Genomic DNA, 57,671 nt, shown 5'->3' with positions numbered 1-57,671 from the left:
ACATACAGGTCAGTTGCGACAGCTGGAAGCTTAGCAGAACCACTGAAAGTCAACTTGAATGTTTTAGAATTGATTTTTTCAACAGTGTCGTTAGCGTAGTGTTTAGTAGAACCACTCAGCCAGTAGTAGTTACCACCTTTGATTGCTTCGGAGTCTTTAACGTCTTCGCTAAATACTACTGTAGCTCCCTCAAGTGTAACATCCTTAACTTCTGTAACTGTTGGAGCTGTTTTGTCTTCAACAACTTCGAAGTCTTTAGAAACTTCAATCAATTTGTAAGGAACATAATCTTGAACTCGGTCATTGATTGTCAAAGTATGTTTACCAACACTCAATGTGCTGAATACTTCGATGATCAACTCACGGCTACCAGATCCAGAAATCACACCAGAAATTGCTGTTCCATCAAGTTTAAATGTAGATGCAACAGAGCTGTTAGCTTCTACTGGCTCAGAGAAAGTAACTTTAATTGCTTTGTTACCCAATCCTTCTACACTTTCAACTGTTGGCAATACAGAATCAACTGGCTTGAACTCGATGTCTTTTTGAGTTACAAGTTTAGTTGTATCAGATCCTTTAAGAGAGTTTACAGAAAGTTTATAGTTTTCTTGGTTAAGAAGAGCATTTGTCAAAGTCAGAACAACGGATTTTCCACCGTTTTGAAGTTCTACAGACTTAATGGATACATTGCTATCAGCATCGTCTTTGATTGTGTAAGTAGCTACATTTTCAGCAGATGCTTTGTTAACGTCTCCGTCAAAGTTCACAGTTACTTCTTTCAAGTTAGTAGCAGTTACGCTCTCAACTTTAGTAGCTGTAGTTACTACATAAGTAACTTTCTCAGTGAACTCTTTATCTTTGTAAGTGAATTTCACTTCAGTTTCTTTGTTAGCTTCGAGAGCTTTATCCAAAGTTACTTTAACGGATTCACCGTCGCTGATTTTGAAAGTAACAACTTTACCAGCTTCGCTTACTTCATAAGAAGCAACTTTCAAGCTTTGAGCTTGATCAATTGCGTAAGCAGCGCCTACAAGCAATTGACGGGAAGCGTTGGATTGGAAGTTCAAGCTAGTGTCAAGCAAACCAGCGTTGATTGCTGCTTGAACATAACCTTTAGCCCATGCTGTTGCAGTGTTATTAGTTTCAGTTGGAACTTCGAGGTCCAAAGCGATTGTCAGAACTTTCGCCATTTCTTCGATTGTTACTTTACCGTTGAAGTCGAAGATTTTCTTCTCAACGTTTTTACCTTCCATGATGCCTGCAGCTGTTACTGCTTCGATGTAAGGAGCAGCCCAGTTTTTAGCATTGTAGTTTTTATCGTTGTAAGAATATACACCAGTGATTTCTTTCAGGCCAAGCAATTTAGTGATAACTTTTGCGAACTCAGCGCGAGTCATCTCTTTGTCCAAACCAGCTGTTCCATCTGGGTAACCAGTGAAAACACCTTTTGCTTTCAATGCATCAAACTGTTGTTGTGGCGAAACTGCTGTATCACCGAATGCTACAGATGCAAACATTGAGAATGCCATTGCTGTAGACAGAGCTACGGATAAAATTTTCTTCATAACCTTTTTTTCTCCTCCTTGGGCGTTCATAACATTGGAATTTTCTTTAATAGGGTCGCTCGTGTTCCTCATTCTATTGTCGCACCCCCTTTCCAGAGTCATGAGCAAGTTAATATAAATGATGTCTGTGAGCATATCACAGAAACTTGTAAACGAGAATAATGATAGATCCATACGAAAATAGAGTAGTTTCCTAATCCTACCTTACGTATTATACAATGGGTCTTCCGTGCCGTAAAGCAATTTTTTCTAATAAATAGACAAGATTCTTCACGAGGTCATTCTTGGTAAGTTCCCCAATGTTTTTGACTCTACATCTTAAACGCAGAAGATTTCAAAAAGTTGCGGATTCATCAAAAAAAGTTTTGAACTTATTTATGTATTGATACAGTGCGGGTAGATGCGAGGTTCAAAACCTTTAGACCATCAATGATGGAGCAGTCTGCATGAGATTATGTTGTGTCTGGATTGATGGGGACGTTTATTTATACCCGATAACTCGCTGCATGAAGCGACAAATTCTTCTAAATGCAAAATAAATAAAGGCATTCCATATGGAATGCCTTTCGTAATGCTCTGGTTCTATAACTTAGCGAATTTTCATCGCAAGATCAATAATTTGAGCACGCATATTCGGATCACTGTTCAATCTCAGATACATGTCGTCAATGGGTTGTCTATTTTCCCGGTATGTCTTTTCATGCTTCATCGTGGTGTGAGACCATTCAATTAAGTCATTCTCAGCCAGAACCAAATTGTTATACGCATCATGGAAGCCAGTCGCCTTGACAAGCCCTTCCATCACTTCTTGGGAAACTTCCTGCGTTTTACGTGTATCTTCTATTTTCTTCTCCAGAATGACTGCTTGTTTCTCGAACTGTGTCTTTGCCTTCATGTAGCCCAGCTGGGCTTTCGAATAAATCGGTTTCATTAGCTAACTTCACCCTCTAGATCATTGTGTATTTACCGCTATTGTATCTTAATCTCTAGCAAATTACAAAAATAGATATTGGTAAAAAACAGATTTCTTCTATTATAAAAGTGTTCTTTACCAGTTGATTTACAGTCATAAAAAGACCCGTCCCTTTAGTCCAAGGGACAGGTCTTTCAGAATTGAATAGTTTTCTATACAGATTAGCTCAAGTTTTTAGGGAACAGCTTCGTACTCTTCTTAAGTAATTCAACTGCAATTTTGGCAGCTTCTGCACGAGTCATATTACCCTTTGGATTGAACTGATATTGAGCTTTGGTTGCGCCAGGCACCGTGACCGGGCTACCTTCCATGATTTTCGCTTTGGTTATTGCGAGAACAGCAGGACGAGCATAGAATTCAATAGAGCCTGAGTCCAGGAATGACTTTCCAAGCGTAGCAGCTAGTTTACTGTCGTTCGTCGCCAAATTGGAGTTCATTGCACGAGCAATCATAACGGCTGCCTGTTCACGTGTAATTGGCATTTCCGGTTGGAAATATCCATCACTCAACCCCGTAACGATACCTGCCCGAGCAGCTGTCTCGATAGCTTCATAAGTCCAACGATCAGACTTGGTGCTGATTGAGACGTCCTGGAACGTTTGTTGGTTGGCATAATTCAACGGAATATCCAGACCTCTAACGAGTAACGTTGCAAATTCTCCACGAGTTGTCTGATCATCTGCACCAAAAGAACTTGCTCTCAATGGATTCATAATTCCTTTGGAATACAAAGCATTAAGCAAATTACGAGCCCAAGGGTGGTTTGTAATATCAGGATAACTTCTACTCAATTTCATTACTTTGTAGTATCCGAATTCATCAAATGGTACCGTAATCGTGTGACCTTTTGTATCAACGACTCCCCCAATAGGAATCCACTTGCCTACATTGGTTTTATCTGAGTATCTGAATACTGTAATGGTAGAACCTACATCGTCTACAATGGAAGGATCATAAGCGATCGTCAGGCTACCTCTTTGAGATGGAGTTAGGACTCTCTCAGCAGCATATTGCGTAAAGTTCCCTTCCAGACTGTAAGGAGCCAAACCATTGGTTCCTGCGCTATAGCCACTTTCTCCTTTATCTCCAAGCTCCCCAATACCACCGTGAATCCAGTAAATATCAGAAATTGGTGTAAAGTTGCTTGTATTGAGTGTTGAACTAAACAAACCCGTAAGTTCAGGCGATACAGTAATGAAACTTTGTGCATTTTCACTACCTTCATCCGGAGATCCGATCCAGTTACCGTAATCATTCTTTCTCTCTACAATCCCTTTATCCGGATCAGCAATTCCGAACAAAATCTTGTTATCTGGATAGAACTTGGTCATATTTCTTACTGTTGTGGATTGCAGAACCGTTCCCTTCGGAAGTGAAAGCTGCAGCTCTTTGTTAAATACAGTATATTTATTTGCAACTTTCGGAGCCATGTATTGCGTATCTGTTGTAATTGTAGAGGTATAGAATACATTGACTGTGTCATTAATTGTTCCGCCCGGACGAGTAATTTGAATCTTGATTGCGTTATTTTTGTCGGGTTTCAAACCTACATAGTCCAGTATAAAACGATTGTTAGAATCCGTACGTTTAACCGCAGGCTGCTTATCAATAACAACCTGAGTAGCCCCTTCTGCCTCAATATCGAATCTTACAAAGTTTTTATTAACAACAATCTTATCTCCTACGGTTGGCTGAGGAGCAAGAATGCGATAAGAAGATGGTTCACGTACAATCTCTAAGCGCTGAGTTGTTCTAGCACCTGTTCTATTAATAAGTTCGAGTGTATACACGTGCGTTCCAGGTGCATCAAATTTCAGATTTTGAATTCTTACGAAGAACTGATTTTCATTACCTACAAAATCAAATGTAGGCATCCCATTTTCACCTAATTTATTCGTTTGTAGTACACGATCAGTAGCTTGTGTATGGGTAAACACTAGTTTGGAGCCAAAGTAAACGTTAGCAATTTGTGCTCCACCGCCATTAATCACGAGATCATAATTTTCTTCACTTGTTACATACTTATCTTCTTTGAATGCAAATTCAGGCGTAACCGCGAAGATTTTCTTCAGTTCGTCCTGTGTATAACTGGTTAGAGCCTTATCAACAAAGGGTTGTCTGGAATCCTTAGGAACCAGCGTAGGCATAAAGGTGGTAACTGTTGATTGGTTCGTATCAATAACATTGATTCTAAGCGTTGTTGTTATAGTTGTAGGCTGTTTGTTGGCATCCTCATCAATTGCACGAATCACAATCGTGTTCTCACCATATACAATCGGCCCTTCCTTCAACACTTTTAATTTAATGGAAAAATCTCCATCGCTGTTCGGGAAACCTGATGTAACCTGTGTATATTCAGTATCTTTAAGCACCTTACCATTCACTACAAGCTCAGGCTTAAAATCAATCCCCAGCGTCTTAAAGCCAATAAACTTACCTTTAACAGACATTGTCTGTTCCGTACTCTTCGAGTCGAAACTATATGTCTGTCCATCTTGCAGATTCTCTACATAGATCGAACTAACAGATGAATAAGAAATCTTGACTACTTTCGGAAGATCGGTCGGTTTGCCGAAATAAAAACGAATTTGTTGTTCTCCACTTACAAATCCCTTGATCTGATAGATCTGTTGTTTGGAAGTCAAACCCATTTCCAGTTCAGTTTTAACAGCATCAATTTCAAGTTTATTTACACCTGTAGGTAAATATTCCCCAAATAATTTAGCTGCATTAATATCTTTGCTGGATTCAACCAAAATGAAGAATGTGTCGCTTTTCACTCGTGATCCATCCAGTTTGGTCTTGGACTCTATCGGGCCACTTTTGTAATCCGGAAGGTAGTACATATTCAAGATATCCTGGGAACCTGGCGAATACACGTATCCTCCAGTAAATCCTGTGCTGAAATTACCATAAGTGAGGCTGACTTTCACTTCCTGATTCTTCTTGACATCAGTCCCGCCCTCTTCCAGCTCCATTTTGAAAGGCGTGTCCACTACAAAATCCACGAGTCGATATTCCAAACTAATTCCGTCTGCTCCTGCAATCGCAGTTGTTTTGGTTACGTGAAAAGTGAACGTTGGAGGTTGATCTATATTGCTATTCGATAATGTAATTGTTCCATTCGTTGGACTAAAATCCGTGCTACTTGCTGAATAAGGTAATAATGCTTGTCCAGACAATTTGCCTTCTTTTTGGTCCGCTATTGTAAAATTCGGATTTGTGTCATTCAATATGGATTGCGTCTCTGTTCCTACCGTTAAGTCGAGCTTAGTAAACGGTTGGTTTTTATCAAAATAATACACCGAACGCTCCGTTTCAATGGAGTTTGATGCACTTGATATTTTAAATTTCAACGTATTTATTCCTGCTTTAAGCTTAAGCTGCGGCAAGAAAAATGATCCATCTTGTAGCATAGCCGAATCAAAAGAATCGCTACCATTTACTGTAACTGTAACCTGCGTAGCGTTTTGCACCTTACCTTGGATAGATACACGTTCCGTATTAACAACTGTTTCAGAACCTGCGTTAAGATCGTAGGTTGCATTCCCTGTACCTCCAGAAACAACCGTGGAGATTTTGAAGTTCTCTATAAAGGGAGCTTGGTCATATAAAACATAAAATGTATCCGAACGTTCAACAGAACCCTGTACTCCTAAAAAGGTGATCTTGTTGAATCCGGGAAACAGTGTAAGGTTGTTTGCATTAAACTTGTTGTTCCCACTGCTATCTGCAGTGACTGCAGTTGTAATGGATTTCGTTTCATCTGGAACCCACTTATCCACATTGCCTTCAGTCGTGGAATTCAACTGCTCTACTTTTACTTTCATCGTATCTTTCGAAACAAATGCATATGAACCTGAGATACTAATAGTTGAAGTTGATGTGGTATATGCGTTACTTCTTGAAAGGAATTTCTTGCCTGTCTCTCCTGAAACCAAAGACAGAATGGATGTTTCCCTTAATACCTTAATATCTGGTGTAAAGTAAGTTGAATATGCGTTAGATCCTGTAGTGTCACCGTCCGCAGCCGAAGCAACGGCCCCACCGAATAGACCCTGTGGGAACAATGAGAACACCATAGCGACCAACATGATCCATGCCAACGGCCGTTTCTTTTGTTGCATTACGTATCATCTCTCCTCTTTTTAAGTCAGTTACCGTTATATATCGGCCGAAAGGTTCCAATTATTTAGTAAAAACAGCAAAATAAACAAAAAACCTTGTCCACGAGGGACAAGGTTTGGGTTGAAAGAATATTCAATAAGATCAGTAAACGAGCGTTTCTATTTAGGATTTCGAGCGGGTCTCCGGGTTCAACTTGACGCGCATACGCATCAGGAAGTTAATAACCGGCCTTCTGGTTTTGCTTACAAGTCCGATGACTTCTGCTCCAACCTGGAGGAAGAACATCATGATACAGATTACGACGAACGTTACCCAGTTGGCTTCGAACATCGCAGCGGAAGATTGGATAATCGCCAGTACACCGAAGAATGCGGCAATACCGTAGATGATCAGCACTGTCTGACGGTGACTGAATCCAAGCTCACGCAAGCAGTGATGCAAGTGACCTTTATCCGGTGAGAAAATCGGTTTCCGTTGTACCGCACGACGAATGATCGCGAAGAAGGTATCCGAGAGCGGCACACCGATAATGATCAGCGGTGTAATGAAGGACACGACAGCAATTTGTTTGAATCCGAGCATGGACAGCATTGCCAGAGAGAAACCAAGGAATAGTGATCCCGTATCTCCCATGAAAATCTTGGCCGGGTGGAAGTTGAAGAACAAGAAACCAACAATACTACCGAGCAGCACAAGACACATCAAGGCAATCATCATATTACCCATCAGGAAGGACATCACGGCAATGGTACCAATGGCAATACCGGATACACCGGCAGCCAGACCATCCAGACCATCAATCAGGTTAATCGCATTCGTTACACCAACAATCCAGAGAATCGTCAGCGGAATGGACACCCAAGCTTCCAGTGAGGAGTACGCATCCTGAAAAGGAATATTGACGAAGTCTACACGGATGTTGAATCCGAATACGACTACTGCAGCAGCAACAATTTGTCCGAGCAGTTTGACTTTGGCTGACAGTTCAAAACGGTCATCCAATGCACCAATCAGTACGATGATCGATCCACCAATCAGAAAAGCACTGACAAAGCTCATATCTCTTGTCGTAAACCATGCCGACACAAACGGAAGCAGGGCAGCAACTGTAATGATAAAGGCCAGGAAAATCCCTAGACCACCAAGACGCGGCATAATCCGAGTGTGCACTTTACGTGCATTCGGCGTATCCATTGCTCCGATTCTGACTGCGAACTTTTTGACAAGTGGTGTCAGGGCAAGAGCCAGTCCCATTGACACGATAAATCCAATGATAAAGATCGCTACCATTTGAACATTCGACCCCCAATTATAATACCTGTAAGAAATTATAAATCCCCTGATCTCTTTTTATATATAAATTATTGTTCGTCACTTTTAATAAAAATACCATTTGCACCAGAACGGAGAGGGCAGAAATAACCTGTAGAAGCGAAGCGTTCGCCTTTATCACGGGATTTCAACCTTAGAAAGGTTGATAAAAGAAATCCAGGGATAACAGCGAACAAAAGGTTATTCTGACATCGAAGTGGCCATGTGCAACTAAAAGTTTTTATTTGAGTGGCACACATGTAATCCGGAATGAATTATACGCTGATCACAGGCGAAATGCCAACCTCAATTTTTAGCAAAAACGTGCATTTTACTCGTAATAGCCTAATTTTAACGGACTTTAGTCACGTTTTCTTTGTCCCGCATCACTTTGACAGCGAATTTCGGAAGCGCAAGCATTCGACCAGCCCGGCTAGGTTCGCGAAGTAGACGATAAAACCATTCCAGTCTTAACTTTTGGAACACTTTAGGTGCACGTTTGGTTTTGCCCGAAATCACATCAAAGCTGCCTCCAACCCCCATCGTAACGGGAACCTGAAGCGCGTCTTTGTACTTGTGAATCCACGGTTCCTGCGTGTCTGCCCCACGTGCAACAAACAGCAGATCAGGTGCAGCTTCACGGATGGAAGCGACAACCTGCTCGTCCTCAGCCGAACCAAAATAACCGTCGCGATAACCTACAATTCGAATCGCCGGATATTGCTCTTGTAACCGAACTGCCGTTTCTTGAATCACCTCAGGTGTGGAACCGAGCAGATACACGCCCCACCGATAGTTTTCTCCAACACGCAGCAATTCATGTAAAAGCTCAAATCCAGGTACCCGCTCTGCCACAGGCTCCCCACAATAATTGGCAGCCCATACAACCCCTGTCCCATCGGGTACAATCATTTCCGCAGACTGCATAACCTTCATCATCGCCGGGTTTTCCAGCGCGGCCATGACCATGATGGGATTGGCTGTAATGACTTGGTGCGGCTGTTTTGTAAGCACTGCTTGGCGTAGAACCTCCACCGTTTCTTTCATCGTTAGTTTGGAAAAAGGAATACCATAGATTGAAACGGTAGGTATTGGTCCGGTCTGATTCATCTTATTTCACCCTTTGCGGCCTAAATATTTAATAATTTGCTGAGCAGGCACTTTGGCTTCCTGCTTCAATTCGGTAATGCCTTCTTCATGTTCCTTCAGCCACTGTGAACGCTGATCCAACAGGTTAGCCACCGTCTTCGCCAGTTTATCCCCATCCAGCGCATCCGTACTGCCCACGGTTTCACTATCCAGACGCAGCATGAACTGATCAATCTTCGGATCATACGAGATACCAACGGGTGGAACATACTGTGATGCGGCATAGATCAGACTGTGCAGACGCATGCCGATAACGACATCACAATTGCTGACTTCCTGCAGCATCAGCTGCGGATCGGTGAGATCCTTGGTAATGCTGACTTCGCTACCTTTGTTACCGAGGTCACCGAGCATTTCCATAACAAAACGTGAAGCCTGCTCATCAATCGGTAAGTGAAATGGCATAAAGCGCAAGTGAACGGCTTTTTTGGAGCAAAGCTTCTTCAATCCAGCAGCAATCGCTGTAAGCTCTTTACGATCCGACTCCCAGAAACGTACGGATACGCCGATCACCGGGAGTTTGGTATGAACGCTTGCTCCTTGAGCATTAACCGCGACTGAATTTACTTCTTCAGCTTTGGCTTCAGGCAGTGGCAGACCCATCACCGGGTCAGGGACCACATGAATCTGATTCCACCGCAATCCGAGCCCGCGCAAATATTCAGCGGATTGTTCATCACGCACAGATACATAGTTGCAGGCCTTAAAGACCGAACGAATCATCGGATTGAATATCTTGCGATTTACAGGTCCGATGCCCTGAGCATAGATAAATGTTGGTTTTTTCAACCATTGGGCCAGTTTGATAACACCCAGGTAGTAAGGGATGGATTTCAGTCCGGTTGCATCCTGCAGCAGACTTCCTCCCCCACTAATTAAACCGTCACTTTCCTTGATCGCTTCGCGAACTTCCTTCAACTTCATCCGATGTACTGAACGTACACCGTACATTGAAGTGGTCGACTCCGGGTCACCGGAGAGCACAATCGGCTCAATCGTGACATTCGATCTGTGACTCTCCTCTTCCAGTGCCGTCAAAATTGACTTAAGTACCGCTTCGTCTCCGCTGTTGCGGAATCCGTAATATCCTGAGATGACTAACTTTTGAGAAGTGGTGACCATTTTTTCCAACATCCTTCCGCTACTTGCCACACACCCACAGCAACGATACCGAAGATTAAGCCAAGTCCCAATCCCATCACTCCACGAATGAGTGACAATACAGCTGGCGTATGGATATGCGCGAACGTATCCACCATGGACAATTGTCCAATTGCTGCAATAATGAGCACAAAGATGACTTTACGATATTTTAAAGCGGCGAACACGCCAACGATAAACAGCGGGTGTCCCAGCATAAATTCTTTGAATCTTGGCCGCACGCCGAATGTATCTTCCAGCGTAGTACGCAGGAACATCTCGAACGGTGTAACCGAACCCGAGTTGCCTGTACGGCTCAAATAATAGTATCCAACCACAGCAGCAACCAGTGCCAATACAACCATCAATACGTTAATCGGTGTACGAAGAATATCCTTAATTTGTTTAATGGAGAATGTACCCGAACCACGGTAAAAGACAATATAAATCGCTACCAGCGCCATAGGTGCAAAGTGTAACAAACTCACGCCTCGGAACTGGTTGATCACCAGACTGTACGTAATGCTGTTCAGCAATGCGATGACAAAAGGCACCGCCAGGAACGAAAGAATCGACGTTCTTACATATAAGAAGATCGTTTGTGCCAACCGGCGACCCGCAGGTGCGTCTGGCTGACGCTGTTGCTGATAGTTCACTGTACGAACTGCCAGAACCATCGCAATGGTTGGCGCGCTAATTGCGACCAGCAAGGCAATTCCTTGCTCCAGCAACGTCGGTTTGAGCAAGAATAACCCGGCACTACCCACCAGAGCCAGCGCAAATACCAGCAATGTCAGCAGTGGTACAAAATAGGAAACCATAAGCGTAATCATTGCGATTGCACCAATCAAGGCCACCAGCTTGGCATAACGCTGAATGGAAGAATCCTTAACCGTGAACGCTTCAGCTTGTCCGAGTTCAAAGCCGTGTTTGCCCATACGTTCAATCGCATGACCTGGCTCACCCAAACTGTTGATCAGATTATCAATCGGATTGGTGATCATAGCTTTGGCTGTATTCCGACTTGGCGAAGCATTCATATAGAGCATACGAATGTTGCGGTCTTTGGTAGCCAAAACAAAACGGTCAGCAATGGTGTCTACATCCAGATTGGCATCCCCGTCACTTAAGGAGTACAGACGAGTTACATTGTAATCAATTTTATAGGAGAGAGTCTCAAAACCGGATTGTGGTTTCTTCAAATTCTCAATAGCCGCCAGTCCAATATGGTGCTTGTTCAGCAACTGGGCAAACATATCGATACTCTTCATCTCTGCATTATCATTGTACCCTTTCACAGCATCGCCATCAAACAAGATGCGCTTTACCCCATTTTCTTCGAAGAAGGTAAGCAGGCGTTCCATAGATTCCTGATTGTAAGGAACACTGTCTGCGATCCGTGGCAAAATGTAAAATCCTTTATCACGCAGCATCTTCACGGCAACCGGATCTGGTTGCAAAGGCTGCATGTTGGCATTCTCCGGTGGAGTCTGCAATATTAAGCCGCTACGACCTTCATATTCCCATGGAAGCACAGGAATCTCCCGATCGGCGAACGTTTGTTCAATGATAGGGGTATACGTTTGTGCATTTTCCTCGTTTGTGAATAGCACATACGTGTAATTATCGTTAGCAGGAATGACATTTTTGGTCATGTTCGCAAGATCCTGCCCGTTATATACCATCAGACGGCGGGACTTCTTCAACTCATCCAGTGTACTTTCAAACACCGCCATGGTTGTCACTCCGGCGTCTTTTAATCGAGTCAGTTGTTCATTCATAAAGTCTTGCGGATGGGCCTGATAAGCCGAGATATCCAATAGCCCCCGATAATTGAAGACAAGCTCCACCTTTTTGGCGGAAGATTCCGTCTGTACCCGATCACTGATGACAGGGATGGAAGCAATCAAACCGATAATGACAACAATCCACAGCCACTTCCGTGAAGCGGTATTCCAATAAAGCCATTTTTGACGCACTACATGTACCTCCTCAAGTGTTGGAACCAAATGCACGTTCAGCTCATGATTTTCATTGCATAATAGTGAATAAATACCGGATACAAACAGCTTGTGTCAACAAACGTGCATCTATCCGCAATTCATCCAAAATAGACGTAGGAACTCACCCTTTTTACCTAAAAGAAAAGCCCCTCCGCCAACCAACCTTACGGTGCGGAGAGGCTTTCTCATGTTCTTGCTCAGTACTGCATTCGTATTTATTGTGCGTCTACACGCGTCATCACCGTAGTAGCCAAACGTTCAATACGGCTTTCGGCGTCTTCCAGGTTCTCTCCGCGCACAGCGAAGTATACTTTGATCTTCGGTTCTGTTCCCGAAGGACGCAGGCAGAACCATGATCCGTCTGCCAAAATAAATTTCAGAACGTTCTCTTTCGGCAAGCCATCCAAGCCAAGGGAGTAATCCAGCACATCTTGCACAACGATACCGGCTACTTCTTGTGGCGGATTAGAACGCCAGTCGGTCATTTTCGCCTGAATTTGAGCTACGCCATCCTTGCCTTTCAGCGTACGGGACTCCAGCTTCTCCAGGAAATATCCGAATTGGCTGTACAGCTCTTGCAGGACATCATAGAGCGTTTTGCCTTGGTTTTTATAATAAGCAGCTGCTTCAGCAATCAGCATTGCAGCCAGGACTGCATCCTTGTCACGTGCGTAGCTGCCTGCCAGGTAACCGTAGCTCTCCTCATAACCGAACAAGAACGTATGACTGCCGGTTGCTTCGAACTGGTTCATTTTTTCACCGATATATTTAAAGCCTGTCAGGGTGTTCATCACTTCTGCACCGTAATGCTCAGCAATGACCGCTCCCATCTCGCTTGTTACAATCGTTTTGACAACCGCGCCGTTTTTCGGCAGTTTACCTGTTTCTTGCAAGCGGCTCAACACATAGTGCACCATGATAGCTCCGGATTGGTTACCCGAAAGTACGAAATACTTGCCATCCTTGTCTTTCACTACCGCACCCATGCGATCAGCATCCGGATCTGTACCGATCAGAATGTCCGCACCCACGGATTCACCCAACTTCATTGCAAGCGTAAATGCTTCGCGCTCTTCCGGGTTAGGGGACTTCACTGTGGAGAATTCAGCATCAGGCTGTTCTTGTTCTGCCACAATGTGAACCTGCTCAAAACCGATCTGTTCCAACACACGACGTACAGGCACATTACCTGTTCCGTGCAGTGGAGTGAAGACGATTTTGAAATCACGGCCGACGCCGGATTGAATCAGGTCACGACTGAGGCTCAGGCTGGCAACGGTATCAACAAATGCCTGATCTTCCTCTTCCCCAAGCCATACGAGCAATCCTTGAGCTTCGGCTTCTTCCTGCGTCAGCTTTTTCACATCCGCGAGGGAAGGAACTTCCTGAATGTATTGAATGACTTTCTCCGCTTCGTGTGGTACCAATTGGCCACCCTCGTGGTTGTACACTTTGTAGCCATTATATTCAGGAGGATTATGACTCGCTGTCACCACAATACCGCCGGTTGCTTGCAGATGACGTACACTGAAGGAAAGCTGGGGCGTAGGACGCAGGGATGTAAACAACTTAGCCACAATGCCATTTCCAGCCAGAACCAAGGCAGCATCCAGTGTGAACTCAGGTGAGAAATGACGGGAATCATGCGCGATCACAACAGAAGGTTTACCTTCTTTGTCGCCATGCTGCTCCAGCAAATAACGGGCAAACCCTTGCGTTGCACGCCCCACGGTATAACGGTTCATCCGGTTGCTTCCCGCTCCGATCACACCACGCAATCCACCTGTACCAAACTCCAGATTTCTGTAAAAACGATCCTCCAGCTCTTTCGGCTGATCCTGCAAATCACGAAGCTCCTGTTTCGTCGCTTCATCAATCGAAGCATCCTCCAACCACTGCTGCAATGTTTGTGCTGCTGTTGTGCTTAACTGTTCCATTCCTGCAAACCCCTTCCTTCTATATAAAATTCAATGAACTGCTGAACGATACAATCATTAGCTTGGGTCAGACAGTGCGAACATGATCTCGCCTTCAGCTACTACTTTGTCGCCTACTTTGGCTGTAGCTTTGCCTTTACCAATTGAACCTTTGAGACGCGTAATCTCCACTTCCAGCATCAATGTATCTCCAGGCACAACTTGTCCACGGAATCGGAAATTGTCCAGTCCCGCCAAAAAGCCGATTTTGCCTTTGTTGCCTTCCAAATTAAGAATGGCTACTGCACCGACCTGTGCCAATGCTTCTGTAATCAACACACCCGGCATTACCGGATACTCTGGAAAATGACCAATGAAGAACGGTTCATTAATGGTTACATTTTTCAAACCAACGGCACGTTTGCCATCCTCTAATTCTACAATCTTGTCCACCAGCAGAAACGGGGGACGGTGCGGAATAATTTCTTGGATCTGTTTGATATCGAGCACAGTGTAATCTCCTCTCAGGGTCATTTATATGAGATTCTCCATCATGATTGAAGTTAAGCGCAATAGAGGTCGTTACGGTTACGGATCATTCTTTCGATCGCTGTTGTCCCCGAATTTTCTGATACATTTTAGAGTTGTCTAAAATTCGGTGACAAAGGCGAGCGCTTCGCTTCTTCTGAACGATTCCGTTCCCTCCACTTACTTTAGTGCGGAAGCCGTCAACCCCAACATGATCAAGTCGATGCTCATATAAAATGTGGTTTTCATTTAATTTGTATGAAAAGCATATTTTCAGTTAACACTAGTTATATCCTTCATGACTGCAGTAGTGAAGGTTGAGATAAGGGGTCTCTCTTCGCGATGACGAATGTCTTTCGCAGGGGAGGCCTCTTTTGACGTCAAACGTCATCCATCATTATACTGTTTTCAACGCCAAAAAGAAAACTCCTGCCTGCGCAGGAGTTTTCGCATATATCGTTCATCTACGGAGCGAACACCAAATCATATACATGTTCCCATGTACTCCACTGCAATACGGAACCGATATCCTGTTTGCCCAGTACCACGTAGCCAGCCACCAATCCGCCAGCGAGGGCAAGAACAAGCAGGACCGGAACCAAAAACCATCTTGCGATGCGCCATCCACTCTTCTTCTTCTTGACTTTCGTCTTATCCGGCTTGCTGTTCTGCTGCTGTGTATCTGTCATCACATTCACCTTTTATGCTCTCATATTGTTGGCAAGACCCGACATGGAATCACTGGATGTCAGTGCGCGTGCCGCCAGTTGGTAAGTCCGCTGTCCTTGCATCAGCAAAGCCATCTCTTGTGTCAAATCCACGTTGGATTGTTCAATGTAGCCTGCACGGATCATGGCTGTCGCTTCACGTGTAGCTGCATTGGCTCCAAATACATCATCCTCGGTCAGACCCGCATCCAGACCAAACAGGTTATCCGCATACTGCACAAGCCCTTCCGGGCGCTCGATATCAACGAGTTGCAATTGGGCTCCAATCGTTGCGTTGGCTTCATTGCCACGACGGATCAACAGATTGCCTTTTTCATCAAATGCAACCTTGCTGTTATTCGGTGCCGTAATGCGATTACCTTGACGATCCAATGCAAAGTGGCCTTCGCCATTGACCAATACCATCATATCTGGCGCATTGGGATTCGTTTTGGGTCTTGTATCAGGGACAAAATGGAATGCACCCTGACGCGTCCACATTTTCTCACCATTTGCTTCAACTGCAAACATTGCATTTCCTTCAATTGCCAGATCGGTAGGATTGCCTGTCTCATTGAGTGTACCTTGAGTCATATCCTTTGTCACATCAGCCAAACGTACGCCAAACCCGAGGTTGTATCCCATCGGGGTGGAGCGTCCATCCAGCTTGTACTTGTCCGGTTGCTGCTGCACACGTGTCAGTACATCTTCAAAGGCTGCTTGCTTACTCTTATAGCCTGCCGTATTTACGTTGGCAATATTATCGGAAATGACATCCAGACGCTGCTGTATTCCGGTCATGGAGACCATTGCACTAATCATGGAATTATTCATTCGGTGGTTACCCTCCCTGGTTCTACCCTCCCAAACCCTCCCTGGTAGGGAGGGCCCCAGATGGCGCTGCCCTCTGGACTCCCGAAACAGGAGGAGTGGGTGCGTGGGGTATGATCTTGCTAAGCGACGGTGGTGTATGTGCGCCGCGACTGCCCAACTAATATTTACGCCATGGTTTTACATGGCTAAATATTAGTTGGGCACGCTCTTTGTGCGGCGAGTAGCTCCGCGTGGTCTCTCCTTGCTTTGCTTCGCAAAGGACTGTCGAGACCGTCGCTACGCTTGGGGTAATGCTGCGCAATCCTCGCATAGGCTCGGTTGCGTTTAGACCTTTGCGCTCCGCGTGGTCTCTCTTTGCTTTGCTCTGCAAAGGACTGTCGAGACCCTCGCTGTGCTTAGGATAATGCTGCGCAATCCTCGCACGGGCTCGGCTGCGTTTAGACCTTTGCGCTCCGCGTGGTCTCTCCCTGCTTTGCTTCGCAAAGTACTGTCGAGACCGTCGCTGCGCTCGGGATAATGCTACGCAATCCTCATATAAGCTCGGCTGCGTTTTGGCTTGCGCTTCGCGTGAGCCTCTCTGCTTTGCTTCGCAAAGGGCGTTTGGCTCTTCGCTACGCGGCTATATTATACGTTGGCGTTATACACGCCCAACTTCATTGACGGCTTTATCCAGACTGCGGTCGTAGAATTGTACGACTTTCTGGTTCGCTTCATAAGCACGAAATGCTGCATTCATATCTACAGTTGCCTGTGATGCATCTACATTCGAACCTTCCAGGTAGCCCTGACGGATCTGCACATTATCACCGGCAGCCATCATCCGGGCCGTTGCTCCATTCTGATCATTCAGGCTGAAATTACCATCGCCTTGACGTACCAGTTGGTTGGGTTGATCGATGACACTGATTCCCAATGTTACACCTGTGGGTGCACCCGTCTCTGCATTAACAAGACGACCTTGCTCATCCACTTTAAATTGGTCTACCGAGCCTGTCAACACAACAGGTTGTCCATTATTATCCAGAACTTGTGAACCTGTTGAGCTGAGCAGCTGTCCAGTTCCTGTAACCTCGAAGTGACCATCACGTGTATATCTTGTGTTTCCTTCTGCATCCTGTACTGTAAAATACGCCTGAGGTTGGTAAGTTACCGTGCCATCAGCTCGTACAAATTTGCCCGAACCGTCAAACGGGACAGGTTGTCCTGTCTGTGGATCATTCACGGCCAGATTGGACGAAATGGCAAAATCACTCTTTTGCCCACTTTCCATAATGGCTCCCTGCAAATTCATGGACAAACTTTCTTCCGCGAACACACCCGTGTTCAGCTTGCCCAGCCGCTTTGTCGGAAGATTAGCGTCTCCGCCTACCAAAGTAATGAGCATTTCCGGGAAAGAACGGCTTACGCTGTTCACTTGTTTATATCCCGTTGTGTTCATATTTACGATATTCTGTGTTGCGGTGTCATGGCGGCGTTGTTGCGTTATCATTCCCGCGGTAGCGGTGTACAGACCTCTTAACATGTATTAACCCCTCTCCTCAGATGAGCGCTTGTCCTTCATTACAGGCTGCTTGTCCGTTCTGCTTCCCGAGCTTGGGCGAACCTTTGCTTTTTATATCGGCAGATTAGAACTTTTTCTTAACCACTTGATCCAAATTATTCAGCATAATGCCTGTCCCCTTCACGACACAATGCATCGGATCCTCTGCAACCCATACCGGTACATGCAATTCATTGGACAACAGTTCGTCCAGTCCGTTCAGCAAAGCGCCTCCTCCTGTCAACACGACACCTCGGTCAATAATGTCCGCTGACAATTCCGGTGGCGTCCGCTCCAATACCGACTTAGCTGCAACGATGATGGATTGCACGGAATCCCATAGCGCCTCTTGCACTTCATTCCCCGACACCGTTACGGTAACAGGCAACCCGGATACCATATCCCGACCGCGAATGTCCATCTCTGTTTGACGTCCGCCCGGATGTACGGAACCAATCGCAATTTTGAGATCTTCGGCTGTACGTTCACCGATCATGAGTTTGTATTTGGCTTTGATAAACTTGATAATCGCTTCGTCGAACTTGTCCCCTGCGACTTTAATAGAAGAGGCGGTGACTACGTCGCCCATAGACAGGACTGCAACGTCAGTCGTTCCGCCGCCGATATCCACGACCATATTGCCGCTCGGCTGAAAAATATCCATCCCCGCACCGATCGCTGCCGCTTTCGGCTCTTCTTCCAGAAATACTTCTTTGGCACCGCTGCGCTCAGCAGCTTCACGGATAGCCTTCTGCTCCACGGAAGTAATGTTGGTTGGTGCACAGATCAGAATACGCGGGTGGCTGTACCAGCTTCTTGCCCCCACACGATTAATGAAATGTCTAAGCATAGCTTCCGTAATCTCGAAGTCCGCAATAACACCGTCACGCAGCGGTCTAATGGCAACAATGTTACCTGGAGTACGCCCCACCATACGACGCGCTTCTTCCCCAACAGCAAGGACCCGCTTCGTATCGCTTTCAATGGTCACGACGGAAGGTTCATCGAGGACGACCCCACTTCCTTTCACGTGAATAAGCACGTTCGCCGTGCCAAGATCAATACCGATATCCTTGCTAAACATAAAAGAGCCCCCAAAGTGATATTATTTGGTCAGCGTATCCTGTGAAAAAGAGTCCCTTATCACGTCACCGCTCGTTCGACAAAGTGCAACATATATATGTAAAAATCGGGCTGATAAGATGTCATAATTCGATCCTGTACCAGCTTTTAACATATCATACTTCAGGGGAGGGATTCAATGCATGTGTGAGCTTTTTGGCCTACGTCTTTCCGCAGGTCCCTACGATTTAGCGGAAGCCAACACCTCGCGTTTTTTACCGCTTGTTTTTTTGTATTTAATTTTGGTCGCTTCACCGCCCCGCAAATGACGGATGGACTTATGATACTCCAGAATGTGTTTCACCTGGTCAGCAAGATCAGGGTTGATTTCCGGCAGACGCTCCGTCAGATCCTTATGCACAGTACTCTTTGACACGCCGAATTCCTTGGCTATGGTACGGACCGTATTCCTCGTCTCAACAATGCAGCGACCAATTTTTATGGTCCGTTCCTTGATGTAATCGTGCACGCTCCCGCCTCCCTACTGTGTGGATAGTTTGGTACATTATATGAGGAGCATGCCTATATATTCGCGGTTTAAAGGTGTGACAAGCTTCGAAGGTCCCATTATTTTCTGAAAAGCACAAAAAGAGCAGAGGATAAATCCCTCTGCCCATCATGTCGCTGCGGTAAAAATCATTTATTTTTCCGGAAGATATCCTTGCGGGTTAACCGGTTGTCCGTCTTCGTAAACTTCAAAGTGAAGGTGGTTGCCCAGCGTTTTTTCCAGTTCATTAACGCCAGCCGATGCAATTGCATCTCCTTGCTTCACTTCATCATCCTGTTTCACTTTGACGTCAGCCAGGCTTTGGTATACGGTTTTGAGGTTATCACTGTGCGTGATTTCCACAACTTGACCTGTCAGCGGGTTTTGTTCAACCCGGGTAACTTTTCCGCCGAGTGCTGCTTTGACTTCGAACGTTTTGTTATCCCCACGTGCCAGATCTACACCCGTGTTCGGAATAAATGTGTCATTGTACTGCACCATCGCTGCTTCATGTTCCTCACTTGAAGCTTCGTTGTCATAGAAAGGTTTTACTACCGAAATTTCTGACGGAACCGCTACTGGCCATACAAAATTCTCCGACTTTGCAACAACTTCCACACTTTCCTGTTCTCCGTTAACCGCTGTTTCTTCTGTACCCGCCGATGCGCCTGTTTCTACTACCCCGTTAGCAGGGTCCGAGTTCAGCGTTTTGTCGCCTGTGCCCTGATAGACCCACACTAAGGTTAGTATAATGCCTGCTGCTGCGATGTAGGCTGCCGGGAAGACCCAACGTTTGGACATTGCTCTTTTCCATGAAGAGGGCTGGCTAGCCGGTACTCCTTGAGTTGTTTTAGGAGTTTCTTCTTGGACTGATTTTTTGTTTTGTTCATTCATCTTAATCACCTCAGTAACAAGTGTTACCGGGTGCAACTCTTTTATACACGCGCGACTCTAATTATTTTCACGGAGCTTTCAAAGAGTGCTATATATGCTGAGATGAGTGTTAGTACGTGCACCGCTTCGGGGCCAGAAAACCTTTCGACCGGCTGTTACTCCCAGATTTCTTCTATCACCTTCTTTAAAGGTGAAATCCGGGAGTAAAGGCGGACACTTCGTTTCTACAGGCCTTTTCTGTCCCCTGCGCTCTCCATACGCTCGCACACTCCGCATATATAGCCAAGTCTTGAAAGCCCGGAAGGGGTGGTTGGTAGAGAAACCTGGATTGGCTGTAATAAGCCATTCCTTCTATGAAGTGAGTTGATGAAATCAATTTAACGTGATTATTAGGTAGGATGAGATTAGCTATATTAGGCGATATAAGACGTCTGGGATTCGTTAGATTGCTCCGCTAGAGTAGCGAGAAGAGAAAGCACAGGGACGAAGAGGCCGCTCTAATAATTATTTCTAACGCAAACAATTCGGGAGCACTATAATACTACCAGATACCTTTCTAACAATACTGTGCGCTTTATTAGCAGAAGGACAGTTTTCTGGAAAATAACATATCATCATGTCTTATGACAGTAAAACTTCTAACGAACCTGATCGACGCTATTGCGGCATTTCACGTCCACAAGGTGACTCTGATTCTTTAACTCTCCAACAGAGAAGATGGGGAACCTGCACAAATCACTGTTCAACTGCTGGTTTTATCTTTATCCATTCATTCCAGTGTTTCTACTTCGATGCCAGCATCTTGGATGCCTGTCCGAAGGAGATGCCGGTGTAGTAGTGTTTGAGAATCTGGGTTGCGGTGTGACCCTCCTGTGCCATGCCGTTGGCTCCCCATTGGCTCATGCCGACTCCATGACCGTATCCATACGTTGTAATTTGAACCTCGTCTCCATCGGTCTTCCAGCTGAACTGGCTGGATCGAAGCCCAAGCAGCTTTCGAACTTCCGGCCCGCTAAACGTTTTACCTGCAATCTGCATCACCTTGATGCGATGGCCTTGCGTTGTAGACAATACTTCCATCCAGCCACCGCTTTGCTGCGCACTCACAGGGATAGCATTTGCACCCAGATTCAACTTTTGGAGAATCTCACTGCGCTTCATGGTGATGGTTTCTTCAAAGCCGGGAGCCAGATTTTTATCCCACGGACTCGCTACACTTTGCAAATAAGGTACTGGGTTGCCCCAGACATCCTCAGCATTCTCCGTATACCCATTACTTGTGGAGAAAAAGGATGCAGTAATTGCCTTGCCTTGATATGTCATGACGGAATCTTTGCTTTCGCGGACAGCCTGCTGCAGCTTCTCCCATTCCTTCGCTTTCCCCAGACGTGTCCAGTCCGCTCTTACTTGTTCTGGTGGTATAAATACCTGATGACTCACAGTATCCGTTACATCCGCTTCTCCTGAAGGTACACCGCTTGTATCGTTGGCTGCCAGTCTTCTCACAATAAATGTCCTTGCAGCAATGGCCTGTGCCTTCAGAGCTTCCAATCTGAACTCCGCTGGCATCTCGGCAGCGACTACTCCGGTAACATAATCTTCAAGCGGGAGATTCATCGTTGTACCGGTTGCGGACAGGTATACCCTTACTTGGGGTTCAGGGTAGGTAACGGGTACAGCTGGAGAAGGTGCTGGAGTCGTTACACTGCCTGTACCAGGTGGGACAGGGATCGGTTTAACAGAATCATCCGTCCGCGGCCAGACTAGAATGGCGGGGATCAACAGCGCAAGTGCCAGTACTGCCGATACAGCCGCTGCCGGTTGCCAGCGAGTGTTGTTCTTGCCCCATCTGCGGCCTCGGCCGAACGTACGCATTCGGCGGCGCTTCACACGGCGAAACTGGTCTAATTCAATGACAGGTATGTGTATACGTGCCGTAGTGTGTTGAGCTGACTCCTGTTTGGTGGCAGCCCCTCTAGGAGATGTTGTTATGGGCTCATCTGGAACAGTTCTGATGTTCGTTGAAGCAAGCTTGTCTTTTTCCACACCGAAACCAGCAATCTCTTCTGGCTCCTTCACTAGTGGACGAGGGACAAGAGGTACCTTAACCTGCACACGAGCTTCTTTCATTTTGATATAACCCTCCGTTGTCCATGGCCGGACAAGCGCCGGTCCTTTTGTTCAAATCCATAGTTTAGGGTATGAGCTGCGTGGATCTGATAGAACCTGATTTAAGAGAAACGAAGGCATTCCATATGTGGCGATTTCCAACTTAATTCTGCTATGTATTATTAAAAAACATTGATCTGTCGCGGAATCCGGTTCCATAAGGTACCATCCGTTCCTCAAAAAGCATGCTCTTTCATTTGTTCAGAATTGGTACAGAATACGATGTTATGCTATATAAGTTAAGACCAGCTATTAATAGAATCAGGTACTGATTCAGTTGATTGTTGAACACAAAAAAAGCCAAGCCAGATGGCTTAGCTTTTAATCTGAATTTAAATGACAGTACGCATGCTCTCGTCTCCGCAATTTACAATGATGTATGATTAATACTAGAGAGCAACGCTTATTGTCTAATTCGATGTTATGCCCAAGTCGGTTGTACTTTGAACAGTGGTACTTCTTCCCCGACTTTTTCATTCGAAGCTTTAACTGCATCCAGCTTAGGCTCTTCAACCGAAATACGATAAATATCGGCTCCAAGTCCGTTAAGCTTCTCAGCGAGATGTACGTAGCCACGGTCGATGTGATGAACACCGCCCACTTCCGTTGTACCTTCAGCAACAAGACCCGCGATAATAAGTGCGGCACCCGCACGCAAATCGGTAGCTGTTACTTTGGCACCCTTCAGCTTGGCATTGCCCGTGATGATGGACGAACGTCCTTCAACTTTGATCTCCGCATTCATCAACTGGAATTCATCCACATGCATGAAGCGATTTTCAAAAACAGTCTCTGTTACAACAGAAGTTCCTTCAGACGCAAGCAAAAGGGCCATCATTTGGGATTGCATATCGGTAGGAAAACCTGGGTATGGTAATGTTTTCACATCCACAGCCTTGAGCGGACGATCTGCAATGACACGAACGCCATTCTCGTCAGGATGAATGGTTACACCCATTTCTTCCAGCTTCGCAATAACAGAACCCAAGTGGTCTGAAATCGCACCTTCGATATACACATCACCACCGGAAATTGCAGCAGCAGCCATATAGGTACCTGCTTCAACCCGGTCAGGAATGACGGTATGCTTCACGCCAGACAGTTTCTCCACACCTTCGATGCGGATGACTCCTGTTCCGGCACCTCGTACTTTTGCACCCATTCCATTCAGGAAGTTGGCAAGATCCACGATTTCTGGTTCTTTTGCCGCGTTCTCCAGAACAGTTACACCTTCAGCCAATGTTGCAGCCATCATAATATTTTGAGTGGCACCTACGGAAGCCACATCCAGATAAATTTTCGCGCCACGCAACCGTCCTTGGCTACGAGCTTCTATATAGCCTTGGCCCAAGCTGATCTCAGCGCCCATGGCTTCAAAACCTTTCAAATGCTGATCAATAGGCCGTGTACCGATGGCACATCCACCAGGAAGCGAAATTCTTGTATGACCCATACGCGTCAACAATGGCCCCATGACCAGAAATGACGCCCGCATTTTACTTACCCATTCATACGGTGCCTCACAGGAAGTAAGTTTCTCCGCATTTACGGTAATCACTTCGTCCCGGTATGTAACACCCGCTCCTAGCGATTCCAACACCTTGTTAATCGTCATCACATCGTCTAGAGGAGGAGCGTCAATAATAACGCTTTGTCCTTCTTCCCCTAAGAGAGAGGCAGCGATGATCGGAAGAACAGAATTTTTAGCGCCGCTAACTTTGACACTTCCGGTCAACCTTTTGCCACCGCGGACGATAAATTTGCTCATCATGGTTCCCTCCGCGCTTTTATTCCCTTTTCTTCATTCCGGAATACGTGAGCCCTTCTGTAATAGAAAAGACTGTTGCTGTGTGTGGAATTTCGACATAGCCTGGCAAATAATGCCCTTATGTCTATTCAGAAAAGAATTGGTTTATAATCCATATCGATGATACCACGTGCGTTGCATGATGCCCTCCGACTTGTAAATGTAATGCCTTACAGGCCAGCAAGCATCTGAACAGACAGAATGGGATGATTATTAGCCGGATTCAACCGGGTATCCCGTTTATAACCACAAAATAAGTGAACAATTGTGAATTCCCTAACTTCCATCATAACATTGTTGAATTGTACGATACAAGCATTTTTACATAAAACATCTCAAATTCATCCAATTCCACGTCACACTTTTTTCTTAATTCATTTGCCGACAACTCATACTCTAATTGTTAACACAATTAATCGATGTTATTCGACATTGAACTGCTTGAAGAACCTAACAGATGATTAACCAACCATCTCAACATTAAAACAAATGGCGCAACATTTGTGTCCATGACAAATAGTCAATGACAAAGCCTGAAACAGCATGCCCAAGTATAATGGCCAACAGTAAATGTAACAGTCTTCCCTGTGCTCCTCGTGGCTGCCTGATGATTAAATCCAGCTTGAGATTCTGCAAAGCCCACCACGACAACGCTATACATAAAAGAGAGACGATAATTGAGACTAAGCCATTCGTACTTAATGTCTGGTTCAACTGATTCGTCAGGTCAGTATCCATATATTCATTACCTCCACATTTGTTGCAGCGATCAGCATAATTATGCCTGGCATCCATAACTTGTTAGAACGATGGAATGACTTGAACACAACATACCGAGCCTACTGTCAGACTTACTCCTGCCATGCAGGAAATCTGGATGCCCAATCCGGAGCAGCAACAATCTGGCTGTGAATGACTATGGAATTCATCAACGCAGCTTCCTGCATCTGCTGACTCTATGGAATATAGGCTCTTTCATCATACATTGTCAATTACATTGATTTCCACTTTGATATTATTTTAAATTCAAAATGCCGGGATTTTGTGACTAAAACGACATAAAAGAGCGTTATTTCGATATCGATCCTGTCATTTCCTCGGAAATAATTCAGATTTCCGTCGTTAAAAATGGTTCCAACAGTGATCATTATCGCCACGACTTTAGTCCTACATTCTATTCAACTGCCCATAAACGGTGAATACAATTAACTTTATTTGCCGTTAAATCAAGCACTTTAACCGCAGATAATGTCCATATATTTTACTGTAATTGGAAAAGATAACACTCCAAAAACTCAAAAAAGCCTGGCAGACTAAGCCGCCAGGCTCCGATGAGTAGTTTATTTGCCGTATACGTTGATCCGGTTAACCGCTTTTTGCAGAGCAATCTCTGCCCGGCGGTGATCAAAATGGTCCTGATTGCTTTGGCTGCTGAGACGGCGTTCTGCCCGCTCTTTCGCCGCACGCGCACGGTCCACATCGATATTTTCCGGGAATTCGGCACTTTCTGCGAGCACAACAACCTTATCTTTACGGACTTCGATAAACCCGCCACCAATAGCGACGCGTTTGCTTTCTTTTCCGTTTTTGATATAGATCGGTGCGATCTGTAAAGGTGTAACCATAGGGATATGGCCTGGCAGAATGCCCAGCTCCCCTTCAATACCACGAGCCGTGATACTATCCACTTGTTCTGAATATACCAGACGCTCAGGTGTTACGATTTCCAACAAAAAGGTGCTCAATTCCATCCCTCCTGAAACTATCCGAAGGATAGCTCGCTTCTAAGGACAATCCTGGATTCAGATTATACCAGTGTTTTGGCTTTCTCCACTGCCTCTTCAATTGTACCCACGAAGAGGAAAGCTGCTTCCGGAAGATCGTCGTGCTTGCCTTCGAGAATTTCTTTAAAGCTGCGCACCGTTTCTTTAACCGGAACGTATTTACCCGGAATACCGTTAAATGCTTCAGCAACGTGGAAAGGCTGGGACAAGAAACGTTGAATCTTACGAGCACGGTAAACGAGTGCTCTGTCTTCCTCACTCAACTCATCCATACCCAGAATCGCAATAATATCCTGCAATTCATTGTAACGCGCCAAGATGCGTTTAACGCCTTGAGCTACGTTGTAATGCTCTTCGCCTACAACTTCAGGGGACAAGATCCGGGAGCTGGATGCCAACGGATCTACCGCAGGGTAGATACCCATCTCTGAAATTTTACGTTCCAGGTTCGTCGTTGCATCCAAGTGGGCAAACGTCGTTGCTGGAGCCGGGTCAGTATAGTCATCCGCTGGTACGTAGATGGCCTGGATGGACGTTACCGAACCTTTTTTGGTCGAAGTGATACGTTCTTGCAGTTGACCCATTTCCGTTGCCAGCGTAGGTTGGTAACCTACCGCGGAAGGCATACGTCCGAGCAAGGCAGATACTTCTGAACCTGCTTGGGTGAAACGGAAGATGTTATCGATAAAGAGCAACACGTCACGGCCTTCTTCATCACGGAAGTATTCCGCCATGGTCAGACCTGTGAGGGCTACACGAAGACGTGCGCCTGGAGGCTCGTTCATTTGTCCGAAGACCATTGCTGTTTTGTTGATAACGCCTGAATCACTCATCTCGTGATACAAGTCATTACCTTCACGTGTACGCTCACCAACACCTGCGAATACGGAGATACCGCCGTGTTCTTGTGCGATGTTGTTGATCAATTCCTGAATCGTTACGGTTTTACCTACACCGGCACCACCGAAGAGACCGATTTTACCACCTTTGGCGTAAGGAGCCAACAAGTCGATAACTTTGATTCCTGTCTCCAGCATTTCAGCTTGGGTAGTCAGTTCATCAAATGCAGGAGCCGAGCGGTGAATCGGATTTTTATGTGCAGCAGCTACAGTGCCGCCAGTATCAATAGCTTCGCCGAGTACGTTAAATACACGACCCAGTGTCGCTTCCCCAACAGGTACAGAGATTGGAGCTCCTGTATCTACGGCTTCCATACCACGAACGAGACCATCCGTGGAGGACATCGCGATACAACGTACCCGGTTGTCACCCAGATGTTTCGAAGCTTCGAGTGTCAGATTCACACTTACGCCGCTTTCGCTTACTGTAGTGATCGTAATGGCATTGAGGATTTCCGGCAGACCGCCGCGATCAAACTCGACGTCAACAACCGGACCCATGATGCTCACAACGCGTCCTTTGTTCATCTTAACGTTCCCCTCCTACAAGCCTGCTAGTTTTGCAGAAATAAAGTTCCGTTCTCTGTTATCTCTGCACTGCAAGCCTTCATTAATAAAAAACGGTTAGCCTTGTGCTGCGTTGGCACCTGCCACAATTTCCGTAATCTCCTGCGTAATCGCCGCTTGACGAGCACGGTTATAGGTCAATGACAAATCGTTGATGAGTTTCGATGCATTTTTGGTTGCATTACCCATCGCAGTCATTTTGGCACCCAACTCACTCGCCTTACCATTCAGAAGTGCACCGTAGATCAGCGTTTCCGCATAACGCGGTAGCAAAACTTCCAGTACAGCTTCAGCTGAAGGCTCGTATTCGTAGCTTGCCGTCGGTCCTTCCGCAGCAGTTACCTCAGGTGTTTCCATCGGAAGAAGTTTTTCTACCGTAGGAATCTGGGTCAACGCATTCACAAAGCGGTTATAACAAATGTACAATTCATCAAATTTAGCCAGCTCAAATCCTTGAACAGCTTCGTGTGCAATGGATTTGATGTCTGCAAATGCTGGTGAATCGGATAGATCCGTTGTAGTGGATGCGATCGCAATTTCGCGCCGTCTGAAATAATCGCGTCCTTTACGCCCAATGACGAACAATTCGTAGTCATCCTGAGAGTTGTGTTTTTCTTTGAGTGTCAGATTAACCTGACGCAAAATATTTGCATTGTAACCACCCGCAAGACCACGGTCCGATGTAATGATTAGATAAGCTGTCTTTTTGACCGGACGGCTCTCCAGCATCGGATGTTGAATTCCCTGCGTGCTTGATGCAATACTAGCCACAACTTCTTTCAGTTTCTCCGAATAAGGACGAGCTGCTTCCGCTTTTTCCTGCGCTTTACGCAGTTTTGCAGCAGCAACCATCTCCATTGCTTTGGTGATCTGCTTGGTGCTTTGTACGCTTTTAATTTGCCGCTTTATTTCGCGCATGCCTTTTGCCATGATTTCACCACCTTCAAGTTTTGACGTAGTCAAAACTACTTCGTAAGCATTCAATAGTTTTGACCAAGTCAAAACTACTTCGTAAGCATAATCTTACCTTTGGCGGAGCCAAAGTTATACATGCAGACATGCGGAATCGGTTAAACAACTCCGCAACTGCATATCATCTATTTAGACGGAGACAGAAAAGCTCTTTCTGAACTTCTCGATAGCGCCCTTCAGAGCATTCTCATTGTCTGCAGTCAATTCTTTAGTATCACGGATGGATTGAAGAATCTCAGGATGGCTGCTCTCCATGAACGCAAGGAATTCTTGTTCAAAACGAGTCACATCACCTGTAGGAATTTCATCCAGGAATCCTTTAACCGCTGTGTACAAGCTGACAACCTGTTGTTCTACAGGCAAAGGCTGGTTCACACCCTGTTTCAGGATTTCCATCATGCGAGCACCACGATTCAGGCGGGCCTGAGTCGCTTTATCCAGATCGGAACCGAACTGGGAGAACGCTTGAAGCTCACGATATTGAGCGAGGTCGAGACGCAGGGAACCTGCAACCTTTTTCATCGCTTTGATCTGAGCAGAACCACCAACACGGGATACGGAGATACCTACGTTGATCGCCGGGCGTTGTCCAGCATTGAACAAGTCAGCTTCCAAGAAGATTTGTCCGTCCGTAATGGAGATTACGTTTGTCGGAATGTAAGCAGATACGTCGGAAGCTTGTGTTTCAATGAACGGCAGTGCGGTTAAAGAACCACCACCAAGCTCATCATTCAGCTTCGCTGCACGCTCCAGCAAACGGGAGTGCAAGTAGAAGACATCACCCGGATAAGCCTCACGACCCGGTGGACGGCGAAGAAGCAAGGAGAGTTCACGATATGCGGAAGCTTGTTTGGTCAAATCATCGTAGATAACCAACACGTGCTCACCTTTGTACATAAAGTACTCACCCATCGAACAACCGGAATACGGTGCGATGTACAACAATGGTGATGGATCAGATGCTGCTGCAGTTACAACAATCGTGTACTCCATTGCGCCTTTACGACGAAGAGTTTCTACGACTTGTGCAACTGTAGATTGTTTTTGACCGATAGCAACGTAGATACATTTCATGCCGCTGCCTTTTTGGTTCAGGATCGCATCAATTGCGATTGATGTTTTACCTGTTTGACGGTCACCGATGATCAACTCACGTTGTCCGCGACCGATTGGAACCATTGCGTCAATCGCTTTGATCCCTGTTTGCATCGGCTCATGAACTGATTTACGATCCATTACGCCTGGTGCTTTACCTTCAACCGGACGGAATTCCGTTGTAGCGATTGGCCCTTTGCCATCCACTGGAATACCGAGCGGGTTAACAACGCGTCCAATCAATGCTTCGCCAACAGGCACTTGCATGATTTGACCGGTACGTTTTACTTGGTCGCCTTCACGAATATCATAGTAAGGTCCCAGGATAACGACACCAACGTTGCTCTCTTCCACGTTCATGGCGAGTCCCATAACACCGCTTGGGAATTCAACCAACTCGTTGGACATTACGTTCTCAAGTCCGTATACACGAGCAATACCATCACCGACCTCAATAACTGTCCCGACTTCGACTACATCGATATCGGTTTTGTATTGTTCGATCTGGCTCTTAATTAATGTACTGATTTCTTCTGGTTTGATACTCAAGTGTCCTCACCCCAATCTACTGTACTCGTCTGTTAAAAGACTGCTCAAGACGTTCGAGCTTGCCAGCCAAGCTGCCGTCATAGATCGTATCGCCAATGGCGACTTTCAATCCGCCCAGCAGAGTCGGATCAACAAAATTCTCGATACGAATCTTTTTATTCACACGGCCACCGAATTCACGAGCAACCGCTTCTTTTTCTTCATCATTCAATGCATAAGTCGAGTAGACGCGCGCATCAGCTATGCCGAGCGACTCGCCTTGGATCTTCAGATAATCATTCAGCAAAGCTTCCAGCAATTCAACGCGTCCGCGCTCAATCAACAGCAGAACCGTGCGAAGGACAGGCTCGGACACCTTTCCATCAAGGCTTGAATGAAGGACATTCTGCTTTGCTTCGTCCGAGATGTTGGGAGATACGATGAATTTTTCGATATCAGCATCCCCAGTCAATGCACTGACAACCACACGCAGTTCCTGTTCAACTTCAAGTACCTGCTGCTGCTGAAGAGCAACTTCGAACAATGCTTTCGCATAACGCTTGGCAACTATCGTATCGCGGCTCATTGTCGGCCTCCTACCTCATTGAGGTATTGGTTCACAAGTTCCTCTTGTGCAGGACCGTTCTCAACTTCTTTTTTGATCAATTTGGAAGCGATTTGAACGGAAGCTGTACCCAGTTCGCTGCGAAGCGCTGCGACAGCTTTGTTCTTCTCACTCTCAATCTCACGTACAGCATCGTCTTTGAGACGATTAGCTTCCGCTTTCGCATCAGCCAAGATCGATTCGGCTTGTTTACCGCCCGTTTGTTTGGACTGTTCAATGATGTCGTAAGCATCTTTGCGCGCTTGCTCCAGAGCTTGTTTTTGTTCCTCCACATAGGCAATGGCCTGTTCCCGAGTCTGAGCAGCCTCATTCATCTGCGTCATCACGAGTTCACGACGTTTTTCCATAATGGAGAACAAAGGCCCGAAAGCATAACGGCTAAGCAGCCAATATAAAATTGCAAATGCAATAATCGCAAGAAGCGTATTTTCCCATACGAAACTCAATCTGTTCACTCCTTCCTGGAGGTATCCTTGAAACGTCATCCGTTAGAACGGACATTACCTAAAAAGAAGGCGCGGATGGCTATGGCCTTCCCCGCCAAACCTGTATCGATTTAATTAAGCCATACCGTAGAACATGAACGCCAGTACCACACCGATGATCGGCAATACTTCGATCAGACCTACCCCGATAAACATTGTTGTTTGAAGAGTGGATTTCGCTTCCGGTTGACGAGCGATACCTTCCACCGTTTTGCTGATTACCATACCGTTACCAATACCTGCGCCAAACGCGCCCAGTCCTGCAACAATTGCTGCTGCGATTAATGCCATTGCTCCCATTTGTATATCCTCCTTAAAATGTTAAATCGAATTTTTTATTGTTCAGCCTGGTGAAGAAATCTTCGTAGGGCTTGAAACTTAATGTTCGTCATGCGTCTCGATGCTTTGTGAAATGTACACCATCATCAAGATTACAAAAACAAATGCCTGGATTGCGCCGATAAAGATACTAAAGCCCTGCCACACCATAAGCAACGGAATCGCTGCAATGGCACCAAACACTTTGAACGTGGTCAGCTTCAGGATCGTTGTAATCAGTACCTCGCCCGCGAAAATATTCGCGAACAAACGCATTCCGTGTGTCAGCAGCTTGGATGCCGTCTCTATCAGATTGATCGGCAAGAACAAGGCGAACGGTTTAAGATAATGCTGGAGATATCCTCTTGTGTTACGGAACAATCCGAGTCCATGAGATACCAGGAATGCTACGAGTGCCAGTCCCATCGTTACAGACAAGTCGGCTGTCGGTGATTTCCACCAAGCCAGTTCAACGTGTGGATGTGCTTCAGGGTCCTTGGCATGCGCTTCGTTAAACGCATCAACAGCAGTGACAATCGGTTGATTGAATACCTGCGCCTGACTAACCTCCGTAACTTCAGTAACCGCCTGAAACGGAAGACCTAGCATATTACCTACAAAAATGAACATAATCATGGAAAGAGCGAGAGAGATAAAATGTTTCCCTTTCTTCATATCCATCGTGCTGGAAATCAGATTGCGGACGAATTCTACTGCCCACTCCATAAAATTTTGCAGCTTGCCGGGATTTTCAACGGATAATCTACGTGTTGCCAGTACAGCAAAAATGAAAACAAGTGCACCTGTAACCACCAGCATCAACAGAACCGATAGATCCAGTCGAAATCCGCCAAGCATAATAATTGGAGCTTCATGCATATTTTTCTCACCCCTTTCTCGACTTGAAAGCTGCAGCACCTAACATCATTCTGCTCTGCGGGAATAGACGATCCCTATAATCAGTAAGGAAAATTGTGCAATGACCAGACCGCCTGCAACCGCATATGTATTGAAGTACTGCGGAAAGCGCATCGATATGAAGATACCGAGCACTGCGAGTGCCGCTCTTGTCAAAAATCCCAGGTTCACACGCTTCAAGTTACCTTCTGCCGCATCATCAGACATTTTCCTTACTTTGAAGCCCAGGTAAAATGCATTGATCCAGCTAATTCCTGTACCCAGGGCCAGTCCCAAAGCAATTGTCTCCACACGTGGCATAAAGGCCGCTGCGAGAAAACAAATCATAAGAAAGTACATGATGAAAACAGTCATCATTCTGCGGTATCTGGTTAGTTCACTCATCACTTTCCCCCATGAATTTTTTCGCGATAAAGTAGATGCTTACGCCGCCTGCTGCCAAAAAAAAGAGAACGCTTACGGCGATCCATATTCCGCTACCCCCGATGGTCTTGTCCAACCAGGAGCCAACGTAATATCCGGCAACAGCGAGAATGGCAATCTCGATTCCAAAAGCTGTCACGAGCCCCATTGCTTTCCACACATTATCATCATGGTTACGGGATGAATTTGGTTTGTTCGAATCGGCCATTTTCCACGCCACCCTTGCAATCCCAGTTAATTTTACTGAATGATGAGAGCCTTTGTCAATTGAATGATTTTAGCGTTTTAAAGGGGAAAACGACGGGATTACAGGCCATCAGAGCCCATAAACCCGCGTAAACCGTACAGTTTAACTGTATGCTGTACCCTTTATTAATCCATCAGAAAAAATGAATTATTTTTTGAATTTTCTGTGAAATGATTCCGGACGTTCACTATTCACACCAAAATGATGCAAAATCGCATTGACAATTCTTTCCGAAGCATGTCCATCACCATACGGATTGGCAGCCTGACTCATGCTTGCATACAGTGTTTCGTCTGTAAGCAGAGCTTTGGTCCGCTCATACACACGTTCCTCTTCGGTACCCACCAGCTCCAGTGTTCCAGCCTCAATTCCTTCCGGACGCTCCGTTGTATCCCGAAGAACGAGAACCGGTACACCAAACGAAGGCGCTTCTTCCTGCAAACCACCTGAATCTGTCAAAATCAAGTGAGTATGCGGGTAAAAGTTATGCAAATCCACCACGTCTAGTGGATCAATAAGTTGAATACGGGGGTGATTCCCCAAAATCGCGTGAGCCGGCTCCTTCACAGCAGGACTTAGATGCACCGGATACACGATGGCAATATCCTCAAACTCGTCGGCAATCCGTTTGACGGCCTGGAAAATGTTACGGTGAGGCTCGCCTTGGGATTCACGGCGGTGAGCTGTCATCAGCACAAGGCGCTTGCCCTGTGCCCAATCTAGTACCGGATGTGTGTAATCCTGCCGTACTGTATATTGAAACACATCTGTTACCGTGTTGCCTGTGACATACGTACTAGACTCCGATTTATTTTCTTTGGCAAGATTGGAAGACGACCAGTCCGTAGGCGCAAAATGCAAGTCAGCAAGCACTCCGGTTAACTGGCGATTCATTTCTTCCGGGTATGGTGAGAGCTTGTTCCATGTGCGAAGACCTGCTTCCACATGACCCACCTGGATCTGCTGCAGGAACGCAGCATAGCTGGCTACAAACGTTGTCAGCGTATCACCGTGAACTAACACGATATCCGGTTTTGCTTCACGCAAAACCGGCTCCAGGCCTCCCAGCACACGAATTGTAATTTCATTCAGCGTCTGGCGATCTTTCATCACATCCAGATCGTAGTCTGGATGAATATTGAATACTTCAAGAACCTGATCCAGCATCTGACGATGCTGTGCAGTAACGCAAACGATCGATTCAATAGATTCGGGATGTTTCTGCAGTTCCAAAATAAGCGGAGCCATCTTGATGGCTTCCGGGCGCACCCCGAATATCGTCATGACTTTAATTTTCTTGGACATTGAAGCAAAGCCCCTTTTCTATAAGTTCGGAACCTCTTACAAAGCATGCGATATGCTTATTTAGTGCCGTATAGACGGTCTCCTGCATCTCCCAGTCCGGGAACAATATAGCCGTGATCATCCAGACGGTCGTCCAGTGCAGCAACGTAGATGTCTACATCCGGATGCGCATCCTGAACAGCTTTCACTCCTTCAGGAGCTGCCACCAGGTTCATCATTTTGATTTGCGTGCAGCCGCGTTTTTTGAGCACGTCAATAGCAGCAATGGCAGAACCGCCAGTTGCCAGCATCGGGTCGATGACAATCAACTGACGCTCTGTAACGTCCGTAGGCAGCTTGGTGTAGTACTCAACAGGTTGCAGGGTTTCCGGGTCACGGAACAAACCTACATGTCCAACTTTTGCCGCTGGCAGCAATTTAACAACACCATCCAGCATTCCAAGGCCTGCACGCAAAATCGGAACCAGCCCAAGCATACGTCCAGAAATGACTTTTCCTTGTGTTTCAGCTACTGGTGTCTGTACATCAATAGTCTCCAGCTCAACATCTCTTGTAATCTCATAAGCCATCAGTGTTGCCACTTCATCCACCAATTCACGAAAATCTTTCGTATTCGTACGCATGTCGCGTATAAACGTCAGTTTGTGTTGAATCAAAGGGTGATCACATATTACTAATTTTCCCATCTAATTTGTCCCTCCGGTATGTTCTTCATGTTCAGCATTACCAAATATGCCTAATCATCATTCATAGGCCCCGATAAATCCTGTATATTATATCATCACCTACACCGAATTACACCATCAAAGGGCACTCAATCATTACAGAAAACCGAATCCTATAAAAATAGGACCGGAAAAATGAGTCTTCCGGTCCTTTTTGCTCTCGCTGTTATGTCAGTTGAGATGATGAAATGCATGTAAACACAATGATGCTCCGCAAACAGAATGACCCTTCGATCGCTGTTATCCCCGGATTTTTTTGGACCCCTTTAATAAGGGGGAAATCCGGGGATAAAGGCGAACGCTACGTCTTCATTCTGTCTGCTCCGTCTAAGTGTTTACATAAGAACATCTCAAATACAAACACCATGAGCAAGTTTTTTTTAGTATTTAAGGTCAGTGTACAGTGGGAATTGGTCCGTAAGTGCCGTTACTTCAGCACGGGCTTCGTCCAATTTAGCTGCATCTTTAGGGTTTTTCAATGTTTTGGCAATGATTTTACCAATAGCTACCATTGCTTCTTCGTTCATACCACGCGAAGTAGCAGCAGGTGTACCGATACGGATACCGCTCGTTACAAACGGGCTAGTTGGATCAAACGGAATTGCATTTTTGTTCACGGTAATGCCGATGGAATCAAGTACATGCTCGGCTTCTTTACCTGTGATATTCACGCTGCGTGTGTCGATCAGCATCAAGTGGTTGTCTGTACCGCCGGATACGATGTTCAATCCTTCAGCAATCAGTGTTTCAGCCAATACTTGTGCATTTTTTACCACGTTTTGTGCATACGTTTTGAACGAAGGTTGCAATGCTTCACCAAATGCTACCGCTTTGGAAGCAATCACGTGCATCAGAGGTCCACCTTGGGAACCCGGGAATACCGCTTTATCAATCGCTGCTGCCCAAGCTTTGCGGCACAGAATCATACCACCACGAGGTCCACGCAGCGTTTTGTGTGTAGTTGTCGTTACGAAATGCGCATGTGGAACCGGGCTTGGATGCAAGCCTGCAGCAACCAGTCCTGCGATGTGAGCCATATCCACCATGAACAAAGCACCTACATCATTAGCGATGGAAGCAAGCTTTTCAAAATCAATGGTACGCGGATATGCACTTGCACCTGCAACGATCATACGAGGGCGATGTTTAAATGCCGCTTTGCGCACTTCATCATAATCAATCAGGAATGTATCTTCTTGTACACCGTATGCCACGAAATTGTACAGCAATCCGGAAGCGTTAACCGGGCTACCATGTGTGAGGTGTCCGCCATGCGCAAGGTTCATACCCAGAACGGTATCACCTGGTTTCAGAGCCGCAAGGTATACTGCCATGTTCGCTTGTGCACCGGAGTGAGGTTGAACATTCACATGTTCTGCTCCAAACAATTCTTTGGCACGATCACGCGCGATATCTTCTACGATATCAACATGCTCACAACCACCATAGTAGCGTTTGCCCGGATATCCTTCAGCGTACTTGTTGGTAAGTACAGATCCCATCGCCTCGATAACCGCTTCGCTTACGATGTTCTCGGACGCGATCAGCTCAATGTTGTTTTGTTGACGTTTTAGTTCAAGATTCATCGCTTCCAGTACTGCCGGGTCATTCTTGCGCAATTGTTCCATGATTAAATTCCTCCAGTTATAAGTGAAGTTATAAAGCGAAATCATGTTTACACGAAAACGGAGAGTGCAACACCAATCTGGAGAAGCAGAGCGTTCGCCTTTATCACCGGATTTCCCCTTATATAAGAGATTCAAAAAATCTGGGGATAACAGCGATCGTAAGATGGTGATGCAATCGAAGTCAGGAGTGTAACCAATCGTTTCGGTTTATACGTTAGTCACAAAATGTCGAATCTGGTTGCTCTTCCATACGATACACTGCACGCTCGCCACCAATCAACTTCGGACGAGTCAATGCTGTAGTTACACGGGCATCACCGATGTAGCGGAGTGCTGTGCGGAAGGGTACTGCCACATGCCGCAAATGCATGCCAATCATCGTCTCCCCAATATCCAGTCCCGCATGGGCCTGCACATGTTCAGCCAGGCATGGATCGGTCAGCGAGCGATACGCTGCGGATGCCATGGAACCACCTGCTTTGGGCACAGGTACTGCACCCACTTCAGTCAATCCAAGACGTGTAAGCAGTGAACGCTCCATAACCAGTGCACGGTTCAGGTGCTCACAGCATTGGAATACAACATCAAAACCAAACTCCTGCTGCACCTCGCGTATACCCGCAAGAAGCTGCTGCGCTACTTCAACCGCACCGCTTGTACCAATCCGTTTGCCTGCGACTTCACTTGTACTTGTACCGATCACAACGATCTGTCCAGTTCCAAGCTGTCCGGCAAGCGCCAGTTCACGCAAAATGGATGCGGTCTGTTCATGCAATCCGGGTTGTTCCGAATCTAATTCAATAGTCATCCTATCGCCTCCCGATAAAATCATGCCCGGCTTCCTCTTGGTGCCCTTGGTATACTTGCATGGCATTTCAGGTACTATTATAGCGAATAATCAGATGAAAGACGAAAAAAAGAGCAGTCTGCGGGTAACGCAGAATTGCTCTTTTGCCCAGGCGACCGGCCGTTTGTTCCGGTGCTCCATCGTGGTTATGCCCACTTCGTCGCCAGTTACACCGGATCCCTGTTTTCCCATCCATCATAAAACAACCTGCGTTTAAAATCAACGGGTAATTTACATCCCGTGTACGTTTTTTTATATGGTAATCTACCGGTAGCTGGAATGATTAAACGAATCCAATTAACCCAGCTTGTCCAAAAGTCTGTCGAGCGCGGTCCGAATCTCTGCCGCAGCTATGTTGTAATCGTCGCGACTGCCGCCAAACGGGTCCGAAATATCAAAACTCGGAATACGCTGTCTGATCTCGATTGCCCGCTCACGTTCAGATGCCAAAATCTCCTGACCCAGCGCACGTTTCATCTCCAATGTCGCAAACAGGCTGTCCAATTCCTGAAGATCATTCAGGACTTGTTCATCATTTTCCACATACTCTTTCAAGGTATAGGTCTTGTGTACAGAGTCGGGAAAAACCTGCATAACATGCTGTTTATGACTGCGTGTCAACGTGAGGATCAGATCGGCCCAACCGACCAGGTTGGAGCTAAGTAGCGTCGAATGAGGTGGTCCCTCCACGTTGTGATCCCTTAATACGGCCTCCGCATGACGGGAAATCGGCATGCCCGTTGTGGCGGCTACACCTGCGGAACGAACGTCCACCTGAATGCCCCGCTCAGACGCCAGTTTACGTAAAAGTCCCTCCGCCATGGGGCTGCGACATGTATTCCCTGTACATACAAACAAAATATGTTTCATTGTGGTTAGCCTCCCCATTTTGCAAATGTTGTCGAATCATGTTTGAAACCAAATCTGAACAAATGAACCTCTTAACTATATATTGAAGACTGCACTAGGCTGTAATCATGGTTAACGTCGTTTTTTAAAATATAAACAAAAGTCCAAAAGCGAGCAAGATCGCTCCGCCAACCGCTTCCCCGTAATCGCCCATGTTTTGGCTCACACGCCGTCCCAACAGCAGACCCATAACGGACATCGCTCCACCACAGACACCAAAAGCCAGTACTGTTAACACCAAGTCACTGCTGAACATGCCGAGCGAGACTCCAACGGAAAACGAATCTACACTGACACTCAGTGAGAACAGTATCACACCGAGCAAAGATCGATGATCCACCAGTTTGGTGTCTCCCTCCCGGAAAGCGTTCAAGATCATATGGGCACCGAGCAGGACCAGCAGACCGCCAGCTGCATACGTCGTAATGTCACCAAGCAGGGAACTGACGTATTTGCCCGTATACATACCGATGAGTGGCATGATGATGTGAAACAGGGCCGTTACGGTACTGATTCGCAATACGTCTCTCAGACGAATACCCTTCATGCCAATCCCGATACCGAGTGAGAACGCGTCGAGTCCGAGAGCGACGGCCATAATCAAAATGGTTACCAACTGCCCAACATGGGCAGACACATCCCACATCCCCATACCCCCAAGTCACGTAAAGGTTCTTGTACACCATATGCGGACAAGAACACAAACATGACCTGATAAGGCTTTTTGCATGGCTGGCATTCAAAAAATGAATGGCTAGTCGTGGCTAGAGGGCGGGTGCCAAGGGGAAGTATTCATAGCGATGGAAAAAGGGGGCTATCGGTTACCGACCTGAATGAGTCGGTGACCTGCCGCCTTGAGCAGCCGGTTCATGACGGCTGCTCCCAGCCCTTCGCGCGAGCAGGCTTCAGCCACAATATATGTGGCCCCCTGCTCATCGCAGCTGCGCAGCGCGGCGTACAGCCGGCGCGCTGCTTCCTCCAGCTCGCTGGCTTCGCCCAGCGAGAACACGGCATCGGCGCGGTAGTGCTCCGCGTGCTCGGCGAACGCCAGCACCGCGGTGCGCTCCCCGCGCTGCGCCGCCTCTACGAGGGCGGCGCTGATCCAGGCCGCCACCGCTGAGGGCGGCCCCTCCACCACGCACAGCGCACCTGTGGGCGCGTAGTGCGTGTACTTCATGCCCGGCGAGCGCGGCGCCGGGCTGTCATCGCCACCGGGCCCCTCGGCGAGCAGCGCCGGGTCCGTGGCGACACGGGCGGCAACGGCGGACAGCTGTTCCGCCGTAATGCCGCCAGGGCGCAGGATGGTGACGGTACCGTCGTCACCGACCTGCACCACCGTGGACTCGACGCCCACCCCGGTGGGGCCGCCGTCCACGATGCCGCCGATGCGGCCTGCCAGATCCTCGCTCACATGTGCAGCGAGGGTCGGGCTTGGCCGCCCGGAGCGGTTGGCGCTCGGCGCGGCAACCGGGCATTCCGCCGCCGCGATCAACTGCAAGGCCACCGGATGATCCGGCATCCGCACGGCCACCGTGTCCAAACCAGCGGTAACCCGCGGGGATACCGCCCCTGGCCTAACCGGCAGCACAAGCGTAAGCGGCCCCGGCCAGAAGGCTGCCATCAGAGCCTCCGCTGTGCCATTCACTTCCGTGACCAGTGAATCCAACTGGACACGCTGTGCAATATGAACAATCAGCGGATTGTCTGAAGGCCGCCCCTTGGCTGCAAATACAGCTTCCACCGCAGCTGTACTGCGAGCATCTGCACCCAGACCGTATACCGTCTCGGTTGGGAATGCCACGGTCTGCCCTTGACGAAGACAGGCTGCAGCATCCTGTAGGTCAGCAAGAGCCTGTTTATACGCACTCCCTTTTGCCGCCTCATCCTTGTTCTCATTGGTTACCAGTACATTGACATCCCACATACTTGTAACCATTTTCTCTGTACTTTCATCGTTCTCCATGCCTTTCATGGAAAACTGATGCAATTGCTCGTTTTCTCTCATCATATATCCATCATTCCTAAACTTCAGTAGGGTAGTTAATGCAAGACATCCCGCTTCCGCGAGGCCTTCTTCGCTTATGTTTTCTGATTCCTATAATTATAACATATCTGCTCTGCCCGAGGATGCGGTCTGAATCCTACCAGCGATTAACATCACATAGTCTCTGACTCGAACCCATAATAAAACAAAAGGGCACTTCCCTGAATCGAAGTCCCCCTGATAAAGCTTATATCTAGCATTATGTTATGCAAACAATCCCGATACCCAATCCCATAATTTGATCGCCATATCCCACAGGAAGAAACGTGCTTCCGGTGTAGCTGCCTGCACAGATGCTTGTGCGTCCCCAGGCTCAGCAGCTGCTGATGCTGTTGCTGTTGAAGGCTTCGCCAGTGCATCACCTGTTCCTGCATCTATGAAGCATAATGGTGGAAACAACACACACCACCAGTTTTGCCCTTCACCTTTTCCCAGTGTTATCCGCACTGCTTCATAATCTCCAGCAGGATATACGGTGCCGCCATATAATTTGGTTGGAAACGGAACCACCCCAAGTTCCACCTGATATGAATAGGTTAAGCCACGATTGGCAAGCTCTTCTCCCACACGATCCTCTATTTCAGATAGATGCTGACGAATGACTCCACGCGCTTCTTCCAAACTTTGCGGATTCTCCAGTTCGGTTACCCACTCATTCATTTGGGCAACGACGGCGTCACGAATCTCGCGTTTGACCAACTGATCTCCCGCTGCATCCGAGTTTGCGAGAATACGCAAACGAATGGATTGTTCCGGAATCGCTGTGGCCGCCACAGCTGCATCGGTTTTCTGACCTTCCCACATCATAATAATCATCATAAGACATACAATTATAAGTCCAATTTGTTTCACGATTTTTCTGCTCATTCCGTTCTCCCCCTCGGCTCCCGTGATCATGATCCCTGTAACTCTCTCATGTCTATCAGTATGCCCGGAAGAGACGGAAGTAAACCTGCTAGATTACAAATCTACTAAAATTTTAATAGGCGGGTAAGACTTAAAACGAAAGGACTATTATCTCCCTCATGAAACTGACGAAAATCAAAGAAGCGCCTGCCTACGGTACGCTTGTCGGCTGGCACTTCTTTGATAAATCTAAAACGAACGCTAACCTACCCTTGTTGTTCCAATTAGCATGCTGCATGAATGCCCTTGCTTCTCGGTTATTTATTCACCCGGAAAGCTTCCCAAGCCCCGCCAACCGAATTGCGGCTCGCTACAAGTTTACCGCCGTTATTCAGATCACAGGTCACATACAGGTTATTGGCGAGAGCCTGCAATGCGATTGTTCCATCACCCAAATCTACACGATTGAACTTCTCCCATTGCTGAATGGTTGTGGCTTTTGCGATCAGGGCACCACCCAGATTAACATCTGCTGTGACATATTTATTATTGATCTTGGACTTGAGAGACACCGTTCCATCGGAGTTCGTGATCCATTCAAAAAGCTCCCAGTCTCCTGCCGTCGTCCGATTGGCGACAAGCTGGTCATTGCCTTGATTATCGGCAGAGACGATTTGCTGATTGGCTTGAGCAACCAGATAGTTGTACCCACTTGGATTCGGAGGCTGCACTGTGCCCCCACCCGTAACCTCTGAATATACAGCCTGAAGCAGCGCACCTGAGCGGTCATTGCTGTACTCCCAGAACATGATGCCACCCAGATTGCTGTTTTTCACATATTGCACCTTCAGGCTGAGCGATTGCGGGTCATCATAGGAGATAAAGGTATTTCCATTAAACAGATAAGGAGCTTGGGCACTGCTGTCCCAGTATCGTGTATATCCGTTTTTATTCAAATACTGGCTGACAATAGTGTTGTAGTCGGGTTCAAAACCACCTGAACCGGGCCTGTCCAAACCATTGTTCGAATTCTGAACCCCAGTCCAGGCCCGGCCATAAAAGGCTCCGCCAATGACCAGTTTGTTCGCGGGAACACCGCTATTTCTGAACAGATTGACCGCAGACGTTACACTAATATCTCTTCCAGACAGATTCGTATGATGCCCAGTGGTTGCATCCCAGGTTCCATGAAAATCGTAAGTCATTAGATTGATCCAATCGAGCAGAGGCGTGATATTATTGATCTCCACACCGTTCAGATAACTGCTGCTCGCTCCGGCGGCAATGGTCAGCAGATATTGTTTGCCATTAATCTGTCCTTGAGCATTCAGCTTCTCCCGCACCTTCGAGAGCAGTTGTGTGAAGTTTTGTTTATCCTGTGGCCGCGCAGTTGTACCAGCAGCAGGGTTGGTTGGATATTCCCAATCTAGATCGACGCCATCCAAATTGTTGGAGGTTACCAGTTGCACAATGCTGTCAGCAAAGGTTGTGCGTGAGGCGTCCGTTAGCGCAGCGTCTGAAAAACCGTTAGCTCCCCAACCGCCAACAGACAATAACACCTTCAGATCAGGGTTTCTGGATTTCAATCCAACCATCAGTTGCAGTTTCGTACGATCTGAATTTGTAATTGTTGCTTTGCCGTTGGAGATGAGAGCGAAGGAGTAATTGATATGAGAGAGCTGTTCTGCCTTTATATCATTCGCGGTCCAGTTGGCCCAACCAGCCACATAAGCAATAATTTTCTTTGGAAGAGGAGCTGCGTCAGCTTGTTTCGCTGGTCCGATGGCAAATGTTGAAACGGTTAGTGCAAAAGATAAAAACAAGAGCATGAACACTTTTACAAATGAAGGGATCGTACCAACTCGATTTAGGTTCATCACATAAGTCTCCTTTGGGGTTTTAATTTTAGGAATTCAGCAGCACCCTTACATTTTGGTTAGCAGGAGGATCACGCCCTGTACTCCCTACTACTTCTCTCGTTAATGCCGCTGAAAGACTATGTTTGTTGATCCACATCACCTTTTCACCCTCTCTTTTCCAATCAAATCAGAATCAAAGGAAGCGTTTACAATTAAATGTAATCGATTTCATTTATGAGAAAAAGAAAGTTGGTTCGCTGAAAATCATGGATGGAATAAATAGATTCGCAGAAAAAAGTAGGATAACTCAAAAAGGATCATAGTACATTGAGCTGAAGGGCAATGGGATATCAAAGGATCTTTTATAGCTGAAATATTTTGATAATCTAGGGAAGAATACACCAGCGAATTACGGTTACATTCATCATTGGCATGACTGGGTGTATGGATGAGGGTAGGTTCATAACCCACTTTCAAAGTATTGATCACTGTCTAACGTGTAGAGTGTATAAGTAGGCGGGTAAGTTACTGATATAATCTAGTTAAAATTAGGATAATACACAATTGAAATATTTGTCAATAAAAATTAAATTTGTCATTCTTCCAAAGTTATAAATTCACATCTATTTTAAAAACAAAAAAAGACCTTCACCTGACAGCCACAGGCAAAGATCGGACTAGCACACAAATCACTTACTGCTCCATAACATACTCCAACACCCTTGGGAAGATGGATGTCCAAGGCAGAGTTGAATCATACCAAAGCTTAAGTTCACGCTGTTGTCTTTTCCTTTTTGACCATACTCCATAAACGTTCCAGCAAGGTAGGTCGTTGTTCTCCCATAAGAAGCTCGTCCTCGTCTTCCTGACCATACAATTTAATGCTCATCACCAGCCCGATACAAGCCATATTAATGAGCAACGAGGTGCCCCCATAGCTGATAAACGGTAACGTAATGCCCGTAAGCGGCATCAGCCCGAGGAAAGCGCCAATATTTTCAAATACCTGATATAACAACATGCCGATAATCCCTACAATCACGACAGGTCCTGCCCTATCTCTACATTGTAATGCGATTAACACCATACGATGAATGAGGATAAAATACATTAAGAGCAGAACAGATCCACCTACAAAACCAAACTCCTCAGCAATGACCACAAAAATGGAATCTGAATATGTGTACGGTACACGCCCCGATTGGACGGATGTGCCCTGCATGTAACCTTTGCCTGTTATGCCTCCCGAGCCTATGGCGAGACCCGCATTTTTCGTATGCCAGGAAGCTTTCGACGTTGCTTTATCCGGTACAAGCCAGGGATCAATTCGCTCGGCCCAATGCTCCCTGTTCGCCTTTTCCAAGAAGGTAAAAATCTCATCGTGATACGACGTATATGCTTTGACGAATCCAAAAAAGGTGATTCCCACAATAGCAAGAGCAATTAATGCATGAGACCACTTGATATTCCCTATCCATAACACAGCAACCAGAATCACGATGTATCCGAGGGCGTTGCCCAAGTCATTCTGAATCATTACGAGTGCAAAGGGAACGAACGTCCATAAACCAATGGGCACGATATCTTTCCAGAAATGAAGCGTAGAATTTTTTCTTTTGACCAATAAATGAGCTAGAAACAGAATTAAGATCATTTTAAACAATTCTGCCGGTTGAAAAGAAAGATAATCATTAATCTTTATCCAGCCATTCGCATTATTAATAGGTCCGCCAATAAAGTTGACAAGAACCAGTAGAATGATCCCCACTGCGTAAATATAAAATGCATATTGGATATACAGTTTATAATTCACTAATCCAATACCAATGATGGCTACGAATCCAATCCCGTAAAAAAGCAAGGTTTTGATATGATGATTGCCCAATTTCGGATCGGACTGAATCGCACTGTACACCGTAAATACACTCATGACCATAAGCAGCAGCAACACAAACAGAATAACCCCGTCCATCTTCTTCAGCATTCTCAGCATGTTCCCACGTATCCCCCTGAGGTTTAATACCCAATAATTATTTCCATTAGTCTTTAATATTACCATTGTATAGAATTGGAAGACAAATTGGAAATCCGTGAAATAAATAACGAAAAACCCTGAAACCCACAGATCCATCTTGCTCCGATCTGTTGATTCCAGGGTTAGCTTATATCGTATTCACTTGCAAAGAGTCTGGCCTAGGATCAAAACTATTGCTCCTGCTGTGTTGATTTGCGTCTAAATAGTTTCAATACCAGTTCCGTAATACTTGGCTGTTCTGAGGAACCAAGTATATCCTCGTTCTCTTCTGTATGCACTTTGATACTCATCACAAGTCCCATACTAAGCATGTTGAGCACAAGCGAGGTTCCCCCGAAACTGATAAACGGTAGTGTAATCCCTGTCAGCGGCATCAGACCAATGAACGGACCAATGTTGACAAAGATCTGGTAGAGCAGCATCGCTATAATACCGACAATCAGGTATGGCCCTGCCCTATCCTTACACTCCAGTGCAATCAGCACCAGCCTGTGGATCAAGATAAAGTAGAGCAGCAGCAACACCGATGCTCCAACAAAACCAAATTCTTCACCAATCTGCACAAAGATCGAGTCCGCGTAGGCCAGCGGCACCCGATTCGACTGAATCGTGGTACCTTCCATGTATCCTTTACCACTAATACCTCCAGAACCTATAGCCAACTTGGCATTGTAGGTCTGCCAGAGCACGTCCCTTGACGTCTGATCCGGTACAAGCCAAGGGTCGAAACGATCTGCCCAGTGAGAGCGACCAATGTCCTTCAGAAATTTTACAATTTCATCATGGTAATGAATATAGGCTTGTGTCCCACCAATCAAAGCGGCCACCGCTATGACAAAACCGATCAGGGCATGCGTGAATTTGATATTGCCTATCCAGAGAAGCCCTACCAGGATAACGACATAACTCAGTGCATTCCCCAAGTCATTTTGAAGCAAGACGAGCAGCAACGGGGGAAGCACACAGAGTGAAATCGGGATGACATCTCGTCCAAAAAACAACGGCCTGTTTTTCTTCCTCGCCAGAAGCGCTGACAGGAAGACAATCAGACATAGTTTGAACAACTCCGCAGGCTGCAAGCTCAGACCAAATATGGATAACCATCCTTGAGCACCGTAATACTCCTGACCGATAAACATGACCAGGATAAGCAAAATCATGCCTACCGCGTAGATGTATAGATAATTTTTAATAATCACTTTGTAGTTGATCATGGACATCCCGAAAAAGACGATAAAACCTATAATGTAAAATATTACGGCTCTTTTGGGGAAGGCTTCCCATTTCGGTCTGCCGAAGGTAGTACTGTAGATCGACAAGATACTGATGACCATCAGAATGAGCAATATAAAAACAATCGAATAGTCTATTTTTTTGAATTTATGCAGCATGTAGTTATGTTCCTCCAAGCATTCAGCAATCTTCGGTATATCTCATTGTAGAGGATTTCACGGCAAAAAGAAAACCCGTGGAACCTTACATTTTCGTCACCTGTTCCGAAGTACGAACACCCAGTACATGCCGTTCAATGCCTGCAAGGTCTGGCACGACGATAATCTCCGGCCAATATCCGGCCGATTCAAGCAGAGCTGCGATGTCCCCAGCCTGACCCTGACCCAGCTCAAAACCGATGATCTGCGGCGGTTCAGGCAGCAGCGCTAGCTGCTCCAGCATGATGCGGTACGGCCCCAGCCCATCCGGGCCGCCGTCCAGTGCCGTGCGCGGCTCATGGTCGCGCACCTCGGGCTGCAACCCGGCGATATCTGCCGCCGGGATGTAAGGCGGGTTGGACACCAGGATGTCCACCCGTGCCCCTGCGAACGGGGCCAGCAGATCGCCTTCACGGAAGTCGATCTGTACCCCGTTCGCGGCCGCGTTCCGCGCGGCCACTTGCAGGGCAGCCGCCGAGATATCTCCGGCGCCTACCTGCCAGCGCGGGCGCTGCGAAGCCATCGTCACTGCGATGGCGCCGCTGCCCGTGCCAATGTCGACGGCGAGCGGCGCGCCGCCGGGAAACACGCGGTCGGCTTCGCGCAGCACAGCCTCGACCAGCAGCTCAGTCTCCGGCCGCGGGATCAGCACGGCCGGCGTGACCTCGAACGGCAGCCCGTAGAATTCCTGGCTGCCGATAATGTACTGCGCCGGCTCACCTGCAGCCTTGCGCGTGACGGCGTCTTCCCAGCGACTACGAAGATCGCTGGGAAAGGGCTCCGGCTGCATCATATAGTACTCGGCCCCTTCGCGGCCGAGTACATGTTCCAGCAGCAGCCGGGCATTGTTGTGCGGCTCGTACACGCCGCACTTCTCCAAAAAAGAGGAAGCCTCCACGAAGGCTTCCCGACAACTCTGTTCCGGCGTCATGACAAACTGCGCGCGGGTCACAGCATTATTCTCCTCTATCCATCATATCCGTCTGCTCGGCAATCGTCAGCGCAGACACGATATCAGCAATCTCACCATTCATGATTTGATCCAGCTTGTGCATCGTCAAACCGATACGGTGATCCGTAACACGGCTTTGTGGGAAATTATAGGTACGAATCCGCTCACTGCGGTCACCTGTACCCACTTTGCTCTTCCGTTCACTCGAAATCTTCGCTTCTTCTTCCTGACGCATCATATCGAAGATACGCGTACGCAGAACCTGCAATGCTTTTTCCTTATTCGAGTTCTGGGATTTACCATCCTGACAAGTAGCCACAATTCCCGTTGGAACGTGAGTTACCCGTACAGCCGATTTCGTGGTATTAACCGATTGTCCACCGGCACCACTGGAACAGAACGTATCTACACGGATATCTTTATCATGGATTTCAATATCGAAATCTTCGGCTTCAGGCATAACCGCTACTGTGGAAGTAGACGTATGAATCCGGCCGCCCGATTCCGTTGTAGGAATACGTTGCACACGGTGTGCGCCACTTTCGTATTTCATTTTGCTGTAAGCGCCGCGTCCATTAATGAGGAATACAACCTCTTTGAAGCCGCCCAAATCATTTGTGTTAACGTCCATCAGTTCGACGCGCCAGCCTTGCGTATCGGCATAACGTGTGTACATCCGATAGAGATCCGCTGCAAACAACGCCGCTTCATCGCCACCAGCAGCTCCACGAATTTCAACGATGACGTTTTTATCATCATTCGGGTCTTTTGGCAGCATGAGAACACGAATCAGATCGTCCAGTTCTTTCTGGCGAGTGCTCAGTTCATCAATTTCCATTTTGACCATTTCACGCATCTCGTCGTCCAGTTTCTCGCCCTGCATTTCTTTCGCAGCTTCAAGATCCTGGCTCACTTGTTTGTACTCATTGTATGCTTCATAGGTAGGCTGCAGATCCGATTGTTCTTTGGAATATTCCCGCAACTTCTTGTTGTCACTTGCTACATCCGGGTCACACAGCAACTCGCTGAGTTTCTCGTAACGGTCGGCTAACGCCTGTAATTTATCAAACATGTATAGTCACCTCACGCGTTATTTTCGTTCCAGCATTCAAATTTCATTCGATTCCGATAGGCATTCATTGATGCGTTATCAGACCATTTATATTTCACAAGGCACGGAGTTCACAGAAATCCCTGACCGTAACATTTCATTTTATGATCGACGTATAACATCGCTACAACGTCATCAAATCCTTTACTTTTAAGTTATATAAAAGAAATCGCGTACCCGGTATCAACCCGCTTCAACTCATTAAGCTGAGGCGTGAAATTTAACATAGGTATACGACTCTTAATTATAGCATATTCTTATGTTCCTGAATAGCAACTGTTTGCGGATCCTGCATCCAAATTTTGATTCACTTATTCTAAGCAACCAAATTGATTTGCAAAGGACTATAAGAGATCATCCTCCAGCTGCTCAAGCACAACACTCCACCATGTATCCTCATTCAAGACACTCATCGGGTCCTTTTCCACAAATAATAAACGAAGTTGCTTTAACACAAGCTTCCTCGCCGATTGAGAAGAAGATTGTTGTGAAGGTATAATCTCACCCCGCCGAAAAGCAGCCAGCTTCGCCTGTGCTTGCTCGAGCGTCATCACAGTTGGCTCGTAGCTCTCCGAATTCTCATTAATAAATGCAGCATACCTTTGCAGAAACTCGATAAATAGAGTCAGATTGGAGTTCATGAGGCTGTAATCTCCCGTTTGCACATCCACCCTGTAGAGCGTACCCACATCCGTTTCCAGTCCCAATATAGCTGACGTCTCCTCATACTCATAGCCAATAGGAAGTAACGTTTTCCGATCATCCCGAGTCCTTATGAGACCTTGTTCTGTCAGAGGTTTAAAATGTATACCGAGCAAGTTCTCATCATCCAGACGGAGCTGTGGCAAGCCGAATCTCAATAATAGTTCCTCCGTCTCCTCAGGCAAACGAGCTGTTTGCACAAGCGTTTGGTTATATCGAACGTACTTCGACTGTTTCTCCAACTTGCCACCTCCCATGAGCCTTCTTCCTTTTATTATATCCAGAGCGAGTAAACAATCCAGTAGGATGTACAGGATATACAGACAATTTTATTATTGAATACTTCAGGCTTATTGAAGAATATTTTGCCTTATGTAAAAAGCCCTGCCATCTTCAAGAGAAGACGACAGAGCTGCTATACTCGTAAATTCAAGTATGTTTTCTTATCTAGATTATCGAGATTAGACGTTGAAGCGGAAGTGCATAACGTCGCCGTCGTTGACAACATACTCTTTACCTTCTAGACGAAGTTGTCCACGTTCTTTCGCACCGTTCATGGAACCAGCAGCAACCAGATCGTCGTAGGAAACAACCTCTGCCCGGATGAATCCGCGCTCGAAGTCGGTGTGAATGACACCCGCTGCGCCAGGTGCTTTTGTACCCTTACGGATTGTCCAAGCGCGAACTTCTTGTACGCCTGCTGTGAAGTACGTATACAGACCCAGCAATTTGTAAGCAGCTTTGATCAACAGGTTCAGACCGGAATCCTCGATGCCGAGCTCTTCCAGGAACATTTGTTTATCTTCGCCTTCAAGCTCCGAGATCTCTTCTTCCACTTTCGCACTGATCGGCACCACTTCTGCATTTTCAGCAGCTGCGAATTCTCTTACTTTTTGCACATAAGCATTGTTCGCCACATCACCGATTTCGTCCTCAGCTACATTGGCTGCGTACAGAACAGGCTTCAGCGTAAGCAAATGCAGATCGCGTACGATCAGGCGTTCTTCGTCTGTAAGCTCCATGCTGCGTGCTGGCTTGTCTTCGTAGAGAACAGCCTTCACTTTCTCCAGTACTTCCACTTCCTGAGCAGCTGACTTGTTGCCGCCCTTCATGTTTTTCTTGGAACGATCGATTTTTTTCTCAACACTCTCGATATCAGCCAGGATCAGCTCCAGATTGATCGTTTGGATGTCGCTTACCGGGTCAATTTTGCCATCGACGTGTGTGATGTTCTCGTCTACAAAGCAGCGTACCACATGTACAATCGCGTCTACTTCACGAATGTGTGCAAGGAACTTGTTACCAAGACCTTCGCCTTTGCTCGCACCACGAACAAGACCTGCAATATCTACAAATTCAAACGCCGTTGGTACCGTTTTTTTCGGTACAACGAGTTCTGTCAATTTGTCCAAACGTTCATCCGGTACTTCAACGATCCCCACGTTAGGGTCAATCGTACAGAACGGATAGTTTGCCGATTCAGCACCAGCTTGTGTAATTGCGTTAAACAGTGTGGATTTACCTACGTTAGGCAAACCTACGATCCCAACAGAGAGAGACATTTATATAACCATCCTTTACTTTTGAATTCAGTCAGGTTCCATTCTACAACACATTCACTAAATAATAAATGAGCAGCCCCGTATGCAAAAAAAGGGCCGCTCATTTTTCTTATACCGTCATATTCCTAAATGATAACGCTTCTTGTACTCCGATCCTGTATGATCGCTCTACTACCGCCTTGGTATGTACAATTAATAAGTTCTCAAGTTCAAAATTGAACTCAGCATCACTTAACTGGTCCCTTTTTGCTATCAACCCCAAAAGTATATCGTGACTCGAACCATCCGAGCTTAAAATACTATCTGCAATTTCTTCAGACCTGGTTTTAATGACGGGCTCTAGCCATTGTATATTCATGTTGCTACCCCCTATAATAGTTAAGTGGAATAATTTAGGCATACGAGGTGTAAATGGATGTATCCCGAACCTGGGAGGAGCCGTTTGCCATACCTCTTAGCCAAAAACAAAATGAGACCTGTTGACTTGTCCAGGGACTTAGGAATCTCGCAAGGCTTTATATCAGAAGTCATTGCCGGAAAGAAATACTTTTCTTTTCCACTCGCTGCCAAAGTCGCCCACCGACTTGGCTGTACAATGGAAGATCTCCAAGAGTGGGAATACTAGGCGAACGGCGGAGGCGAAAGCCCCTCCCCGGAAGAAAACTTCTCTAATAGCGAAGTTTATCCATGCACCTCACTCGATATCCAGTTATTTCATACCTCTCATCTCTATTAAATCCCATTATTAGCCTGTTGTAAACAAGAATTGGGCGCGCTGAGTTTGTCCAAGGATTCAACAATATTCGACACTATACGCAAGCGATATTATAAAAAAAAGAACCGTTTTCACGGTCCTATGTCAACAACACTCTTGGATTCATTACTGTTAGTTCCTCTATGAAGCTTTTGTATCTATGATTAACAATCTCGCAACGAATCGAGTTTTTGGAAATCTCGCTCTCAAAAAACGCCTCTTTATAAATTCCATTCACCGAAACTACCTTTTCAGTATTAATGATAGTAGCCCGATCAACATGAAGAAATTTATAACCCATGTTATTCATTGCATTGAGCCAGTATTTAACAGGACCGGGTAAGAAATATGTACCGTCTGTTGAATAAATTATTGAGCGGTCGATCATTCGGTCCCATGCCATATAAAATACGGATTCAATGTGGATTTCTTCGATTTTCCCGCCTTCCGGCTTGGTCGTTACAGATAACATAATACCACTCCTATTTTTTAAGCAGATGTTTTGGCGGTTTCGGATTGGATACCCATGCCAAACTTGCTGGCACTACAGAGATCTTAGCCAAAGCAGACAGTGCCGATGCAGCAGCAGAGTAAATTTCTGTTTTCATTTTGTTTCACCTCCTTTATAGAATACATAGGCAGCAAGCATAACCCCTTGAGCAAAGAAAGCAATAGCTGCAAATGTTGATCCAATCCAAAAGTTTGAAGAAATAATAATAATTCCCGCTACTTTTAATATCGGATAAAATCTTTCAGGTATTATAGTTTGATCTTCAATACCTGCTGGCGCAAAAACCATCACACATATTAAACCGATCACCGTTAATAGGATAGTGGATACAGGACCCAACGAAACCAATGATAATAATGTTGCTGTTCCAGCAGTAGCTACAGCACACCAGGTACTGGACTCAAGATGTAATCCCCCAGTAAGCTGTCTTAAAACAGCAAAGGATATCAGGATTATCGCAGCTTCTTTCCCGTGACCAGTGAATAACGATCCCAAAGCAGCTAATCCAATTACAGTGAAAAAGTTTATTGAAATAATGAGCGAGTGATTCAAGTTTTCAATCGGAGCTGGATGGTCAGGAACAACTGACTTTATATGTTTGGCGATCCGCCAAGCGGCAGCCTCTATCAAAATTCATCTTTCTCCTTCCGTATTGCGTAATACAGGAAAAGTCCTACAGCCAAAGCCATGTGCGCAATAACCAGCAACATGTTGTTGAGATAAAACATCATCGTTGATGCCAGTAATGAGAAAACAATAAACGCAACTACACCAATATGTTCCCATTTAAATCTGAATTTTTCGAAGTCAGCAGCAAATCCAATTTTGAATTTAAGCAAGAAGTATGTTACCCCTAATGCAACAACGCTTGATGCTGCTTGTAGTGCAGATCCTTCAATGGAAGTAGCCAACGAAGCTGTATCTACTCCGCGGAAAAATAGAAATAGAATGGCTGTTTGTACTACGGTGTAACTAAAGGTGCCCAGTATAGCAATTATTGATGACCACATTACCGGAATCTTGACCACAGTAGTAATCAGTAGAATGAAAAGAACTGTACTGATCGCAGGAGCCAAAGCGGACATTGAAGCCTCTTCGCGCATTAAATAGCTCTGAAAATTCATAAGCAAGCTCATAAACAATCCCGGCCATATATAATCCTTGACCTTAATTCGGAAAATAGCGAGCATCAGCGCAAAGGCCGACATCGTTTCAAGTGTTGAAAAAAGCAGAAACCGGATTGGCTCCCACATGGTACATTTCTCCTTCGCAACAAGTATAAGTAGATACTTAAATTATACTCGAAGGAGTGGCAATTCCATAGCCAAAAACATACAATTTCAGACGTTTGCCGAGATTATTTCAGTAATTGAAATTTCTCGTTCATCATCTTCTAACAACAGATTGACCTTACCTCTGCTTTGATTAATACCAATTACAACTCCGCTAACTGGTTCATCGTAAAATGGGTTAAACACAACCAGATCCACTTTCAATTTTTGGTTGTAAGAATCAGCTAAAGCACGGACGATTTCCTCAATGGCCTGTTCGTCGAGAACTGGTTTTCCCCTGCGCTGCTGTTCCCTCTCCTGGGCCAAAAACGCCTCTCGATGTTCTGGCATGATCATCCTTGAACTTTCGTAATAGCCATTCTCTCCTAGCCTTTGTACCATAGGTTATTCCTCCAATTGATAAGAACGTACGTTTGTTTGTATTATATGCGAACGTACGTTCTTTATCAATAGGATTTGACCAAATAATACGAACCGAGAATCACTGAACCTTGATTCCGTTTTCCTTACGGTAGTCAATCACAAGCTTTCGCCAGAAGTCGTAGCTGCCTGTGCTGTCAGAGATATACGGCTTGTAAAACTCATATGCTGACTTTGCCCAGCTCGGACAAGACATATTAGCTTTTGCTTTTTCGCCCTCAATCCACTTGGTCTGAGCATCTACGGTAGCTTTGAGGTCATCCATTTGTTTCTTTTCTGTTGCTGTCATTGCTTCCTCATCTCCATTCTTAATTCGTTGCACCTCGGCCTGAATACCAGGAATAAACCCGCGAGACGCAGCCAAGCGAGTATTCCCGTGTCCGAAGAAATTTGTACCTGGACATGTCTTACTGGAGCGTCCTTGGATATAGTCACCCAACCAATCACCAGCAGGCGTATACCAGGCGTGGTAAACGATATGATTTGTGTCTACCGGGATGTTCAGCTTGATTGCCAAGCAAGCGTACAAGTGCAGTACAGCCTGTCTCTGTAAATCAGTCATGGTATCTCCGCTGATATCGAAATTACCGATGGTCTCCACACACAAAGCCCCTGTATTCGCTCCTTTGATGCCAGCAGGAACCGTGTTTAGGTTTCTATCCAAACTGATTGCTATTTTCCCATCCTCGAAAACTGTGATATTCTGCCCGGTGCCGTTCCAACCGTTTGCTAGATGAGTGTTGCGAATTCCTTCCAAACACTTGAAATGGTCTTGGTTCTTGCGTGTGGCGTAATTAGGTAACCACGTATGATGGACCTGGAGTCTAGTTATAGTCCTGGTGATTTTCTGCTGCTGAAGCCACCCGAAGAATTCGGATGACTCCAACAACAAGAAATTCCCTTTAGTAATCATGATTGATCAGTTCCCTTCTTAGCCTGCTTGATTAGCTCATTGCCGTAAACTGCGAATGCGCCGACCAATATACCTTGAATTAGGGACTCCGGTGACCATCCAAGCGTCCAACAGGTGATTACAATAGCAAAAGCTGTAACGATAAAAACTATTGTCCAGTTCGGGACCCGCGGTACTTGTTTAATCCCGTAACCGATAACCCAGCATGCAGCCAATACAATAAATAATTTCGGATCAATAAGAGTAAATACCGTGTTCCAATCCATTATCTAAGCGCCTCCTGTTTTCAAAATCAAAACGATTGCTCCAATAGCAATCCCGATCAACGTTGTAGCAATGGTCCGCCACAACCACGTTTGATTGTTCTCAATCTTATCCAGCCTGTGATGGGCTGATTTAGTGGACTGCATAGCCTCCCGAGCCAGATCCCGGGTCGCCTCCAATGTGGCGGCCATAGCTGGTACGCCCTCAAGTGTCTTTTCCATCCTTGCCAACTGGATTTGGATACCCATAAGCGCCTTTGTAGTATCTTCCACAACAGCATTCACCTCACTTATAGTTGTGTCGTCCACATAGTTCCCCCGCTTTCTATCTCTATTTCTCTGAATCTGTATCTGAAACCAATCCCGCTAAAGCATCGCCTACCAACTGATCTACAGCCCGCAAAAGCTCTTCCTGCTTTTCTGCTGGAACCATTCCGAGAAACAATGAAATGATTTCGGCAATCTCTTCAACTGGCCGGGAAATGTCAGCCGTTATCACTACTTGATGTGTCGCCTTCAATGTCTCACCTCCTTCCAGGCTAAAAACCTATTTAATCTCTTACAAGTACCTTCAGAGTTAACTCCGCTGGTTCCGTAGAGCATTTTTTCAACTCATATTCCGTAACGCCTTTTAACTCGATCCCATCAAGAAACAGTTGTCCGTTTTTTATTTCTAATTTAGAGAGAATTTCTTTATCATTCATGATTTTCGCCCTCCCATTAATGAAGTCGATAGTCTTTTAATCTGAATCGCCGTGAAGATTGCTGAACAACGGTACCGGTTAATATTTTTCTTCGTTTATCACTGTCGGCTACTTCTATATCCCAAAGTCTAGGCTGGTCAGAAGGCTTTACAAAAACCGTGATACCTCTTCCGAATATCCACCTAATCAGTAATTTTTTTATCACAATCGCACATCCTTTCAAGGGCATAAAAAAAGAGCCCGTGGGTAACGGACTCATTCAAAGTTTTTATTTTTGTGCAATAGCATTTTCGATTTCTTGAACTTGTTTAGAGTACTTCTCTATTTCAGCATCATACCTTGCCAATCTTTCTTCGGCTTGCTGCAACAGTTCCTTATCCCCATTTGCTCGTACCGCTTCAACCTCAGCGACTATTTTATCCCGCTCCATTTTTGTGGGATTAATGATTTTTTCGAGGATATCTTCCTTCATTGACTGCAAAGCCTGCTTATTCATCCCCGAATATTCTCCTGAAGATGCAGAAGGCGTCACATTTGTTGACGAACTCTCTTCACTGGTGATTGTAATCGTTTTTCCTGACACTTTTACATCAGCTCCTAATGCTTCGGACAACGCCCGGGCAGGAACATTAGCCCTAGAATCAATAACCGCTCCCTTGTCGGACAGGGTTTGTCCGTTAACAATAATGTTGTATTCACCTGTAACCTTCTTGCCTACCATGCTCTTTACAGTGTCCGCAAAAGCACCGCCTGCTGTCGAAAGAACGACACCAATCAAAATACCGCCAGCAATATATGCAATCTTTTTCATGCTTCAACCTCCATATTGGTTCATTTTACCTAATATGATACCCTACGGTGTTGAAGTTGGATAGGTTCCGCCCCAATTTGTAGCATTGGCCAAACCGTGGTTGTGTGTTGGAAGAGTCACTGAATGGCTATGTGAATTAAATTTGGAATTCAGTGTTGTGATTTGAGATTGCAATGAGTTTAGTGTTTCTAATAAATTATTTATACTTGATATCCCTAATCCGTATACACTCCCGCCAAATGTAACCGCGCCCTGCAACCTAATAGGATTCCCTGTGTTGTTGGAACCAATAACTATACTATTGCCGTACATGGTAAAAACACCGCTGCTCATGTAAGAATTCAATTCGCCGACAGAAGTTCCATTTGAGTCTCTAAAGATAAGAGCGGCAGCGGTAGCATCCTCAGTTGTAGCAATCTGAATACGCGCCCTCCCCGCCGCATCGTATGACCGAAAACCTTGAATATCTAACTCCACACGCCGCCCACTAGCTGCTGTACGGATCAAAGCCCCCGTAATCGTTCCGCCTTCAATCTCGTTACCTACGATCCTAGACGCCTGAATTAAAGAACTAAGCATGGTAGAGTTATCAATCTGGCCTGTGAGCTTAATGGACCTGGCTACAACATTCCCGGCCATGTCAACCCGGAACGGTGCTTGGTTGTAATCGCTGTGCCCTGAGCTGATCCCTTGTGTATTGATTTTTGTGACCAGGTTGCCACTGCCGATAACCAAAGATACGAAATCCCCAAGAACACCCACGATACGTTCGGCTAGAATGCCCTGGGCTGTGATAGCTACCCTTGGCGTTTTTCCACCATCCGTTGTTAGGATAACCCCGTCTGACGTCAGAATGACCTGGTTCCGTGCGTCCGCTTGGCTTTGCAACAGAATGCCTCGTTGATCATATATAA

The 57,671-nt window shown here is 46.1% G+C and carries 57 protein-coding genes and 1 riboswitch (2 of these 58 cut by a window edge); of the genes, 1 reads left to right on the top strand and 56 read right to left on the bottom strand.

Annotated elements, in window-relative coordinates; genetic code table 11:
* The 44 genes from CS562_RS17900 to CS562_RS17685 all read right to left on the bottom strand — a co-directional run.
* Positions 1-1,565, bottom strand: the 5' end (the start) of a protein-coding gene (locus CS562_RS17900; RefSeq protein WP_180287172.1) for an S-layer homology domain-containing protein. 2,014 nt of this gene lie to the left of the window's left edge; 1,565 of the gene's 3,579 nt are visible here — the first part of the coding sequence; its start codon is at positions 1,563-1,565; the stop codon falls past the left edge of the window.
* Positions 1,566-2,154: 589 nt separating this feature from the next.
* On the bottom strand, positions 2,155-2,496 hold the full coding sequence (locus tag CS562_RS17895) for a hypothetical protein (RefSeq protein ID WP_079695642.1): 342 nt from the start codon (positions 2,494-2,496) through the stop codon (positions 2,155-2,157).
* A 203-nt stretch (positions 2,497-2,699) separates the two neighbouring features.
* Positions 2,700-6,665 carry an S-layer homology domain-containing protein gene (locus CS562_RS17890; RefSeq protein WP_099857637.1) on the bottom strand — a complete coding sequence of 1,322 codons (3,966 nt, stop codon included), beginning with the start codon at positions 6,663-6,665 and terminating at the stop codon, positions 2,700-2,702.
* 163 nt (positions 6,666-6,828) lie between these two features.
* The gene (locus CS562_RS17885; RefSeq protein ID WP_072733618.1) at positions 6,829-7,956 is read right to left on the bottom strand and encodes a glycosyltransferase family 4 protein; all 1,128 of its coding nucleotides are present in this window, start codon (positions 7,954-7,956) and stop codon (positions 6,829-6,831) included.
* Between the two features lie 372 nt (positions 7,957-8,328).
* Positions 8,329-9,087 carry a WecB/TagA/CpsF family glycosyltransferase gene (locus tag CS562_RS17880; protein WP_099857635.1) on the bottom strand — a complete coding sequence of 253 codons (759 nt, stop codon included), beginning with the start codon at positions 9,085-9,087 and terminating at the stop codon, positions 8,329-8,331.
* A gap of 6 nt (positions 9,088-9,093) precedes the next feature.
* A complete protein-coding gene (gene csaB / locus CS562_RS17875) occupies positions 9,094-10,248 on the bottom strand; it encodes a polysaccharide pyruvyl transferase CsaB (RefSeq protein WP_099857633.1) in 1,155 nt (384 codons plus the stop codon).
* Positions 10,224-12,245, bottom strand: coding sequence for a DUF5693 family protein (locus CS562_RS17870; protein WP_099857631.1), 2,022 nt, complete (start codon positions 12,243-12,245; stop codon positions 10,224-10,226). The genes csaB and CS562_RS17870 overlap by 25 nt, the downstream gene beginning before the upstream one ends.
* A gap of 239 nt (positions 12,246-12,484) precedes the next feature.
* On the bottom strand, positions 12,485-14,206 hold the full coding sequence (locus CS562_RS17865) for a phospho-sugar mutase (RefSeq protein ID WP_099857629.1): 1,722 nt from the start codon (positions 14,204-14,206) through the stop codon (positions 12,485-12,487).
* Positions 14,207-14,263: 57 nt separating this feature from the next.
* Positions 14,264-14,695 (bottom strand): 3-hydroxyacyl-ACP dehydratase FabZ, encoded by a 432-nt coding sequence (gene fabZ, locus CS562_RS17860; protein WP_063567749.1) that lies wholly within the window; start codon positions 14,693-14,695, stop codon positions 14,264-14,266.
* A 482-nt stretch (positions 14,696-15,177) separates the two neighbouring features.
* Positions 15,178-15,402 carry a DNA-directed RNA polymerase subunit beta gene (locus tag CS562_RS17855; RefSeq protein WP_024632706.1) on the bottom strand — a complete coding sequence of 75 codons (225 nt, stop codon included), beginning with the start codon at positions 15,400-15,402 and terminating at the stop codon, positions 15,178-15,180.
* A 12-nt stretch (positions 15,403-15,414) separates the two neighbouring features.
* Positions 15,415-16,254 carry a flagellar hook-basal body protein gene (locus CS562_RS17850; RefSeq protein ID WP_076287600.1) on the bottom strand — a complete coding sequence of 280 codons (840 nt, stop codon included), beginning with the start codon at positions 16,252-16,254 and terminating at the stop codon, positions 15,415-15,417.
* A gap of 637 nt (positions 16,255-16,891) precedes the next feature.
* On the bottom strand, positions 16,892-17,776 hold the full coding sequence (locus CS562_RS17845) for a flagellar hook-basal body protein (RefSeq protein ID WP_064641898.1): 885 nt from the start codon (positions 17,774-17,776) through the stop codon (positions 16,892-16,894).
* A 103-nt stretch (positions 17,777-17,879) separates the two neighbouring features.
* The gene (mreB, locus tag CS562_RS17840; protein WP_076287598.1) at positions 17,880-18,878 is read right to left on the bottom strand and encodes a rod shape-determining protein; all 999 of its coding nucleotides are present in this window, start codon (positions 18,876-18,878) and stop codon (positions 17,880-17,882) included.
* Between the two features lie 219 nt (positions 18,879-19,097).
* Entirely contained in the window at positions 19,098-19,385 is a 288-nt protein-coding gene (spoIIID, locus tag CS562_RS17835; RefSeq protein WP_024632710.1) for a sporulation transcriptional regulator SpoIIID, read from the bottom strand.
* 171 nt (positions 19,386-19,556) lie between these two features.
* Positions 19,557-20,297, bottom strand: a complete 741-nt coding sequence (locus CS562_RS17830) for a M23 family metallopeptidase (RefSeq protein WP_099857627.1) — start codon at positions 20,295-20,297, stop codon at positions 19,557-19,559.
* Between the two features lie 783 nt (positions 20,298-21,080).
* A complete protein-coding gene (spoIID, locus tag CS562_RS17825; protein WP_099857625.1) occupies positions 21,081-22,427 on the bottom strand; it encodes a stage II sporulation protein D in 1,347 nt (448 codons plus the stop codon).
* 460 nt (positions 22,428-22,887) lie between these two features.
* Complete coding sequence (gene murA, locus CS562_RS17820; RefSeq protein ID WP_083678749.1) at positions 22,888-24,234, bottom strand: UDP-N-acetylglucosamine 1-carboxyvinyltransferase; 1,347 nt, start codon at positions 24,232-24,234, stop codon at positions 22,888-22,890.
* Positions 24,235-24,753: 519 nt separating this feature from the next.
* The gene (locus CS562_RS17815; protein WP_062321714.1) at positions 24,754-25,011 is read right to left on the bottom strand and encodes a DUF1146 family protein; all 258 of its coding nucleotides are present in this window, start codon (positions 25,009-25,011) and stop codon (positions 24,754-24,756) included.
* 602 nt (positions 25,012-25,613) lie between these two features.
* Positions 25,614-26,018, bottom strand: coding sequence for a F0F1 ATP synthase subunit epsilon (locus tag CS562_RS17810; RefSeq protein ID WP_076287595.1), 405 nt, complete (start codon positions 26,016-26,018; stop codon positions 25,614-25,616).
* A gap of 62 nt (positions 26,019-26,080) precedes the next feature.
* On the bottom strand, positions 26,081-27,484 hold the full coding sequence (gene atpD, locus CS562_RS17805; protein ID WP_024632716.1) for a F0F1 ATP synthase subunit beta: 1,404 nt from the start codon (positions 27,482-27,484) through the stop codon (positions 26,081-26,083).
* A 96-nt stretch (positions 27,485-27,580) separates the two neighbouring features.
* Entirely contained in the window at positions 27,581-28,453 is an 873-nt protein-coding gene (atpG, locus tag CS562_RS17800) for an ATP synthase F1 subunit gamma (protein ID WP_076287594.1), read from the bottom strand.
* A 171-nt stretch (positions 28,454-28,624) separates the two neighbouring features.
* A complete protein-coding gene (atpA, locus tag CS562_RS17795; RefSeq protein ID WP_076287593.1) occupies positions 28,625-30,139 on the bottom strand; it encodes a F0F1 ATP synthase subunit alpha in 1,515 nt (504 codons plus the stop codon).
* Positions 30,140-30,155: 16 nt separating this feature from the next.
* Positions 30,156-30,704, bottom strand: a complete 549-nt coding sequence (locus CS562_RS17790) for a F0F1 ATP synthase subunit delta (RefSeq protein ID WP_076287592.1) — start codon at positions 30,702-30,704, stop codon at positions 30,156-30,158.
* On the bottom strand, positions 30,701-31,189 hold the full coding sequence (gene atpF / locus CS562_RS17785; RefSeq protein WP_024632720.1) for a F0F1 ATP synthase subunit B: 489 nt from the start codon (positions 31,187-31,189) through the stop codon (positions 30,701-30,703). The genes CS562_RS17790 and atpF overlap by 4 nt, the downstream gene beginning before the upstream one ends.
* Positions 31,190-31,303: 114 nt before the next feature.
* Positions 31,304-31,528 (bottom strand): F0F1 ATP synthase subunit C, encoded by a 225-nt coding sequence (gene atpE, locus CS562_RS17780; RefSeq protein WP_017691934.1) that lies wholly within the window; start codon positions 31,526-31,528, stop codon positions 31,304-31,306.
* A 78-nt stretch (positions 31,529-31,606) separates the two neighbouring features.
* The gene (atpB, locus tag CS562_RS17775) at positions 31,607-32,425 is read right to left on the bottom strand and encodes a F0F1 ATP synthase subunit A (RefSeq protein WP_076287591.1); all 819 of its coding nucleotides are present in this window, start codon (positions 32,423-32,425) and stop codon (positions 31,607-31,609) included.
* 45 nt (positions 32,426-32,470) lie between these two features.
* Entirely contained in the window at positions 32,471-32,848 is a 378-nt protein-coding gene (locus CS562_RS17770; protein ID WP_076287590.1) for an ATP synthase subunit I, read from the bottom strand.
* Positions 32,841-33,095: an AtpZ/AtpI family protein gene (locus CS562_RS17765; protein WP_076287589.1), complete on the bottom strand. Its 255-nt coding sequence runs from the start codon at positions 33,093-33,095 to the stop codon at positions 32,841-32,843. Before CS562_RS17765 ends, CS562_RS17770 begins: the two co-directional genes overlap by 8 nt.
* Before the next feature lie 186 nt (positions 33,096-33,281).
* Entirely contained in the window at positions 33,282-34,439 is a 1,158-nt protein-coding gene (wecB, locus tag CS562_RS17760) for a non-hydrolyzing UDP-N-acetylglucosamine 2-epimerase (protein ID WP_076287588.1), read from the bottom strand.
* 56 nt (positions 34,440-34,495) lie between these two features.
* A complete protein-coding gene (gene upp / locus CS562_RS17755; RefSeq protein WP_053782842.1) occupies positions 34,496-35,125 on the bottom strand; it encodes a uracil phosphoribosyltransferase in 630 nt (209 codons plus the stop codon).
* A 419-nt stretch (positions 35,126-35,544) separates the two neighbouring features.
* Positions 35,545-36,792 carry a serine hydroxymethyltransferase gene (locus tag CS562_RS17750; protein WP_175381407.1) on the bottom strand — a complete coding sequence of 416 codons (1,248 nt, stop codon included), beginning with the start codon at positions 36,790-36,792 and terminating at the stop codon, positions 35,545-35,547.
* Positions 36,793-37,006: 214 nt separating this feature from the next.
* On the bottom strand, positions 37,007-37,600 hold the full coding sequence (locus CS562_RS17745; RefSeq protein ID WP_099857623.1) for a TIGR01440 family protein: 594 nt from the start codon (positions 37,598-37,600) through the stop codon (positions 37,007-37,009).
* A gap of 138 nt (positions 37,601-37,738) precedes the next feature.
* A riboswitch (ZMP/ZTP riboswitch) is annotated at positions 37,739-37,820 on the bottom strand.
* A 116-nt stretch (positions 37,821-37,936) separates the two neighbouring features.
* Positions 37,937-38,509 (bottom strand): low molecular weight protein arginine phosphatase, encoded by a 573-nt coding sequence (locus CS562_RS17740; protein WP_076287586.1) that lies wholly within the window; start codon positions 38,507-38,509, stop codon positions 37,937-37,939.
* Positions 38,510-38,633: 124 nt separating this feature from the next.
* The gene (locus CS562_RS17735) at positions 38,634-39,194 is read right to left on the bottom strand and encodes a manganese efflux pump MntP (protein WP_076287585.1); all 561 of its coding nucleotides are present in this window, start codon (positions 39,192-39,194) and stop codon (positions 38,634-38,636) included.
* Between the two features lie 168 nt (positions 39,195-39,362).
* Positions 39,363-40,472 carry an L-threonylcarbamoyladenylate synthase gene (locus CS562_RS17730; protein ID WP_373561749.1) on the bottom strand — a complete coding sequence of 370 codons (1,110 nt, stop codon included), beginning with the start codon at positions 40,470-40,472 and terminating at the stop codon, positions 39,363-39,365.
* Between the two features lie 324 nt (positions 40,473-40,796).
* Positions 40,797-41,459, bottom strand: a complete 663-nt coding sequence (gene spoIIR, locus CS562_RS17725; RefSeq protein WP_099857619.1) for a stage II sporulation protein R — start codon at positions 41,457-41,459, stop codon at positions 40,797-40,799.
* A gap of 296 nt (positions 41,460-41,755) precedes the next feature.
* Complete coding sequence (locus CS562_RS17720) at positions 41,756-43,315, bottom strand: glycosyl hydrolase family 18 protein (protein WP_257219529.1); 1,560 nt, start codon at positions 43,313-43,315, stop codon at positions 41,756-41,758.
* A 754-nt stretch (positions 43,316-44,069) separates the two neighbouring features.
* Positions 44,070-45,290 carry an FtsW/RodA/SpoVE family cell cycle protein gene (locus CS562_RS17715; protein ID WP_099857617.1) on the bottom strand — a complete coding sequence of 407 codons (1,221 nt, stop codon included), beginning with the start codon at positions 45,288-45,290 and terminating at the stop codon, positions 44,070-44,072.
* A gap of 212 nt (positions 45,291-45,502) precedes the next feature.
* Positions 45,503-46,723, bottom strand: a complete 1,221-nt coding sequence (locus CS562_RS17710) for an FtsW/RodA/SpoVE family cell cycle protein (RefSeq protein WP_076287580.1) — start codon at positions 46,721-46,723, stop codon at positions 45,503-45,505.
* A gap of 85 nt (positions 46,724-46,808) precedes the next feature.
* A complete protein-coding gene (gene prmC / locus CS562_RS17705; RefSeq protein ID WP_099857707.1) occupies positions 46,809-47,693 on the bottom strand; it encodes a peptide chain release factor N(5)-glutamine methyltransferase in 885 nt (294 codons plus the stop codon).
* Positions 47,694-47,718: 25 nt separating this feature from the next.
* A complete protein-coding gene (gene prfA / locus CS562_RS17700) occupies positions 47,719-48,786 on the bottom strand; it encodes a peptide chain release factor 1 (RefSeq protein ID WP_063566965.1) in 1,068 nt (355 codons plus the stop codon).
* Positions 48,787-49,169: 383 nt separating this feature from the next.
* Positions 49,170-49,769 carry an SUKH-4 family immunity protein gene (locus CS562_RS17695; RefSeq protein WP_218966743.1) on the bottom strand — a complete coding sequence of 200 codons (600 nt, stop codon included), beginning with the start codon at positions 49,767-49,769 and terminating at the stop codon, positions 49,170-49,172.
* Positions 49,770-49,988: 219 nt separating this feature from the next.
* Positions 49,989-51,089 carry a redox-regulated ATPase YchF gene (gene ychF, locus CS562_RS17690; protein WP_099857613.1) on the bottom strand — a complete coding sequence of 367 codons (1,101 nt, stop codon included), beginning with the start codon at positions 51,087-51,089 and terminating at the stop codon, positions 49,989-49,991.
* A 109-nt stretch (positions 51,090-51,198) separates the two neighbouring features.
* Positions 51,199-51,447, bottom strand: coding sequence for a hypothetical protein (locus tag CS562_RS17685; protein WP_099857611.1), 249 nt, complete (start codon positions 51,445-51,447; stop codon positions 51,199-51,201).
* An 84-nt stretch (positions 51,448-51,531) separates the two neighbouring features.
* Between CS562_RS17685 and CS562_RS17680 the strand changes: the two genes are divergently transcribed.
* Complete coding sequence (locus CS562_RS17680; protein WP_180287171.1) at positions 51,532-51,714, top strand: helix-turn-helix domain-containing protein; 183 nt, start codon at positions 51,532-51,534, stop codon at positions 51,712-51,714.
* A 229-nt stretch (positions 51,715-51,943) separates the two neighbouring features.
* On the opposite strand, the gene CS562_RS17675 is transcribed toward CS562_RS17680, so the two are convergent.
* The 12 genes from CS562_RS17675 to CS562_RS17625 all read right to left on the bottom strand — a co-directional run.
* Positions 51,944-52,315 carry a hypothetical protein gene (locus tag CS562_RS17675; protein ID WP_099857607.1) on the bottom strand — a complete coding sequence of 124 codons (372 nt, stop codon included), beginning with the start codon at positions 52,313-52,315 and terminating at the stop codon, positions 51,944-51,946.
* Positions 52,316-52,325: 10 nt separating this feature from the next.
* The gene (locus tag CS562_RS17670; RefSeq protein WP_099857606.1) at positions 52,326-52,451 is read right to left on the bottom strand and encodes a cyclic lactone autoinducer peptide; all 126 of its coding nucleotides are present in this window, start codon (positions 52,449-52,451) and stop codon (positions 52,326-52,328) included.
* A complete protein-coding gene (locus tag CS562_RS17665; RefSeq protein ID WP_180287170.1) occupies positions 52,448-52,984 on the bottom strand; it encodes an accessory gene regulator B family protein in 537 nt (178 codons plus the stop codon). Before CS562_RS17665 ends, CS562_RS17670 begins: the two co-directional genes overlap by 4 nt.
* Positions 52,981-53,607, bottom strand: coding sequence for a hypothetical protein (locus CS562_RS17660; RefSeq protein WP_099857602.1), 627 nt, complete (start codon positions 53,605-53,607; stop codon positions 52,981-52,983). The genes CS562_RS17665 and CS562_RS17660 overlap by 4 nt, the downstream gene beginning before the upstream one ends.
* An 87-nt stretch (positions 53,608-53,694) precedes the next feature.
* A complete protein-coding gene (locus tag CS562_RS17655; protein ID WP_099857600.1) occupies positions 53,695-54,027 on the bottom strand; it encodes a YolD-like family protein in 333 nt (110 codons plus the stop codon).
* A 100-nt stretch (positions 54,028-54,127) separates the two neighbouring features.
* Positions 54,128-54,979, bottom strand: coding sequence for a peptidoglycan recognition protein family protein (locus tag CS562_RS17650; protein WP_099857598.1), 852 nt, complete (start codon positions 54,977-54,979; stop codon positions 54,128-54,130).
* Positions 54,976-55,245 (bottom strand): phage holin family protein, encoded by a 270-nt coding sequence (locus CS562_RS17645; protein ID WP_099857596.1) that lies wholly within the window; start codon positions 55,243-55,245, stop codon positions 54,976-54,978. Before CS562_RS17645 ends, CS562_RS17650 begins: the two co-directional genes overlap by 4 nt.
* A gap of 3 nt (positions 55,246-55,248) precedes the next feature.
* Positions 55,249-55,551, bottom strand: coding sequence for a hemolysin XhlA family protein (locus tag CS562_RS17640; RefSeq protein WP_257219528.1), 303 nt, complete (start codon positions 55,549-55,551; stop codon positions 55,249-55,251).
* 22 nt (positions 55,552-55,573) lie between these two features.
* Positions 55,574-55,762 carry a hypothetical protein gene (locus CS562_RS17635; RefSeq protein WP_099857594.1) on the bottom strand — a complete coding sequence of 63 codons (189 nt, stop codon included), beginning with the start codon at positions 55,760-55,762 and terminating at the stop codon, positions 55,574-55,576.
* A 31-nt stretch (positions 55,763-55,793) separates the two neighbouring features.
* On the bottom strand, positions 55,794-55,946 hold the full coding sequence (locus CS562_RS33005) for a hypothetical protein (RefSeq protein ID WP_180287169.1): 153 nt from the start codon (positions 55,944-55,946) through the stop codon (positions 55,794-55,796).
* Between the two features lie 268 nt (positions 55,947-56,214).
* A complete protein-coding gene (locus CS562_RS17630) occupies positions 56,215-56,757 on the bottom strand; it encodes a stalk domain-containing protein (protein WP_099857592.1) in 543 nt (180 codons plus the stop codon).
* A 42-nt stretch (positions 56,758-56,799) separates the two neighbouring features.
* Positions 56,800-57,671 carry the 3' end of a phage tail protein gene (locus CS562_RS17625; protein WP_257219527.1) on the bottom strand. The gene runs 1,219 nt beyond the window's last position, so only the last 872 of its 2,091 coding nucleotides appear in the window; its start codon lies beyond the right edge, outside the window; its stop codon occupies positions 56,800-56,802.

The sequence above is a fragment of the Paenibacillus sp. LK1 genome (genome assembly GCF_002750415.1).
Taxonomy (GTDB): Bacteria; Bacillota; Bacilli; order Paenibacillales; family Paenibacillaceae; genus Paenibacillus; species Paenibacillus taichungensis.
Note: the sequence above shows the minus strand (reverse complement) of the source record. Positions and strands in the feature narration are given on the sequence as shown.

What these genes read in the sequence shown, in the direction of transcription:
- CS562_RS17855 (WP_024632706.1), bottom strand. Translation starts at nt 15,402, where the DNA reads ATGACAGATACACAGCAGCAGAACAGCAAGCCGGATAAGACGAAAGTC.
- atpB (WP_076287591.1), bottom strand. Translation starts at nt 32,425, where the DNA reads ATGCATGAAGCTCCAATTATTATGCTTGGCGGATTTCGACTGGATCTA.
- CS562_RS17715 (WP_099857617.1), bottom strand. Translation starts at nt 45,290, where the DNA reads ATGCTGAGAATGCTGAAGAAGATGGACGGGGTTATTCTGTTTGTGTTG.
- CS562_RS17895 (WP_079695642.1), bottom strand. Translation starts at nt 2,496, where the DNA reads ATGAAACCGATTTATTCGAAAGCCCAGCTGGGCTACATGAAGGCAAAG.
- atpE (WP_017691934.1), bottom strand. Translation starts at nt 31,528, where the DNA reads ATGGGAGCAATGGCATTAATCGCAGCAGCAATTGTTGCAGGACTGGGC.
- CS562_RS17655 (WP_099857600.1), bottom strand. Translation starts at nt 54,027, where the DNA reads ATGGTACAAAGGCTAGGAGAGAATGGCTATTACGAAAGTTCAAGGATG.
- atpG (WP_076287594.1), bottom strand. Translation starts at nt 28,453, where the DNA reads ATGGCAAAAGGCATGCGCGAAATAAAGCGGCAAATTAAAAGCGTACAA.
- CS562_RS17650 (WP_099857598.1), bottom strand. Translation starts at nt 54,979, where the DNA reads ATGATTACTAAAGGGAATTTCTTGTTGTTGGAGTCATCCGAATTCTTC.
- prfA (WP_063566965.1), bottom strand. Translation starts at nt 48,786, where the DNA reads ATGTTTGATAAATTACAGGCGTTAGCCGACCGTTACGAGAAACTCAGC.
- CS562_RS17660 (WP_099857602.1), bottom strand. Translation starts at nt 53,607, where the DNA reads ATGTGGGAGCCAATCCGGTTTCTGCTTTTTTCAACACTTGAAACGATG.
- CS562_RS17735 (WP_076287585.1), bottom strand. Translation starts at nt 39,194, where the DNA reads ATGTGGGATGTGTCTGCCCATGTTGGGCAGTTGGTAACCATTTTGATT.
- CS562_RS17720 (WP_257219529.1), bottom strand. Translation starts at nt 43,315, where the DNA reads ATGAACCTAAATCGAGTTGGTACGATCCCTTCATTTGTAAAAGTGTTC.
- mreB (WP_076287598.1), bottom strand. Translation starts at nt 18,878, where the DNA reads ATGTTTAGCAAGGATATCGGTATTGATCTTGGCACGGCGAACGTGCTT.
- CS562_RS17740 (WP_076287586.1), bottom strand. Translation starts at nt 38,509, where the DNA reads ATGAAACATATTTTGTTTGTATGTACAGGGAATACATGTCGCAGCCCC.
- CS562_RS17815 (WP_062321714.1), bottom strand. Translation starts at nt 25,011, where the DNA reads ATGGATACTGACCTGACGAATCAGTTGAACCAGACATTAAGTACGAAT.
- CS562_RS33005 (WP_180287169.1), bottom strand. Translation starts at nt 55,946, where the DNA reads ATGAATGATAAAGAAATTCTCTCTAAATTAGAAATAAAAAACGGACAA.
- CS562_RS17850 (WP_076287600.1), bottom strand. Translation starts at nt 16,254, where the DNA reads ATGAATAATTCCATGATTAGTGCAATGGTCTCCATGACCGGAATACAG.
- wecB (WP_076287588.1), bottom strand. Translation starts at nt 34,439, where the DNA reads ATGTCCAAGAAAATTAAAGTCATGACGATATTCGGGGTGCGCCCGGAA.
- CS562_RS17675 (WP_099857607.1), bottom strand. Translation starts at nt 52,315, where the DNA reads ATGTTATCTGTAACGACCAAGCCGGAAGGCGGGAAAATCGAAGAAATC.
- CS562_RS17765 (WP_076287589.1), bottom strand. Translation starts at nt 33,095, where the DNA reads ATGGCCGATTCGAACAAACCAAATTCATCCCGTAACCATGATGATAAT.
- spoIIR (WP_099857619.1), bottom strand. Translation starts at nt 41,459, where the DNA reads ATGAGCAGAAAAATCGTGAAACAAATTGGACTTATAATTGTATGTCTT.
- CS562_RS17645 (WP_099857596.1), bottom strand. Translation starts at nt 55,245, where the DNA reads ATGGATTGGAACACGGTATTTACTCTTATTGATCCGAAATTATTTATT.
- upp (WP_053782842.1), bottom strand. Translation starts at nt 35,125, where the DNA reads ATGGGAAAATTAGTAATATGTGATCACCCTTTGATTCAACACAAACTG.
- CS562_RS17730 (WP_373561749.1), bottom strand. Translation starts at nt 40,472, where the DNA reads ATGTGGGATGTCAATGTACTGGTAACCAATGAGAACAAGGATGAGGCG.
- CS562_RS17880 (WP_099857635.1), bottom strand. Translation starts at nt 9,087, where the DNA reads ATGAATCAGACCGGACCAATACCTACCGTTTCAATCTATGGTATTCCT.
- CS562_RS17830 (WP_099857627.1), bottom strand. Translation starts at nt 20,297, where the DNA reads ATGAATGAACAAAACAAAAAATCAGTCCAAGAAGAAACTCCTAAAACA.
- prmC (WP_099857707.1), bottom strand. Translation starts at nt 47,693, where the DNA reads ATGACGCCGGAACAGAGTTGTCGGGAAGCCTTCGTGGAGGCTTCCTCT.
- murA (WP_083678749.1), bottom strand. Translation starts at nt 24,234, where the DNA reads ATGAGCAAATTTATCGTCCGCGGTGGCAAAAGGTTGACCGGAAGTGTC.
- CS562_RS17745 (WP_099857623.1), bottom strand. Translation starts at nt 37,600, where the DNA reads ATGACTATTGAATTAGATTCGGAACAACCCGGATTGCATGAACAGACC.
- csaB (WP_099857633.1), bottom strand. Translation starts at nt 10,248, where the DNA reads ATGGTCACCACTTCTCAAAAGTTAGTCATCTCAGGATATTACGGATTC.
- CS562_RS17710 (WP_076287580.1), bottom strand. Translation starts at nt 46,723, where the DNA reads ATGCTGCATAAATTCAAAAAAATAGACTATTCGATTGTTTTTATATTG.
- CS562_RS17750 (WP_175381407.1), bottom strand. Translation starts at nt 36,792, where the DNA reads ATGGAACAATTGCGCAAGAATGACCCGGCAGTACTGGAAGCGATGAAT.
- CS562_RS17885 (WP_072733618.1), bottom strand. Translation starts at nt 7,956, where the DNA reads ATGGTAGCGATCTTTATCATTGGATTTATCGTGTCAATGGGACTGGCT.
- CS562_RS17890 (WP_099857637.1), bottom strand. Translation starts at nt 6,665, where the DNA reads ATGCAACAAAAGAAACGGCCGTTGGCATGGATCATGTTGGTCGCTATG.
- CS562_RS17630 (WP_099857592.1), bottom strand. Translation starts at nt 56,757, where the DNA reads ATGAAAAAGATTGCATATATTGCTGGCGGTATTTTGATTGGTGTCGTT.
- ychF (WP_099857613.1), bottom strand. Translation starts at nt 51,089, where the DNA reads ATGTCTCTCTCTGTTGGGATCGTAGGTTTGCCTAACGTAGGTAAATCC.
- spoIID (WP_099857625.1), bottom strand. Translation starts at nt 22,427, where the DNA reads ATGAAAGAAGCTCGTGTGCAGGTTAAGGTACCTCTTGTCCCTCGTCCA.
- CS562_RS17770 (WP_076287590.1), bottom strand. Translation starts at nt 32,848, where the DNA reads ATGAGTGAACTAACCAGATACCGCAGAATGATGACTGTTTTCATCATG.
- atpD (WP_024632716.1), bottom strand. Translation starts at nt 27,484, where the DNA reads ATGAACAAAGGACGCGTTGTGAGCATCATGGGTCCGGTTGTTGACGTC.
- CS562_RS17845 (WP_064641898.1), bottom strand. Translation starts at nt 17,776, where the DNA reads ATGTTAAGAGGTCTGTACACCGCTACCGCGGGAATGATAACGCAACAA.
- CS562_RS17685 (WP_099857611.1), bottom strand. Translation starts at nt 51,447, where the DNA reads ATGAATATACAATGGCTAGAGCCCGTCATTAAAACCAGGTCTGAAGAA.
- CS562_RS17865 (WP_099857629.1), bottom strand. Translation starts at nt 14,206, where the DNA reads ATGGAACAGTTAAGCACAACAGCAGCACAAACATTGCAGCAGTGGTTG.
- CS562_RS17790 (WP_076287592.1), bottom strand. Translation starts at nt 30,704, where the DNA reads ATGAGCCGCGATACGATAGTTGCCAAGCGTTATGCGAAAGCATTGTTC.
- CS562_RS17670 (WP_099857606.1), bottom strand. Translation starts at nt 52,451, where the DNA reads ATGAAAACAGAAATTTACTCTGCTGCTGCATCGGCACTGTCTGCTTTG.